We start from the raw sequence: 45,480 nt of genomic DNA, 5'->3' as shown, positions 1-45,480 counted from the left end.
CATCTTCTCTTCTACCCCCCTTACAAAGGCTGCCCATCCTTATCGCGGTAGATCTCGCGCCGCCCAACGTGATTGGCAGGCCCGACGAAGCCATCGTTCTCCATCCGCTCGATCCACTTGGCGGCGGTGTTGTAGCCAACGCCCATCTGCCGCTGCAGCCAGCTGGTGGAGGCCTTCTGGCTCTCGAACACGATCTGGCAGGCCTGACGGTACTTGCGCTCTTCGGGGTTGTCGCTGGCGGTGGCGTCGAGGTCGTCGAAGCCGAAGGAGCCTTCCTCGGGTTCTTCCGTCACCGAATCCACGTATTCGGGTGCGCCCTGCAGACGCCAGTGATCCGCGACCTTCTCCACCTCATCATCGGCCACGAAGGGCCCGTGGACGCGCAGCATCGGCCCGGATGAGGGCTTGAAGAGCATATCGCCCTTGCCCAGCAGCTGCTCGGCACCCTGCTCGCCAAGGATGGTGCGCGAGTCGATGCGGCTGGTCACCGCAAACGAAATGCGGGTCGGCAGGTTGGCCTTGATGACGCCGGTGATGACATCGACCGAGGGGCGCTGCGTGGCCATGATGAGGTGGATACCGGCGGCGCGTGATTTCTGCGCCAGACGCTGGATCAGCACTTCGATCTCCTTGCCGACGGTGACCATCAGGTCGGCCAGCTCGTCGACGATCACCACGATCAGCGGCAGCACCTGATAATCGAGCTGCTTGTCCTCGAACAGCTCCTCGCCGGTCTCGGGATCGAAGCCGATGGAGATGCGGCGGCCCAGCGGCTTGCCCTTGGCGGCGGCGCTTTTCACCTTCTCGTTGAAGTTGACGATGTTGCGCACGTTGATCTCGCTCATCTGGCGATAGCGGCGCTCCATTTCCTCCACGGCCCATTTCAGGGCGCGCACGGCCTTGGACGGGTCCGTCACCACCGGGCTGAGCAGGTGGGGGATGGCATCGTAGCTCTTGAGTTCCAGCACCTTGGGATCGACCAGGATCAGGCGGCATTGCGAAGGCGTCAGGCGGTAGAGCAGCGAGAGCAGAATGCAGTTCAGCCCCACCGACTTGCCCGAACCGGTGGTGCCCGCCACCAGCAGGTGAGGCATGGTGGCCAGATCCGCCACGATGGGCTCGCCGGCGATGTCCTTGCCGAGGATGATGGGCAGCTGGCCCTTGTTGGCCACGAAGGTCTCGCTGGCGATCATCTCCTTGAAGCTGACCATCTGGCGGATGGCATTGGGCAGCTCGATGGCCATCACGGTGCGGCCCGGGATCGGCGAGACGCGGGCGGAAATGGCGCTCATGTTGCGGGCCACGTCGTCGGCCAGGCCGATCACGCGGCTGGCCTTGATGCCGGGCGCGGGCTCCAGCTCATAGCTGGTGACGACCGGGCCGGTGCGCACGCCGGTGATCTCGCCCTTCACATTGAAATCGTCCAGCACGGTTTCGAGCAGGCGCGCGTTGCGCTCCAGCGCCAGCTTGTCGATCGGCTGGGCGGCATCGGCGGGCGGATCGGCCAGCAAGTCCAGACCGGGCAGCGCCACCGAATCGAAGAGATCGGTCTGGCGCGAGAGGCTGGAGAACTCCGCCTGCTTCACCGCGCGGGCCGGGTCGCTGATGTCCGGCGCGCGGCGCTGGGCGATCACGGGCGCGGGGCCATCGGGGGTGAAGGGCAGATCGGGCAGCGGAGCCGCCTTCACCGGGCTGCTGGCGACAGTGGCGGCCTTGGCCTTGCGCGCGGCAGGCTCATCCGCGTCGTCCTCAAAGTCTTCCTCAAGCCCGGCGCGCGCGGCGGCGCGGCGGCGCAGCGGGATGGTGATGAGGTCGAGCCAGTCGATGGCGAAGACCTGCGTGGCCAGAGCGGCGCCCACCAGCAGCGCCACCGCGCCGCAGATGAAGGTGAACACGCCGCGCCCGGCAGCCGGGATCAAATCGGCCAGCCCATGCACGGCAGCGGCGCCTAGCAGTCCGGCCACGCCGCCCGGCGAGGCAGGCAGGCTGGTCGCGCTGTCGGCAAAGGCCAGCGACAGGGCCGAGCAAATCAGCCCCGTGGCCACCACCAGCACGGCGATGGGGCGCACCCAGTGATGCGCGGGCACGGCATCCTCATCCTCCACTTCGGCGGCATCGGCCTCGGCAATGCGCCAGAGCTGGCGGGCGAAGACCAGCAGCAGCGGCAGCAGCAGGATGCAGGCCGGACCGAAGAGGAAGAGCGCGCGCTCCGCCACCCATGCCCCGGGCCGCCCCATCCAGTTGAGCACCGGCCCTGCCGCCGCCGTGGAGGCCGAAGGGTCGGTCTGGTGATAGGACAGCAGCGCCAGCACCGTGAAGATCATCACGGCCACCAGCAGCCCGGCGCTCAGCAGTTCGGCGCTGCGCTTCACGCTGCGGCGCAGGATCATGCGCCAGTTGGGGCCGCCGCGAGAACCGCCGCTGGAGGAATAGGGCCTGGTTGCCATGGCCGGATGCTTGCCTTGTTTTACGTTACGGGTCGAGAAGCAGGCGCGTAACGCGGCGCTGTTCCCCCTTTGCTCTCTTATGCGCCCTGCGGGGAGTCCTCGTCAAGGATGGCGGCCTCCAGCCCGACGCAAACGCCGCTTGCCCCAAAGCTCTGTGAGCGGTACGGTTGTTGCAATCTATCCGCATCATATGCGGCCCACAGTTTTTGAGTTTGATGATTATGGCGGACCAACATCCGCCGGCAAAGCGCAACAAGGTTCGCAAGCACGGGGGTAAACGCAAGCGGCACGCGCGCAAGACCAGCGGCGCATCCACCCCTTCCGGCGCGAACCGGGCCACTGCCGGTGGCCGTCCGGACGGCGTGGCCGCGCCTCAAGCGCCCCGCTCCGCCCCCGGCCCGGCCGATAACAAAGCGCCTTCGGGCGCTGCGAACAGGGCGCCGTCCGGCGCAGGCCAGCCCGATCCCGGCACAACGCCGGGTGGGAGTCGCAGACGTGCGGACAGTTTCCGTGAAGGTAGCGGGCGCGACGGCGGCAGGCCCGCGCCTTCGCGGCAAACTCCGCCGCGGGTGGCGCCGATCCGGCCCACTTCCACGCGCCAGTCCTATGCCGCCATTGATCTGGGCACCAACAACTGTCGCCTGCTGATCGCGCGCCCGGCGGGCGACAGCTTCGTGGTGGTCGACGCCTTCAGCCGCGTGGTGCGGCTGGGCGAGGGGCTGGCCCAGACCGGGCGGCTCTCCGATCAGGCGATGGACCGGGCGCTGAATGCCTTGCGGGTCTGCGCCGAGAAGCTGAAGCGCCGCAACGTGCATCTGGCGCGCTCGGTGGCGACGGAAGCCTGCCGCCGCGCCAGCAACGGCCCGGCCTTTATCGAGCGCGTGCGCGCCGAAACCGGCATCCGGCTGGACATCATCTCGGCGCGGGAAGAGGCGCGCCTCGCCGTGCTGGGCTGCCATATCCTGCTCGAACCCGGCCCCGGCCCGGCGCTGGTCTTCGACATCGGCGGCGGCTCGACCGAACTGGTGTTGGTGGAAACCGTGCCCGGCAGCGATGCCCCGCCGATCATCCGCGACTGGGTGAGCGTGCCCTGGGGCGTCGTCTCGCTGACGGAAACCTGCGTGGGTGAAGGCCAGGACGAGCAGGCCCGCATCGACCGCTACGCCGAAATGCGTGGCCGCGTGGACGACAGCTTCGCCGATTTCGCCCGCCGTATCGACCCGTTCCGCGAAGCCGCGCGCGAGAGCGGCCCCGGCGGTCCGTTGCGCCTGCTGGGCACCAGCGGCACCGTCACCACTTTGGCCAGCGTCCACCTCGACCTGCCGCAATATGACCGCAGCGCGGTGGATGGCGTGATCGTGCCCGCCAAGAGCATGCATGGCATCACCACGCGCCTCTCCACCATGGCCCTCGCGCGCCGCCGTGAACTGCCCTGCATCGGGCGCGAGCGCGCCGATCTGGTGGTGGCTGGCTGCGCCATCCTTGAATCGATTCTGGAACTATGGCCCGCTCACCATCTGGGCGTGGCCGACCGGGGCATCCGCGAGGGCATCCTGCGCAGCCTGATCGGCACCGACGACACAATGCCCGCCAACGCTCAGAGCACCATGCCGGGCACTATGGAGAAACGCCGATGAGCCGTTCAGGCCGCGACCCCAATGAGCGCCTGCGCACCGCCAAAAAGCGCACCGCCTCCTCCGCCCGCTGGCTGACCCGCCAGCTGAACGACCCTTATGTGAAAAAGGCCAAGGCCGACGGCTATCGCAGCCGCGCCGCCTACAAGCTGATGGAACTGGACGACAAGTTCGGCCTTGTGAAGGGCTCGCGCCGGGTGGTGGACCTTGGCGTGGCGCCGGGTGGCTGGACTCAGGTGGTGCGCCAGCGTTCCCCGCAGGCGGGCGTTGTGGGCATCGATCTGCTGCCCACCGACCCCATCGAGGGCGCCGTGCTGTTCGAGATGGACTTCATGGCCGACGAAGCCCCCGGCGCGCTGATGGAGGCCCTTGGCGGGGCGCCCGATCTGGTGCTGTCCGACATGGCGGCCAACACCGTGGGCCACAAGCAGACCGACCATCTGCGCACCATGGGCCTGGTGGAAACCGCTGCCGATTTCGCGATCCAGCAGCTCGCCAAGGGCGGGGGCTTCGTGGCCAAGGTGCTGGCGGGTGGAACCGATCCCACGCTTTTGGCGCTGCTGAAGAAGCACTTCACCACGGTGAAGCACGCCAAACCGCCCGCGAGCCGCAAGGATTCCTCGGAGTGGTATGTGATCGCTCAGGGGTTCAAGGGGCGGGTTGAAGAAGAAGTCGGGGAAGAGTGAAAGCAGGGGGCGTTACGCCCCCTGCACCCCCGTTACGTCTCCCGACGATAGGGCAGAGGCGCCCGACCGGTGCGCCCAGTCTCTCCACCTGCGCAGCATGGCGCCGCAGGCCATCAAATCCCCAATTTGACACTGATGTCGCGCGGAAAACCCTGCCTGCGGCGCGGCGAGCTATGCGCAAGGCCGAACCCGAAGCGCTGAGGTAGACAGTAAAGGGAGCGCGAGGGCGATGGCCCTCGCATCTTCTCTCTTCAACTCCCTTAAAACAAAGAAAACCCCGCCAGAACCGAAGCTCTGGCGGGGTTATTCTCAACCCTTGAAGGAATGAGGCTTATTCGGCCTCATCGCCCTTCAGCAGGTAATCGCCAGCGTCGGCGTCGGTCCCGTGCGAGGTGCCTTCGACGGCGCCCAGCGGATCGATCAGACCGGCGGCCTCAGGCCCCTGCGCCAGCTCGGCGGCATGCTCTTCCGCGGCGGTTGCCGGGGCGATCAGGTGCCCCTGCAGCTTGCGGTAGGAGGCACGCAGCGCGGCATCGCGCGAGGAAGCGGTGACGCGCATGCGGTTCATGCCCGCGCCGGTGCCGGCGGGGATGAGACGGCCCACGATCACGTTTTCCTTCAGGCCGATCAGGCTGTCGCGCTTGCCTTCCACGGCGGCCTGCGTGAGCACGCGGGTCGTTTCCTGGAACGAAGCGGCCGAGATGAACGAACGCGTCTGCAGCGAGGCCTTGGTGATGCCCAGCAGCACGGGCTTGCCCTCGGCCGGGATCTGGCCTTCGAGCAGCTTGGCGTTGGTTTCCAGCATCTCTTCCAGATCGACCTGCTCGCCCGGCAGCAGGGTGGTGTCGCCACCGTTGGTGATCTCAACCTTCTGCAGCATCTGGCGAACGATCACCTCGATGTGCTTGTCGTTGATCTTCACGCCCTGCAAGCGATAGACTTCTTGGATTTCCGAGCAGAGGTACTCAGCCAGAGCTTCCACGCCGAGCACTTCCAGAATGTCATGCGGGTTGGGCGAACCGCTGATGAGGTTATCGCCCTTCTTGACCCAGTCGCCTTCCTGAACGTCGATCACCTTGCTCTTGGGGATCAGGTACTCGACGGTATCGCCTTCCTCGGGGACGATGGCGATCTTGCGCTTGGCCTTGTAGTCGCGGACGAATTCGATGCGGCCCGAGATCTTTGCGATGATCGCATTGTCCTTCGGGATGCGCGCCTCGAACAGCTCGGCCACGCGGGGCAGACCGCCGGTGATGTCGCGGGTCTTGGCGGCTTCGCGGCTGGCGCGGGCCACCACGTCGCCGGCTTCGACCTGCTGGCCATCCTCGACCGACAGGGTGGTGCCGGGCGCCAGCATGTAGCGCGCGGCTTCACCGCTGGCGCCATCCAGCAGCGTCAGACGAGGACGCAGATCCTCCTTCTTGCTGCGGCTGGTGGCGCGGTTCTCGGTCACCACGCGGCTGCTCATGCCCGTGGCTTCGTCGGTCTGCTCGGTCATGGTGCGACCGTCGATCAGATCCTGATACTTCACGACGCCCGACTTTTCGGTGATCATCGGGGTGGTGAAGGGATCCCACTCGGCCAGACGGTCGCCCTGCTTGATCTCCGCGCCATTCTCGAAGATCAGATGGGTGCCGTAGGGCACGCGGTGCAGAGCGCGCTCGCGGCCATCGGTGTCGATCACCACGACCTCGCCGTTACGGGCGAGCGACAGGCGGCGGTTGCGCTTGTCCTGAATGGTCGGGATGTCGCGATAGACCACGGTGCCGTCGCACAGCGCTTCCAGGTTCGACTGTTCGTTGACCTGTGCGGCGCCGCCGATGTGGAAGGTACGCATCGTCAGCTGCGTGCCGGGCTCACCGATCGACTGGGCGGCGATGACGCCGACAGCTTCACCAATGTTCACCGGCGTACCGCGCGCAAGGTCACGGCCGTAGCAGGTGCCGCAGACGCCCTGCTGGGCTTCGCAGACCAGCGGCGAACGGATGCGGGCCGACTGCGTGCCGGTCGCCTCGATACGGGCCACGGCGGGCTCGTCGAGCAGCGTGCCCTTGGCGACGACGACCGAGCCGTCCTTGGCGAGGATGTCCTCGGCCAGGGTGCGGCCCAGGATACGCTCGGCCAGCGAGGCGATGGTCGAACCGCCCTGCACGATCGCGCGCATTTCCAGCGCCCGCTCGGTGCCGCAATCGTTCACGATCACCACGCAGTCCTGCGACACATCGACCAGACGACGCGTGAGGTAACCCGAGTTCGCCGTCTTCAACGCGGTGTCCGCCAGGCCCTTACGGGCGCCGTGGGTCGAGTTGAAGTATTCAAGAACGGTCAGGCCTTCCTTGAAGTTCGAGATGATCGGCGTCTCGATGATCTCGCCCGAAGGCTTGGCCATCAGGCCGCGCATACCGGCGAGCTGCTTCATCTGGGTCGGCGAACCACGCGCGCCCGAGTGGCTCATCATGTAGATCGAGTTGATCGGCTTCTGACGACCGTCATCATCCAGCGGAGTGGCCTTAATCTCGTCCATCATGGCCGCGGCCACCTGGTCGCCGCAACGGCTCCAGGCGTCGATGACCTTGTTGTACTTTTCCTGCTGGGTGATCAGACCGTCCTGATACTGCTGCTCGTAATCGGCCACCAGCGACTTGGTCTGGTCGACAAATTCATCCTTGCTGTCGGGGATGATCATGTCGTCCTTGCCAAAGCTGATGCCGGCCTTGAACGCGTGGCGGAAGCCCAGCGACATGATGGCGTCAGCGAAGAGCACCGTGTCCTTCTGGCCGGTGTGACGATAGACCTCGTCGATCACGTCGCCCACATCCTTCTTGGTGAGGAGGCGGTTGACGACGTCGAAGGGCACCTTGTGGCTCTTGGGCAGGCATTCGCCGATGAGCATACGGCCCGGAGTCGTCTCGAAACGCTTGAGATAGGTCTTGCCGTTCTCGTCGGTCTGCGGGACGCGCGCCACCACCTTGGAGTGCAGGGTGACGACGCCCGAATCCAGCGCCTGATGCACCTCGGCCATGTCGGCCAGCAGCTGGCCCTCGCCGGGCTCGCCGATGCGGTCCATCGAGAGGTAATAGATGCCCAACACCATGTCCTGCGAGGGCACGATGATCGGCTTGCCGTTCGCGGGCGAGAGGATGTTGTTGGTCGACATCATCAGCACGCGCGCTTCCAGCTGGGCCTCGAGGCTCAGCGGGACGTGAACGGCCATCTGGTCACCGTCGAAGTCGGCGTTGAAGGCCGAGCAGACCAGCGGGTGCAGCTGGATCGCCTTGCCCTCGATCAACACGGGCTCGAAAGCCTGAATGCCCAGACGGTGCAGCGTGGGCGCACGGTTGAGCATGACGGGGTGCTCGCGGATCACCTCATCCAGGATGTCCCAGACTTCCTTGCGCTCCTTCTCGACCCACTTCTTGGCCTGCTTCAGGGTCATGGAGAGACCCTTGGCGTCCAGACGAGCGTAGATGAAGGGCTTGAACAGCTCCAGAGCCATCTTCTTGGGCAGGCCGCACTGATGCAGCTTGAGCTCGGGACCGGTCACGATGACCGAACGGCCCGAATAGTCGACGCGCTTGCCGAGCAGGTTCTGACGGAAGCGGCCCTGCTTGCCCTTGAGCATGTCGGACAGCGACTTCAGAGGACGCTTGTTGGCGCCGGTGATGACGCGGCCACGGCGGCCGTTGTCGAACAGGGCGTCAACGGCTTCCTGCAACATGCGCTTTTCGTTGCGCACGATGATGTCAGGCGCGCGCAGCTCGATCAGGCGCTTCAGGCGGTTGTTACGGTTGATCACGCGGCGATACAGATCGTTGAGATCCGAGGTCGCGAAGCGGCCACCGTCCAGCGGCACCAGCGGGCGCAGATCTGGCGGAATGACCGGCACCACGTCGAGGATCATCCACTCGGGGCGGTTGCCCGAATCGATGAAGGACTCGACGACCTTCAGGCGCTTGATGATCTTCTTGGGCTTCAGCTCGGACTTGGTGGTGGCCAGTTCCTGAAGGAGGTCTTCCTTCTCCTGGACCATGTCCAGCGCCATCAGCATGTGCTTGACCGCCTCGGCGCCGATGCCGGCGCTGAAGCTGTCCTCGCCATACTCGTCCTGATAGTCGAGCAGCTCGTCTTCGGTCAGCAGCTGGTACTTCTCGAGCGGGGTCAGGCCCGGCTCGATCACCACATAGGATTCGAAGTACAGGATGCGCTCAAGGTTCTTGAGCTGCATGTCGAGCAGCAGGCCGATGCGCGAGGGCAGCGACTTGAGGAACCAGATGTGCGCGACCGGGGCGGCCAGCTCGATATGGCCCATGCGCTCACGGCGCACCTTGGTCACGGTGACTTCGACGCCGCACTTTTCGCAGACGACGCCCTTGTACTTCATGCGCTTGTACTTGCCGCAAAGGCACTCATAGTCCTTCACGGGGCCGAAGATGCGGGCGCAGAACAGGCCGTCACGCTCGGGCTTGAACGTGCGGTAGTTGATGGTTTCCGGCTTCTTGATCTCGCCGAAGGACCAGCTGCGAATGCGCTCGGGCGAAGCGAGACCGATCTGGATCTGATCGAAGGTCTCGGGCTTGGCCATCTGGTTGGTGAATTTGGTCAGGTCGTTCATAGTTTCGTTCCCTTGCCCCATCAGGGGCGCTGGACGTCAAATTCCGGGCGAAGGGAGGGCGGTTCCGTTCAGAACCGCCCGACCCTCTTACTCCGCCGCCTGTGCGAGACCGTCGTCGTCATCCTCATCGGTGAGCGAGGACAGCTCGACGTTCAGACCCAGCGAGCGCATTTCCTTGACGAGCACGTTGAAGCTCTCGGGGATGCCGGCCTCGAAGGTGTCGTCGCCCTTGACGATGGCTTCATAGACCTTGGTGCGCCCCACCACGTCGTCCGACTTGACGGTGAGCATTTCCTGCAGCGTGTAGGCAGCGCCGTAAGCCTGCAGTGCCCACACCTCCATCTCACCGAAGCGCTGGCCACCGAACTGCGCCTTACCACCCAGCGGCTGCTGGGTGACGAGCGAGTAGGGCCCGATCGAACGAGCGTGGATCTTGTCGTCGACAAGGTGATGCAGCTTGAGGACATACTTCATGCCCACCGTCACCTTGCGGTCGAAAGCCTCGCCGGTGCGGCCGTCGAACAGGGTCACCTGACCCGATTCATCCAGCCCCGCCTTGCGCAGCATGGCGGTCACATCGGCTTCCACCGCGCCGTCGAACACCGGCGAACCCATGGGCACGCCCTTGCGGATGTTCGTGGCCAGTTCGATCAGTTCCACATCGCTGCGGTCATCGAGCTGCTCGCCGTAGTTCTCGCCATAGATGTCCTTCATCAGCTCGCGCAGAGCTTCAGGAGGCTGGCCGACCTCGGGGTTCGGATTGGCTTCGCGCCAGGCATCCAGAGCATCGCCGATCTTGCGGCCCAGACCGCGCGCGGCCCAGCCCAGATGGGTTTCGAAGATCTGGCCCACGTTCATGCGCGAAGGCACACCCAGCGGGTTCAGCACGAAATCGACCGGCGTGCCGTCCTCGAGGAAGGGCATGTCTTCCTGAGGCAGGATGCGGCTGATGATGCCCTTGTTGCCGTGACGGCCGGCCATCTTGTCGCCCGGCTGCAGCTTGCGCTTCACGGCCACGAAGACCTTGACCATCTTCAGCACGCCCGGAGCCAGCTCGTCGCCGCGCTCCAGCTTTTCCTTACGGTCCTCGAACTTCTCGACGATCGACTTGATGGTGAAGTCGTACTGCGCCTTGGTCGCTTCCAGCTGCTGCTGGCGCGTATCGTCGGCCACGGCGAACTTCCACCATTCGTGGCGCTCCACCTCACCGAGCAGTTCCTCGGTGATCTCCACGCCCTTCTTCAGGCCCTTGGGCGTTGCGGCAGCGGTCTGGCCGAGCAGCATGTCCTTCAGGCGGTTGTAGGTGGCGCGGTTGAGGATCGCGCGCTCGTCCTCACGGTCCTTGGCGAGGCGTTCGATTTCCTCGTTCTGGATCGCGCGGGTACGGTCGTCGATCTCGATGCCGTGGCGGTTGAAGACGCGCACGTCGACAATCGTGCCGGCCACGCCCGGGGGCAGACGCAGCGAGGTGTCGCGCACGTCGCTGGCCTTTTCACCGAAGATGGCGCGCAGCAGCTTCTCTTCCGGGGTCATCGGCGATTCACCCTTGGGGGTGATCTTGCCGACCAGAATGTCGCCAGGGTGCACTTCGGCGCCGATGTAGACGATGCCCGCCTCGTCCAGATTGCGCAGCGATTCCTCGCCGACATTCGGGATGTCGCGGGTGATGTCCTCTGGCCCCAGCTTGGTGTCGCGGGCCATCACCTCGAACTCCTCGATGTGGATCGAGGTGAAGACGTCTTCCTTCACGATCCGCTCGGAGATCAGGATGGAGTCTTCGTAGTTGTAGCCGTTCCAGGGCATGAAGGCGACGAGCACGTTGCGGCCCAGCGCCAGCTCGCCCAGTTCGGTCGAGGGACCGTCGGCGATGATATCGCCCTGCTCGACGATATCGCCCACCTTCACCAGCGGACGCTGGTTGATGCAGGTCGACTGGTTCGAACGCTCGAACTTCTGCAGCGTGTAGATGTCCACGCCCGACTTGCCCGGCTCGATGTCGCCCGAGACGCGCACCACGATACGCGCGGCATCGACCTGGTCGATCACGCCCGCACGGTTGGCGGCGATGGCGGCGCCCGAGTCACGCGCGACGGTCTCTTCCATGCCGGTGCCGATGAAAGGCGCATCGGCCTTCACCAGCGGCACAGCCTGACGCTGCATGTTCGAGCCCATCAGCGCGCGGTTGGCGTCGTCATTTTCCAGGAAGGGAATGAGCGAGGCGGCGACCGAAACGAGCTGCTTGGGGCTGACGTCCATCAGCGTGACCGTCTCACGCGGCGCCATCACGAATTCGCCGTTCTGACGGGCAGAGACCAGTTCCTCGACGAAAGAGCCATCCTCGTTGGTTTCGGCCGAAGCCTGCGCCACCGTGTGCTTCTGCTCTTCCATGGCCGAGAGATAGACCACGTTCTTGGTGACCTTGCCGTCGATCACGCGGCGATACGGCGTCTCGATGAAGCCATACTTGTTGACGCGCGCGAAGGTGGACAGCGAGTTGATCAGACCGATGTTCGGGCCTTCCGGCGTTTCAATCGGACAGATACGGCCATAATGGGTCGGGTGAACGTCGCGGACTTCGAAGCCGGCGCGCTCACGGGTCAGACCGCCCGGCCCGAGGGCCGAAACGCGACGCTTGTGCGTGACTTCCGACAGCGGGTTGGTCTGGTCCATGAACTGCGAGAGCTGGCTGGAGCCGAAGAACTCACGCACGGCGGCCACGGCGGGCTTGGCGTTGATGAGGTCGTTGGGCATCACGGTCGACACATCGACCGACGACATGCGCTCCTTGACGGCGCGCTCCATGCGCAGCAGGCCGACGCGATACTGGTTCTCCAGCAGCTCGCCCACCGAACGCACGCGACGGTTGCCGAGGTTGTCGATGTCGTCGACCTCGCCCTTGCCGTCCTTCAGGTTCACCAGCTCCTTGACGACAGCCAGAATGTCGTTGGTTTCCAGCGTGGTGACCGTGTCTTCCACGTTCAGACCCAGACGCATGTTCAGCTTGACGCGGCCCACGGCCGAAAGGTCGTAGCGGTCGGCGTCGAAGAACAGGCCGGCGAAGAGGGCTTCGGCGGTTTCGCGCGTCGGCGGTTCGCCGGGGCGCATCACGCGGTAGATGTCGGCCAGGGCGTGATCGCGGTCCTCGGCCTTGTCGGCCTTGAGGGTGTTGCGGATCCAGGGGCCGGTGGCGACATGATCGATGTCGAGCAGCTCGATATAATCGATGCCGGCGGCGTCGAGGGCGGCCAGATTTTCCGGCGAAACCTCGTCGCCCGCCTCGATGTAGATGCGGCCGGTCGATTCATCGATCACGTCATTGGCGCTGTAGCGGCCGAAGATTTCCTCGGTCGGGATCAGCAGGTCGGTCAGGCCGTCCTTCTCCGCCTTGTTGGCGGCGCGCGGGCTGATCTTGGTGCCGGCCGCGAAGATCACTTCTCCGCTCTTGGCGTCAACCAGATCGAAGGTCGGCTTGGTGCCGCGCCAGGCTTCGGCGGTGTAGGGGATCTTCCAGCCGCCGCCAGCGCGGTTCCAGGTGATGCGCTGGTAGAAATAGTGCAGGATCTCTTCGTCGTTCAGACCCAGAGCGTGCAGCAGCGCGGTGACCGGCAGCTTGCGCTTGCGGTCGATACGCACGTTGACGATGTCCTTGGCGTCGAACTCGAAGTCCAGCCAGCTGCCACGGTAAGGGATCACGCGGGCGGCGAAGAGGAACTTGCCGGACGAGTGCGTCTTGCCGCGGTCGTGGTCGAACAGCACGCCGGGCGAACGGTGCATCTGCGAGACGATCACGCGCTCGGTGCCGTTGATCACGAAGGTGCCGTTGTTGGTCATGAGCGGCATGTCGCCCATGTAGACGTCCTGCTCCTTGATATCGAGCACCGACCGGGCTTCGGTCTCGGCGTCGACTTCAAAGACGATCAGGCGCAGCGTCACCTTCATGGGCGCGGCATAGGTGATCGAGCGCTGACGGCATTCGGTGATGTCGTACTTGGGCTCTTCCAGCTCATAGTGGACGAAGTCCAGCTCGCTGGTGCCGGCGAAGTCGCGGATCGGGAAAACGCTGCGCAGCGTCTTTTCCAGGCCGGACACATAGCCGATCGAGGGATCGGAGCGCAGGAACTGTTCATAGCTCTCGCGCTGGACCTCGATCAGGTTCGGCATCTGCACCACTTCGTGGATGTCGCCGAAGATCTTGCGGATGCGCCGCTTGGAGGACGCACGCGAGGGTTGCTGGGGCTTCGTTGCCATTGCTGGTCTTGCCTCTTTCGCTCTGCCGAGGCGGGCCACGCGGGCGGCACGCCTCTTTCAAAAACCGTGTGTTACGCGGAACTTTTTCAGGGTCGCCATCACGCAAAAAAGGCCACGGGTGGCTGGATGCTTTCTTGAATGGAAAGATCCGGCCCGCAGCCTGTTGCGTCAGATGGCACGACCCTTGAGCTTCCTTCCGTGACCGATCCCCGCGCTGGACCGATCTTGCTCGAAGCTGCAAGAACCGGCGGCATGTAGGATGGAGTCGCTGCCCTGTCAAGGAAAAGGCGGGTGCGAATGGTGTGGCGTCAGGGGTACGCTGTGACATGCCTCTGTGACATGTTTGCAGCAAATCCCGAAGCCTGCATGAACGGCTTATGAATTGGTAATTCATCGCTGTTAAAGTTCAAGTATAGATTGGTGGTGTTCTTCATGAATATGATGAAATATTTGGCATCTCGTCGTTGAATCGGCTCGACTGGTCGATTGTGTGGGCCACAAAGTGCCAATCTGTCACTTTCCATATCATGACACATGCACTTGACCGCTCGCTCAGCTCGCTCACCGCCCTTGCGGCGGCCAGCCTGCTCCTTTCCACCTCGCCCGCCATGGCCCAGGGTCAGGCGGCGCAAGCCCAGCCCCCAGACGTGACGGCTGCGGCCCCGGCTGCAACGGCCCCCGCGCCTCAGGCCGCGACCACCCCGCAGCCCGAGGTGCCCGCGCCGCCCCCGGCCCCCGCCGCCCCGCCGGTCCCGGCGCCTCCGCCGACCACCGATACGGCTCCGGCTGCAATGCCGGCCCCTGCCGTCCCGGCACCGGCCCCTCAGGCGCCGACCATGACCTCGAACCCGGTGGTTCAGACGGTGCCTGACAGCACCCCCGCTCAGGCGCAGAGCGCCGCTGACGCTGCCGACAGCGCGGCCGCCGCTCCCGCCAGGCAGGCCGCCCCGCGTGCCCATGCTGCGGCCCGTCCGGCTGAACCGGCTCAACGCGCCCAGACCGAAACCCGCACCACCGCGCAGAGCGTGGCCAAGGCGCCCGCCAAGCCTGCGGACACTGGGACCACGGACTCCGGCCTGACGCGTCGTGATCCCGTGGGTCTTCACACCGCCGATGGTGCGGCTGTGGCGCCTGCCGCGGCCCCCGCGCCCTCGAACGCCACAAACAGCTCGGATATGGAGCGCTATTGGCCGGTCGGCGTGGCTGGCGGCGTCCTGCTGATCGGTCTGGCCGGCTACGCGCTGACGCGCCGCCGCCGCGAGGATGAGGACGATGAGGTCGAGGTCGTGGTGACCCCCACGGAACGCACCTATGTCGATCCGAGCTATGTCGAAGCTGTGGCCGCCCAGCCGGTGGCTGAACCTGCCAGGGCTGTGCCGGTGCCGGTCGATGCCGTCGCCGAGGCCGATGCAAGGACTCTGGCTGCCCGGACTCCGGCTCTGGATCCTGCCGCCGAGGCCTTCGCCAAGCCGATCAGTCGCCGCAAGCGTGCTGACTCGCCTGAAGGCGTGATGCTCCGCGAGGGGCCGCTGCCCACCGGTGAGGAACGCGCCGAACTGCTGCAGCGCATGATGGAAGCCGAGCCCGATGAGGCCAACCCCTTCCACACCCCGCGTGCGCGCATGCGCCGCGCCCGCCTGATCCTGCAGGCCCGCGAGAAGGAGCTGCGCGAGAAGGCCACCGAACGCTTCGACTGGCGCACCTACAAGCCCAGCATGAAGCCGGGGCTGGCGGCCACGCAGCCCACGGCGGACGCTGCGGGCAAGGGTGGGGCCCAGAAGGCCGATCCCGTCAAGTAACCGATAACTCTCCCTGCAAGGGAGCTACCGCGAAGCGCCGGATGGTCTTACCGTCCGGCGCTTTGTCATGCGGGATTGGCAGGGGGGATCAGAAAACGCCGGGGATCAGCCGAAAGCGCACCTTCTCGCGATAGGCGCGATAGGCTTCATCTTGCGAGAGCAGCTTTTCCTCGGCCTGCAGGCGCAGGATCTGGGCGGTCCAGCCGATGGCGTAGATCGCCAGATTCAGCGGCGAGAAGAACAGCAGCAGATTGCCGATATGCACCAGCAGATAGCCCGCATACATCGGATGACGCACCAGCGCGTAAGGGCCCGAGACCTTTACCCCGCGATTGGCGGGCGCGATGCCGAAGCTGCGGCGCAGCGCCAGCTTGGCGGCGGCCTGCCCGGCATTGCCCAGAATGACCAGCAGGATCCCTAGCGAGACGATCTGCGGCAGCAGCGCCTGACCCGGCACCACCAGCAGCGGCGCGGCGGTGGCGGTGATCGCCAGCAGCCAGTCGCCCGGCTTGCGGGTGATGGCCTCGGTCGGGCGGCGGATCAGCACGAACAGCAGCACCGCCGTTTCCGACACCAGCAGCAGCGGCGCGTAAGGGTTGGTCGAGCGAATCACCCGCTCCAGCAGGGCGACCCACAGCACAAGAATCACCACCTGCTCCAGGCGATCGAGCAGCTTGCCCAGCCTAGGGCTTTGCAAAGCATGGACATTTTTTATTGGCGGCTGTTCCGCCCGGGCATGTGCGGCCATAATCCCCGGATATTCCTGTTTTGGCGAGGCCCCCCGACCTCTGCGAACCGGGATCCGTCATAGCTGTGCAACCGTTAACAAGGTGATGTTGCAAACCCCGTGTTGCGACGAGCCGAGACACGGCCCAGCCGGCACCGAGCGCCGCTTGACTCCTTGCCCCGCGCCGCGTAATGGCGCTCCACGATTCCGGGGCGACCCGGTTTCATCCGTCCGAGACAGTTGGCGCAGGTTCCCTGCTTAATCGTCCAGCCTAGACGGGGAAAAGAGATTTTCACGGCCCTGTCAGCACTGCTGGCATGCGCCCGGCGTGCTTCTTTCAAGGACGCGCAACTCCTTCCCCATGTCGACATACGGAACAACCGCCTCCGGGCCGGCATGCGGCAACGCGTGCATCCCGGGGACAACGTAGCCGGTCGCAAGGGGCATGCCTCATGCGGCCACATGTGAAGGAGTATGGCATGGATCGTTCGCAGAAAGCCGATTCGGTTGCCGCTCTCAACGCGGTCTTCAACGAGGTCGGCGTGGTGGTTGTCACCCGCAACCTCGGCCTCACCGTGGCTCAGTCCACGGTGCTGCGCGGGAAGATGCGCGATGCGGGCGCGACCTACAAGGTTGCGAAGAACCGTCTTGCCAAGATCGCCGCTCTGGAAACCCCGTGCGAAGGCATTGGTGATTTCCTGACGGGTCCGACCGCGCTGTCGTGGTCGATTGATCCGGTCGCCGCCGCCAAGGTGGTGGTCGATTTCGCCAAGACGACCGACAAGATCGAGATCGTCGGCGGCGTGATCGGCGGCGTGGTGCTGGACGTTGACGGGGTCAAGGCGCTTGCCACGATGCCCTCGCTCGACGAACTGCGCGCCAAGCTCATCGGCCTCGTCCAGGCGCCCGCGACCAAGCTGGCCCAGCTTTCGACTGCCCCGGCAGCCAAGCTGGCCCGCGTGTTCGCCGCCTATGCGGACAAGGCTGCCTGAGTTCAGGCCGAGTAAGACGTTTCAAGCGTTTCGTGCCCCGCTGCAATTCCGCGCGGGGCGCACCCAACATTGAATGGAGTAATCATCATGGCTGATATCGCCAAGCTCGTTGAAGAACTGTCGGCTCTGACCGTCCTGGAAGCCGCTGACCTCGCCAAGGCCCTCGAAGAGGCTTGGGGCGTTTCGGCTGCTGCCGCTGTTGCCGTTGCCGCTCCCGCCGCTGGTGGCGAAGCTGCTGCCGCTGTCGAAGAGAAGACCGAGTTCGACGTGATCCTCACCGGCGACGGTGGCAAGAAGATCCAGGTCATCAAGGAAGTGCGCGCCATCACCAACCTGGGTCTGACCGAAGCCAAGGCTCTGGTCGAAGGCGCCCCCAAGGCCGTCAAGGAAGGCGTGTCGAAGGCTGAAGCCGAAGACATCAAGAAGAAGATCGAGGAAGCCGGCGGCACCGTCGAGATCAAGTAAGATCTCAACAGCTGTCGGTCGGTTCGCCGATCAACGCGAAAAGGGCGCAAGCTGCAAGGCTTGCGCCCTTTTTGTTTGGGTTGCGTGCAGCGGGCACGAAAAAAGCCGCCCCGAAGGAGCGGCCTTTTCCAGTATGGTAGCCAGGTTGGGCGGCTTAGCCGCCTGAAGCGGCTCCGCTGGCGGCATCGCCGGCCTTGGCCTCACCCGCCTTGGCGTCCCCGGCCTTGGCATCGCCCGCAGGCGCCGCGCCAGCCGCAGGCGCGGCGGGCAACGGCACATTCGAGCCCTGCTTGTTGAGATAGACGATCACATTGGCGCGATCCTCAGGCGAATCGAGGCCCGCGAAGGTCATCTTGGTGCCATCGGCAAAGCCGCGCGGGTTGGTCAGCCAGGTGTCGAGGCTCTTGAAGTCCCACTTGCCGCCCTTGCCCGCCAGACTGGAGGAGAAGGCGAAGCCGCCGCGCCCCTTGGCGATCTCATCGCCCACCACGCCATAGAGATTCGGGCCGACGCCATTGGGGCCGCCCTGAGTCACGGTATGGCAGGCCGCGCATTTCTGGAACACCTGTTGCCCGGCGTTGGGATCGGCCTTGGCCAGCAGCGTTTCGATCGGCACGGCTGCCGCCGCCCCGCCCTCGGCGGCGACACCGGCGATGGGATAGCCCATGGTGGCCGGTCGCTCATTCTTGTCGGCTTCGAAATGATGCCGCGACAGGCTGGATAGACCAAGGGCCACGATGCCCGCACCCAAAACCCAACCCGCAATGGTATTGAAACGACCGCTCATCAGATTGCCTCGCCCAAGTTCATGCAGAAATATTTTTATACTCCTTGTTACGGAGCATAAAAACCGAGCGCAAGAGCCATTGCGGGATGGCGTCGCTGGCTCTAACGCTGCGCCGCTATGCACTCTTATCCCGCGCCCGCTCTGATCCAGGTCAAAACACTGACCGACACCGCCGAAGCCGATCCCCGCCGCGCCATGGCTTTTCAGGGCGCGCCGGGCTGCAATTCGCACCGCGCGGCGCTGGATTTTGATCCCGAATGCGCGCCTCTGCCCTGTTTCAGCTTCGAGGATGCGCTCGATGCGGTGAAGGAAGGCCGCGCCGACCGCGCGATCATCCCCATCGAAAACAGCCAGCATGGCCGCGTGGCTGATATGCATTTTCTACTGCCGGAAAGCGGCCTTTCCATCGTGGGCGAGCATTTCATCGGTATCCACCCCAGCCTGATGGCGCTGCCCGGCGCGAAAGGCCCCTTCACGGCGGCTTATTCGCATCCGCAGGCGCTGGGCCAGTCGCGCCATTATCTGCGTGAGCGCGGCATCACGCCGATGAGCTATGCCGATACGGCGGGCGCGGCGGCCTATGTCAAGGAAATGAACGATCCCGAGGCGGCGGCCATCGCGCCCCCGCTGGCCGCCGAGCTCTATGGCCTCGATATCATCGAGAACAATGTCGAGGACGCGCCCGACAACACCACGCGATTCGTGGTGCTGGCGCGCGCGCCGCTCGATCCGGCGAGTCTCAAGGGGCAGGTGGCGATGACCACCATGATCTTCGAGGTGCGCAACATCCCCGCCGCGCTTTACAAGGCGCTGGGCGGTTTCGCCACCAATGGCGTCAACATGACCAAGCTGGAAAGCTATCAGAAGGGCGCCAGCTTCTCGGCCACCATGTTCTATGCCGATATTGTCGGCGCGCCGGGCGATACAGGTGTGGATCATGCGCTGGAAGAACTGGCCTTCCACTGCAAGGAATTGCGCATTCTGGGTACTTATCCTCAGGAGCGTGAGCGCGGCTGAACGAGGCTGGCGTAAGGCATAATGCTTGGCCTGACCGCGCAGAGACTTGATCGCGCCCGAAAAAACCGGCACACCCCAAACTAGGTGATGCCCCGGAGCCTTTGGCTGCGTGGTCGTCTTTCAGGGAACTGGGGCAGAGTTTTGGCGGGCGAGGCGGCAGTCGATCCGGCGCAGGGGCAAGCCCTGCAGGCCCATCACGCCACGCTGGAGCGCTGGCAGCAGCTGCGCGCCTCGCATGACCTGCAATTCAGCCCGCCCCCGCCATGGCAGCCCGATCCGCCGCCAGCCTGGCTCAAGGCCTTCGGTGAGCAGCTGGGCAAGCTCTTCGCCCCTGTGGCCCGGGTGTTTGGCGGCGCCTGGCCCTGGGTGGAAAAGCTGCTGATCGTTCTGGCGGTGCTGGGCGTGCTGTGGCTGCTCTGGGTGCTGCTTTCGCCCTTGCTTCGCCTGCGTCGCCGCGCTGTTGCCGAGGAAGAGGCGCCCGGCTGGGTGCCCGCCAGCGAGGAGGCCATCGCCCTGCTGCGCGACGCCGAAAGGCTGGCCGCGGCAGGCGATTTCGACGGCGCCACCCATCTGCTGCTGCGGCGCAGCGTCCAGCAATTGTCCTCGGCCCGCCCCGGCCTTGTCCACCCCGCCAGCACCGCGCGCGAGATCGCTGGGCTGCGCAGCCTGCCCGATGCGGCCCGCGCGGCCTTCGGCACCATCGCCGCGCGGGTGGAGGCCAGCCGCTATGCGTTGCGCCCGCTGGTGGAGGGTGACTGGCTGGCCGCGCGTGACGCCTATGCCGCCTTTGCCCGCCTGCCCTTTGCCGAAAGCGCTCCGGCATGAACCCGCGCGCTTTCTCGCCCCGCGCCGTGCTGGTGCTGGTGCTGCTCGGCGTGGGGCTCTTCGCCGCCCTGCTGTGGCAGATCGGCGGCGGCGTGGCGGCCTCACGCACCGACAACGGCGGGGCGCATGCGGGCGGCACCGGGCTCAACGGCTTTGCCGGGCTCAACCGCCTGCTTCAGGGCGAGGGCTATGCCGTCACCCTGGGCCGCAGCGAGGCCGATTGGCACACCGCCGGCGTGCTGGTGCTGACCCCCGAAGCCTATGCCGATGGCGAAAAGCTGACCAAGGCGGTGACCGAGCATCGCCGCGTCGGCCCGGTGGTGGTGATCGCGCCCAAATGGCAGACTTTGACCGCCGACACGCGCCAGCCCGGCCAGCGTCAGGGCTGGGTGCGGATCAATGGCACCGAACTGCCGCATTGGAAGGGCTTTCTCGACGATGTCGCCGTGGACACGCGTGGTTTCGGCCATGGCGCGCGCCGCGTGGCGACCTCGCTGAAGGTTCCGGCTCCGGTGCTGCCCGATGCGATGACAGTCGAAGTGGGGCAGGGCGAGCGGTTGCTGCCTTTCGCCGATGCGCAGGGCCATGTGCTGGCCGCCCGCTATGATGAAACAATCCCGCTCAGCACCGATGATGAGGATGAGGGCGAGGCGAAGCAGGCCCATCCGCTGTTTCTGGTCTTCGAGCCCGATCTGCTCGACAATTACGGGCTGTCGCATGCGGACAATGCGATCTGGGCGGCGGATTTCTTCCATCGGATCGGTCAGCCTCAGGGGCGCGTCACCTTCGATGTCACCTTCAACGGTCTGGGCCGCGCGCCCAATCTGCTGACTCTGGCCTTTATGCCGCCCTATCTGGCCGCCACGCTGGTGCTGGGGCTGGCGGTGGTGGCGGCGATGTGGCGCGCTCTGCTGCGCTTTGGCCCCACGCTGGACGAGGGCCGGGCCATCGCGCTGGGCAAGGCCAGCCTGCTGGGCAATGCCGCTGCGCTGATGCGCCGGGCGCGGCGGTTCCATGTGCTGGGCGCGCCCTATGCCGATGCCTCGCGGGCGCGGCTGGCCCGGGCCCTGTCCCTGCCGCGCCAGATGAAGGCAGAGGCGGTGGATGCCGCCATCGATCGCGCTCTGGCCGCCCGCCGAGCCTCGGGACTTGCTGTGCCCGACCAGACTTTCACTTCAGCCGCCGCGCAATTGGCGCGTGCGCAGGGCGAGGGTGAGATTCTCGCTCTGGCCCGCACCCTGCATGCCATCGAGAGGATTGTGATCGCATGAGCGACTTGAGCCAAAACCTCAGTTTGACCGATGTGGCCCGTCTGGCCCAGGCCATCCGCGCCGAGATCGGCAAGGCCGTGGTGGGCCAGCGCGCGGTGGTCGATCACCTGCTGGTGGCGCTGTTCTCGCGCGGCCATGTGCTGCTGGAGGGCCCGCCCGGCACGGCGAAAACCTTTCTGGCGCAGAGCTTCGCCACGGCGCTGGGGCTCGATTTCGGGCGCATTCAGTTCACGCCCGATCTGATGCCGGGCGATATTCTGGGCTCGAACCTGTTCAACTTCCAGACCAGCACCTTTACCCTCACGCGCGGGCCGATCTTCTGCGAGGTGCTGCTGGCCGATGAAATCAACCGCACCCCGCCCAAGACTCAGGCCGCGCTGCTGGAAGCCATGCAGGAACGCCGGGTCACGCTGGACGGCGCGGCCCATCCGCTGCCCGAAAGCTTTATGGTGGTGGCCACGCAAAACCCCATCGAGCAGCAGGGCGTCTACCCGCTGCCCGAAGCGCAGCTCGACCGTTTCCTCTTCAAGCTGCGCGTCGATTACCCCGGCGAAGCTGAAGAGCTGGCGATCCTCACCCGCTTCGGCCAGCAGAGCGGCCCGCCCGATCCGTGCGCGCAGGGCGTGCGTGCTGTCACCGATGCCGCGACCTTGGCCGCCGCCGCGCGCGCCGTGGCGCAGGTGACTCTGGCCGAGCCGGTCGCCGCCTATATCGTGCGCCTGCTGCGCAGCACTCGTGACAGTGCCGATCTGGCTTGCGGCGCCTCCCCGCGCGCGGGCGTGCTGCTGGCCCATGCCTCACGGGCGCGCGCCGCGCTGGAAGGCCGCGACTATGTGCTGCCCGACGATGTGAAGGCGCTGGCCCCCGCCGTGCTGCGCCACCGCCTGCTGCTCAGCCCCGCCGCCGAGATCGAGGGCAAGACCGCCGAAGCGCTGGTGGAAGAGCTGATCGACCGCACCGAGGCGCCGCGCTGATCCTGATGCGCTGGCTCTCCGCCTTGCTGGCCCGCCTGAAGCCGGATCAGGCGCCGGTGCCGACCGCCCGCGCGGTGCTGGCGCTGGTGGCGCTGGCCGGCATCGGGCTGGCGATTGCGGTGATCGTGCCGGATGGCTGGATTGTCGGGCCGTCGCTGGGTGTGGTGTTGCTGGCTTTGGTGCTGGTGGATGCCGCGCTGGCGGGCGGGCTGGGCGCGGTGACGCTCACCGCGCCGCAGGAAGTGGAAGTGGGCGCCCCGGCTCATCTGGTGATCCGCGCCACTCTGTCGCCGCGCGCCAGTCAGGTGGAGGCGGCGTTGGGGCTCGATCCGCGTCTGGCGCCGGGCGGAGTGCTGGCCTTGCCGCTGGCCCGCGCTGGCGAGGCCCATGAGGGCGACGCCATCATCACCCCCAGCCGTCGCGGGCCGGGGCAGATCGAGGCGGTCTGGCTGCGCTGGCAGGGGCCGCTGGGTCTGGGCGCGCGTCAGGCGCGGCGCGCGCTGGAGCGGCCCTTGCGGGTCAATCCCAATCTGGCGCTGCTGCGCTCACGCGGGGTGCAGGCCACCTTGCGCGATGCCGATATCGGCCTTGTCGCCCGCCGCATCCATGGCGATGGCACCATGTTCGAGGCGCTGTCCGACTATCATCCCGGCATGGACCGGCGACGGATCGACTGGAAGGCCTCGGCCCGCCACGCCCATCTCTACGCCAAGGAGTATGAGGCCGAGCGCAACAACCGGATCGTCTTCGCCCTCGATTGCGGGCAGGCGATGTGCGAACCGGTGGCGGGTCTGGCCCGGCTGGACAGGGCGATTTCCGTGGCGCTGGCGGCGGGCTGGGTGGCGCTGAAGGGCGGCGATCTGGTCTCGCTGTTCGGCTTCGCCAGCCGGGTGCTGCTCTCCACGCCCTTTGTCACCGATGCCAGCGGCTTTGGGCGGTTGCAGTCGGCGGCGGCCTTGCTCGATTACGAATCGCGGGAGCCCAATTTCACGCTGGCGCTGGCGACTTTGGCCCAGCAGTTGCAGCGCCGTTCGCTGATCGTGGTCTTCTCCGACTTCACGGACCCCACCAGCGCGCAATTGATGGTCGAGAGCATCGGACGGCTGGTGGCGCGCCACCGCGTGATTTTCGTGACCATGCTGGATGAGGAACTGGAAACCCTCGCCCGCGCCGAGCCAGAGGCGACACAGGATGTCGCGCTGGCGGTGGGGGCGGGGCAGTTGCTGCGCCAGCGCGCTGTGGTGACGGCCAGGCTGCGCCAACTGGGCGTCGATGTGATCGAGGCACCGTATGACAGGCTGGGGCTCAGCCTGATCGATGCCTATCTCTCGATCCGGCAGGCGGGGGGAATCGGATGAGCGACTGGATCGAGACGATCAAAGCCCGGCTGGGCCGGGGTGCTCCGGCGGAAGAAGGCGCGATCCGCGCCGCCCTGCTGCGCTCCGACCGCTTTCGGCAGGAGCGCGAGGAAGACTGGAAGCGGCTGGACAGCATCGTGCTGCGGCTGGAGCAGGGGCGCATTCGCCGCCTGTCGGATGAGGATCTGCTGGAGCTGCCGGTGCTGTATCGCGGGCTGGTCTCGTCGCTGTCGATCGCGCGCGAGACCTCGCTGGATATGGCGACGGTGCAATGGCTGGAGGCGCTGGCGCAGCGCGCATGGTTTCAACTGCATGGCGCGCGGCAGGGTTTTGGCGGCTGGCTGAAGGGCTTTTTTACCGGCGGCTGGAGCCGGGCGGTGCGCGGCATGGGTCTGGACCTTGGCATTGCCTTTGCGGTGCTGGTGGTCGGCACGGTGCTGGGCTGGCTGCTGGTGGCGCATGATCCGCAATGGTATGGCGCTCTGGCGGGCGGGGCGGGCGATGTGCGCGTGCCCGGCGCCAGCCGGGACGTGCTGCGCGGCACGCTGTTCGGCGCTCAGGACCAGAACGGGCTGGGGGCCTTCGCCGCCTATCTCTTCGGGCACAATGCGCAGATTTCGATCCTGTGCTTCGCGCTGGGCTTTGCCTTTGGCGTGCCCACGCTGATGCTGCTGGTGCAGAATGCCGGGATGCTGGGCGCGATGCTCTGGCTGTTCCACGGGCAGGGGCTGACCTTCGATGTGGTTGGCTGGCTGTCGATCCATGGCACGACCGAGCTTTTCGCCATCACGCTGGCGGGCGCGGCGGGGCTGCATATTGGGCGGGCGGTGGCCTTTCCCGGGCGGCGCGGCGCCATGGCGGCGGCGGCCGAGGCGGGCTGTCGCGGGGCGGTGGTGATGCTGGGCGTGGTGCTGATGCTGGTGGTGGCCGGGCTGTTGGAAGGCTTTGCTCGCCAGCTGATTCAGGACACTGTGCGCAGGCTGGCCGTGGGCGGCGGCATGCTGGGCTTCTGGCTGCTCTATTTCTTCGCCTATGGGCGCAAGCGCCTTTCCGACGGGCGCAAGCGATTCTCGGACGGGCCCAAGCGATTCTCGGATGGGCGCAAGCGCCATGGCTAACCTGCATCGAGAAGAGCCCCGCCGCCGCACGCTCGTCACGCCCGAGGGGCTGACGGTGCCTTTCATGCTGGCCTCGCGCGGCAGCCGGGTGGGGGCGCTGCTGATCGATCTGATCTGCATGGGCCTGTCGCTGTTGCTGGCCGCCATCGCCATCGGCTTCACGGCAGGCAGCCTGAGCGAAATGGGCGAGCATCTGCGCGGCGGCACGGCTCAGGACCATGCGATGCAGGCGCTGTTCGCGCTGTGGATCATCATCGCTTTCCTGATCCGCAACGCCTGGTTTATCGCCTTCGAACTCGGCCCGCGCGGGGCCACCCCCGGCAAGCGCCTGATGCGCATCCGCATCGCCGCGCGCGACGGCGCGCGCCTCACCCCCGAGCGCGTGATCGCCCGCAACCTGCTGCGCGACATCGAGCTGTTCCTGCCATTGATCATGCTGGGCTCCAGCATGGGGCAGGGTGACAACACCGGCTGGCTGGCGACCCTGTGGTTCCTGCTGTTCGCGCTGCTGCCGCTGTTCAACCGCGACCGGTTGCGGGCGGGCGACTTGATCGCCGGGACATGGGTGGTCGAGCGCCCCCGCAAGCCGCTTGCCCGCGCCCTGACCGAGCAACCCGCCCATGCGCCCGCCGCCGCCTATCGCTTCCGCGACGCCGATCTGGCCGCCTATGGCGAGTATGAGCTGCAGCGGCTGGAAGAGGTGTTGCGCCTGCGCAAGCAGGACCAGATGGCGCTGGTGGCCAGCGCCATCTGCGACAAGATCGGCTGGAACACGCCCCAAGGCGTGGATGTCGGGCCGTTTCTCGATGCCTATTACACCCAGCTGCGCGAAAGGCTGGAAGGCGGCATGCGCATGGGGAAACGAAAGGCCGACAAGCACGCTTAATCGCCTATGGCCCATCGCCGACGTTTGCGGCGGCGGCCCGATGCGCTATAGGGCGGGCAAACGAGGGGCACCCTCCAGCCCTCCAGCAAGGACCGTTCATGTCTTCAGTGCGTCCCTGGCGCGATATCGCGCGCCGCCAAAGCCGTCAGATCATGGTGGGCAAGCTGCCCGTGGGTGGCGACGCCCCGATCTCGGTGCAGACCATGACCAACACGCTCACCTCCGACGCCAAGGCGACGATCGACCAGATCCGCCGCTGCGAGGATGCGGGCGCCGACATCATCCGCGTCTCCTGCCCCGATGTGGAAAGCACCGCCGCTTTCAAGCAGATCGCCCGCGCCGCGCGCGTGCCGCTGGTGGCCGACATCCACTTCCACTACAAGCGCGCCCTTGAGGCCGCCGACGCCGGCGCCGCCTGCCTGCGCATCAACCCCGGCAACATCGGCGGCAGCGACCGCGTGGCCGAAGTGGTGCGCGCCGCCAAGGCCAATGGCTGCGCCATCCGCATCGGCGTCAACGCCGGGTCGCTGGAGAAGGATCTGCTGGAGAAATACGGCGAGCCCTGCCCCGAGGCGCTGGTCGAATCGGCGCTGGACCACATCAAGCTGCTGCAGGACCATGACTTCCACGAGTACAAGGTGGCCGTGAAGGCCTCTGACGTGTTCCTGGCGGTCTCGGCCTATATGGCGCTGGCCGATGCGGTGGATTGCCCGCTACATCTGGGCATCACCGAGGCGGGCGGTCTGATCGGCGGCACCGTGAAGAGCGCCATCGGCATGGGCAACCTGCTGTGGGCCGGTATCGGCGATACGATCCGCGTCTCGCTCTCGGCCGAGCCCGAGGAAGAGGTGCGCGTCGGTTACGAGATTCTCAAGTCGCTGGGCCTGCGCACGCGCGGCGTTCGCGTGGTGTCGTGCCCGTCCTGCGCGCGTCAGGGCTTTGACGTGATCCGCACGGTGTCGGCGCTGGAGCAGCGTCTGTCGCACATCAAGACGCCGATCTCGCTCTCGGTGCTGGGCTGCGTGGTGAACGGGCCGGGCGAGGCGCGCGAGACCGATATCGGCCTGACCGGCGGCGGCAATGGCAAGCATATGGTCTATCTGTCGGGCGTGACGGACCATGTGATCAACAGCGAGGAAATGCTGGATCACATCGTCGGGCTGGTCGAGGCCAAGGCCGCCGAAATGGAAGCCGCCGAGGCCGCCAAGGAAGCAGCCGAGTAAGAATTGAAGGGATCAGTGCGAGGGTGTTACACCCTCGTGCTCCCATGAATGTCTGCGTTGTGTATCGGGTTCGGCCAAAGGGCTAGGGTCGCTGCGCCGCAGGCTTTCAAACGAGAAAAGGCGCCGGGGCATTCTGCCTGCGGCGCTTTTTGTTGCGCAGGTGGAGAGACTGGGCACATCGATCGGGTGCCACTGCCTTATCGTCGGAAGACGTTCTGGGAGCGCGAGGGGGTAACCCCCTCGCATCTTTCCTTACTTCCATGATTCCCTAACCCTTTCCCCTTAAGTGGAAAGGCCATGAATCGCCTGCTCCGCTTGACTGTCTTCATCCTGATGCTGCTGTTCGGGCTGGCGCGGGCCATGACTCACCACAACACGCCTGTCGCTCAGGCTGAAACGCCGGCTGCGGCAGCGGTGGCGGATGCCACGGCGAGTGAGCCCTACAATCCATGGGGCATCAACCACACCCCGCCGGGCGCGAGCCAGCCGGTCGAGCCCAAGGTGCTGGTGCGTGACAGGACCGGCCAGTTCCACATCGATGTCGCGGTCAATGGGCGCAACACGCGGTTTCTGGTCGATACCGGCGCCGATCTGGTGGCGCTGACGCCGGAGACGGCGCAATCGCTGGGGCTGAACATCAGCGCGGGCGATTATCAGCCGGTGCTGCGGACAGCCTCGGGCACGGGCATGGGCGCGCCAGTGCTGCTGGACAGCGTGGAGCTGCTAGGGCGGCGCATGGATCATCAGCGGGCGGTGGTGGCGCAGGGGCTCACCGAGAATCTGCTGGGTCAGTCGGTGCTGCGCGAGATGGGGCGCGTGGAGCTGAAGGGCGATACGATGGTGCTGATGCCCAATTGACCGCTTGCGGGCCGGGGCACGCTTTGCCAAGGCGGCGCCATGAGCACCTTCATCCGTTCCGCCACGCCCGACGATCTGCCGCTGATCTGCGCCTTTATCCGCGAATTGGCCGAGTATGAGGAACTGGCCCATGCGGTGCGTTTCGACGAAGCCGTGTTGCATGGTTATCTGTTCGGCCCGCGCCCCATGGCCGAGGTGCTGATCGGCGAGGTGAAGGGAGAAGCGCAGGGCTTTGCGCTGTTCTTCCATAATTTCTCCACCTTCGAGGGACGGCCGGGCATCTATCTGGAAGACCTCTATGTGCGGCCTGCCGCGCGCGGGGCGGGGCTGGGCAAGGCCTTGCTGGTGAAGCTGGCGGCTCTGGCGGTGGAGCGCAATTGCGCGCGACTCGAATGGTCGGTGCTGGACTGGAATGAACCGGCGATCGGATTTTATCGCTCGCTTGGGGCGATTCCTCAGGAACAATGGACCGTAATGCGCGTTGATGCAGGCGCTTTGTCTCAGCTCGCCGCAGGCCAGAGCGCTTCCGCCGAATCATAATAGCCAAAATGGCGGAGCTAAAGCATGGATGACGACCATGACGGGATCGCTGAATCGTAGAAACCTGCTGGTTGGTGGGTTGTGGACTGGTGTGGCTCTGGCAACGCCCATGCGTTTGCTGGCGCATGCTCACAAGCACAGTGCCGCGCATGGCTTGGGTCATGCCGGGGCTGAGGGTGGAGCATCGCATCTGGCGCAGGCCGCGCCGGGCTTCGAAACCATGGCGCCCAGCGCGAGCATGCCGGCCACGGCCAGCCCGCTGACGGCTTATGAGCGCCAGGTGGTGGGCATCGCCCAGCAGCAGATCAGTCGCCTCTCCGGCGTGATCTGGAAGCGCGATCTGGTGGCGGTCGCCGATTTCGGCCGCCCCTCCAACCTGCCGCGACTGCATTTCGTCAATGTCGAAAACGGCACGCTGCGCTCCGAACTGGTCGCCCATGGCCGTGGGTCCGACCCCCAGCATGACGGCTGGCTCAAGCATTTCTCGAACACCGTGAACTCCGAGGCGACCTCGCGCGGGGCTTATCTCACGGCTTCGATCTATGACGGCAAGTACGGCCCCTCGATCCGCCTGCGCGGTTTGGACGCCGATAACTCCAACGCGCTGGAGCGCGCCATCGTCATGCATCCGGCCTGGTACGCCGCGCCTGACATGCTGTCGAAATATGGTAAGCTGGGCCGCTCGGAGGGCTGCTTCGCGATGGACCCGCAGCAGTTCAACAAGGCGCTGACTCATCTGGCGGCGGGGCGTCTGCTCTATGCCGACCGGATTTCCAACGGCTGATTTGGTGAACAGCCAAGATTAAGGAAAATTAGGTGCGAGGGGATTATCCCCTCGCGCTCCCATGAATGTCTACGTGGCGCTTCGGGTTCGGCCAAAGAGCAAGGTCGCAGCGCCGCAGGCATTGAAACGAGAAAAAGGCGCCGGGGCTTCCTGCCTGCGGCGCCTTTTCTCATGCACGCGGAAAGTTTGCGCACCGACAGGATGCCACGAACCTCTGTGTCGGAAGACGTTATGGGAGCGCGAGGGGGTAACCCCCTCGCATCTTCCTTTTAACCTTGAACCCCAAATTACAAAGGATCATCCGCCACGATCACTTCCTGCGTGCTGGTGCGCTGCGTGGTGTGCAGCACGCGGGGGCTACGGAAGCTGGTCAGCACGGGGGCGTCGCGGTCGTAGATGTCCTTGAAGGTGGCCATCTGGCCTTCCACGTTCAGGCCCATGGTGGTGTAGGTCAAATACACCGGCGTGGCCTGCTTCATCACCACCCGCTTGTACTTCAGCGAGTGATAGAGTTCGGAAGCCTCATCCTGAGTCATGTCGCCGCGCACCATGGCGATGGTCATGCCCAGCTTCAGCGCGTCCTGCGTGCGGATGCAGCCATGCGAATAGGCGCGCACGGGGGTCTCGAACAGCGCCTTGGCGGGGGTGTCGTGCAGATAGATGGCATGCGGGTTGGGCATGTCGATCTTCATGCGGCCCAGCGAGTTCTTGTCGCCCGGCTGCTGCACCACGGTGATCATGCCGCTCTCGGACTTGGTTACCTTGTAACCCTGGCGCGCGGCGGAGGCCGGGTTGGCCAGCAGCTTGGCGCCCAGATTTTCGCCCTTCACGATGGACTGCGGCACGGTCCAGGTGGGGTTGAAGACCACGGCCTGCACCTTTTCGGCCAGCTGAGGCGTGGCGGTGCGCCCCGGCTTGCCGACAACCGTGCGGTAGGTCTTGATGATCTTGCCGCCCACGTTGAAGCGCAGTTGGAATTCGGGAATGTTGGTCAGCAGATAGACTTGGCCGAGCTCACGCGGCAGCCAGCGCCAGCGGTCCATGTTGATGCGGATCATGTCGCGGCGGGCCTTGTCGGCGCGGGGCGTGGCGGCCAGCGCGTCCTTCAGCGCGGCATAATCGGCATAGGTCGGGTCGAGCCCGGCCAGCACGCCCGCCACATCATGGGTGGCCAGCGCGCGTTCGAGAATCTCGTGGGTGGGATGGGCGTCGATGTCGGTGTCCACGGCGAACCACTGGATGCGGCTGTCCATCGGGGTGCGGCCATCGCGCAGGTCTTCGGCCAACCAGTCGAAGCTGCGGCTGGCGGCCTCATCCAGCGCGGGGCCGGCGCCCGCCGTGATGGCGGCGGCCAGCACCTCGGGCTTGTAGTCGCCGGGGAACAGGCCTTCGGTGTCGATGGTCTTGATGACCGCCAGCAGCGACTGGGCATCGGCCAGCGTCCAGACCTGCACCGGCTGTTCGGCGGGGACGATGGTGGTCGTGGTCACCGTATGCGCGCCGGGGGCCAGGACCGGCGGCGGGTTGACGGGCGCGGTGGTGGGCTGGGCATCGATATGCGGCGTGGTCTGCGGCGTGGCTGTTGCGCGCGGGGCGGGCGTGGCTGTCGCGCGCGGGGCGGCGGGCGCTCCCGGCTGCATCGAGGCGGGCAGGATCGAGGTCGGCGCCGGGGTCCTGGGCTTTGGCTTGGCGGTCGGCGTGGGGGAGGGCGTCGGCGAGGCCTGCAGACCGCTGTAGCCTCCTGGAGGGATGGCCAGCGCGGCGTCGGGCATCAGCAAGGCTGCGCCGCCCAGCCACAAGGCCAGCCGCTGGCGCTTGCCGGAGGCGGCTGCGCTGGTCGAGCCCGGCGTCAGGCGGTCGTGCGGTTGGTTGGCCATGTCCGTATCGTATCCCTGTCTTCAGTCGCATGCGGCGGGGCAATATTTGCCTGAATGCTCGAAAGCCGCGCGCGGATGCTTTGCCCTTTTCAACGCCGCGCATCAAGCATTGTGCCTTGCGACTTGCTGAATTGCCTTTTCGGGCCTTGTTCATCTTTGGAAAGATGACGCGTATAATTTCAAGGTCTAAGAGTCCGTTTGGAAATCCGTCGAAGCCGGATTTACGGCACCAGCCCTCTCCCCCACCCGGCCACCCAACGGCAGTATTCTATGGGTGGCCGGGTGGGGGAGAGGGCTGGTGCCGCGCTGAAAATGCGCTTTCGCGCATTTTCCAAACCGGCTCTAAGGGCCGGATATGACGCGCTCGCATCCCTTCGCGCCCGTGGTGGCCGCCGCCGCCGGGATCGCCACCTTCGCCATCATGGATGCGCTGATGAAGGGGGCCTCGATGGCGCTTGGGGTGTTTACGGCGCTGCTGTGGCGCAATCTGCTGGGCGCGGCGCTGACTCTGGCGGCATGGTGGGCGGCTGAGCGCCTGAACGGGCGGCGGATCGTCTGGCCGGCGCGGGGCATGCTGCTGGTGCATGGTTTTCGCGCCGCGCTGGTCTGCGCCATGGCCAGCCTGTTCTTCTGGGGGCTGGTGCGCACGCCGATGGCGGTGGGCATGGGGCTGTCTTTCATTGCGCCGCTGATCGCGCTTTATCTTTCCGCGCTGTTTCTGGGGGAGCCGATCACCCGGCGCGCTCTGGGCGCCTCGCTGATCGCTCTGCTGGGGGTGGGCGTTGTGGCGGCGGGACGGCTGAGCGAGGGGCTCGCCGATTCGCTGGAGTCGCGGCTTGGGCTGGTGGCGATCCTGACCTCAGCGGTGCTCTATGCGGGCAATCTGGTGCTGCAGCGCCATCAGGCGCAGCGCGCCGCTCCGATGGAGATCGCCTTTTTTCAAGGGCTGTTCATCGCTTTGTATATGCTGCCTTTGTCGCCGTGGCTGGGGGTGATGCCGGGGCATGGCGCCTTTGGCGGGACTGCGGGCGCGCTGGTGGTGGGGGCGGGCGTGCTGGCCTCGGTTTCGCTGGCGCTGCTCGGCTGGGGCTGGGCGCGGGCCGAGGCGCATCGGCTGTTACCCGTTGAATACAGCGCCTTTATCTGGTCCGCCCTGATGGGCTATCTGTGGTTTCATGAAAGCCTGAGCCTGTGGACTCTGGGCGGCGTGGCCCTGATCGTCGCGGGCGTCTGGGTCGGCACCGCCCAGCGCGGGCATGACGGCCTGCCGGGTGAATTGACCAGTTGAGGCGCCAATTCAGGACTTGAATTGCTGTTGAAAGTCAGTATCAAAAACCCAGCGGCCTATCGGTAAAATTTACCCCGCACCCTACCTTCGGCATACTTGACGAGTTCGCTGCAAGCGCGCAGGGGCTTCCCAACATCAATGCACCTTTTCCGCAAAGCAGCATGGCGCGGACGGGATTGATCCCCGAAGCGCGGCGGCCTTTTGCGGCAGGTGACAGCCGAGGGAAACACGCCGCATGACTCAGGTCGGACAGGATGCTCTGAAAACCCGCAGCACCATGAGTGTTGCCGGTCGCGAAGTGGCCTATTACTCGCTGAAGAAGGCCGCCAGCCACATTGGCGACATCAGCCGTCTGCCCTTCAGCATGAAGGTGCTGCTGGAAAATCTTCTCCGCTTCGAGGATGGCGGCTTCACCGTCTCCACCGCCGACATTCAGGCCGTTTCCGACTGGCAGAAGAACCCCACCACCGGCGCCGAGATCCAGTATCGCCCGGCCCGCGTGCTGCTTCAGGATTTCACCGGCGTGCCCTGCGTGGTCGATCTGGCCGCCATGCGCGATGCCATCGCCAAGCTGGGCGGTGACACCAGCAAGATCAACCCGCTGGTTCCCGTCAATCTGGTGATCGATCACTCGGTGATGGTCGACGAGTTCGGCACGCCTCAGGCCTTCGAGCAGAACACCGAGATCGAGTATCAGCGCAACTTCGAGCGTTATGACTTCCTCAAGTGGGGCTCCAAGTCGCTCAACAACTTCTACGCCGTGCCTCCCGGCACCGGCATCTGCCACCAGGTGAACCTTGAGAACATCGCCCAGGCGGTGTGGACCAGCAAGGATCAGGACGGCACGCTGGTGGCTTACCCCGACACCTGCGTCGGCACCGACAGCCACACCACCATGGTCAATGGCCTTGGCGTGCTGGGCTGGGGCGTGGGTGGCATCGAGGCCGAGGCCGCGATGCTGGGCCAGCCCGTCTCGATGCTCATCCCCGAAGTCGTCGGCTTCAAGTTCACCGGCGAGCTGAAGGAAGGCGTCACCGCCACCGACCTCGTGCTGACCGCCACCAACATGCTGCGCAAGCATGGCGTGGTGGGCCGCTTCGTGGAATACTTCGGCCCGGGCCTTGCCGGCCTGACGCTGGCCGACCGCGCCACGCTGGCCAACATGGCTCCCGAATACGGCGCCACCTGCGGCTTCTTCGGCATCGACGACAAGACGCTGGACTACATGCGCCTGACCGGCCGTGAGGAAGACCAGATCGCTCTGGTCGAGGCCTATGCCAAGGAGCAGGGCTTCTGGATCGACCCCGCCGTCGAGCCGATCTTCTCCTCGACGCTGGAGCTGGATCTGGGCACCGTGGTGCCTTCGCTCGCCGGCCCCAAGCGCCCGCAGGACCGCGTGTCGCTGCCCGACGTGGACGATGTGTTCAACGCCGACATGGCCAACGTCTACAAGAAGGCCCAGACCCGCGTTGCGGTCGAGGGCAAGGACTTCACCATCGGCGACGGCGACGTGACCATCGCCGCCATCACCAGCTGCACCAACACCAGCAACCCCTCGGTTCTGGTCGCCGCCGGTCTGGTCGCCAAGAAGGCCGACGAGCTGGGCCTGAAGCCCAAGCCCTGGGTCAAGACCTCGCTGGCCCCCGGCTCGCAGGTCGTCACCGACTATCTGGAGCGTGCCGGTCTCCAGTCGCACCTCGACAACATCGGCTTCAATCTGGTGGGTTACGGCTGCACCACCTGCATCGGCAACTCGGGCCCTCTGGCCGAGCCGATCAGCAAGGCGATCAACGAGAACGGTCTGGTTGCCGCCGCCGTTATCTCGGGCAACCGCAACTTCGAGGGCCGCGTCTCGCCCGACGTGCGCGCCAACTTCCTGGCCAGCCCGCCGCTGGTCGTCGCCTATGCCCTGAAGGGCACGGTGATCGAGGACTTCACCACCACCCCGATCGGCACGTCGACCGCGGGCAAGGACGTGTTCCTCAAGGACATCTGGCCCACCAATGACGAGGTCTACACGACCATGGCCGGCTGCATGGACCGCGCCATGTTCCAGGCCCGCTATGCCGACGTCTACAAGGGCGACAAGCACTGGCAGGCGATCAACGTCACGGGCTCGGAAACCTATGGCTGGCGCGCCGGTTCGACCTATGTCGCCAACCCGCCCTATTTCGAGGGCATGACGATGACCCCGGCCCCCGTGACCGACATCATCGAGGCCAAGCCGCTGCTGATCCTGGGCGATTCGATCACCACCGATCACATCAGCCCCGCCGGCAACATCAAGGCCGACAGCCCCGCCGGCCAGTGGCTGATGGAGCATCAGGTCGCCAAGGCGGACTTCAACTCCTATGGTGCCCGTCGTGGCCACCATGAGGTGATGATGCGCGGCACCTTCGCCAACATCCGCATCAAGAACGAGATGGTCCCCGGCATCGAGGGCGGCTTCTCGCGCTATGGCACGGAAACCGGCGCCGTTTACGACGTGGCCCAGAAGCACAAGGCCGATGGCACGCCGCTGATCGTGATCGCGGGCAAGGAATATGGCACGGGTTCGAGCCGTGACTGGGCCGCCAAGGGCACCAACCTGCTGGGCGTGCGCGTGGTGATCGTGGAAAGCTTCGAGCGTATCCACCGCTCGAACCTGGTCGGCATGGGCGTGCTGCCGCTGCAGTTCAAGGATGGCGACAGCCGCACCAGCCTGGGCCTGACCGGTGATGACAGCTTCACCATCGAAGGTCTGGCCACCATCGAGGCCCGTCAGGACGTGACCGTGAAGGTGACCCGCCCCGACGGCACCAGCTTCACCTTCACCGCGCTGTGCCGCATCGATACCGCCAATGAGGTGGAATACTTCAACAACGGCGGCATCCTGCAGTACGTGCTGCGCAAGCTGGCCGCCTGATCCTTCCGATCAGCGTTCAAGAAACAGGAGGGCGTCCCCGCAAGGGGGCGCCCTTTTGTTATGCGCTTATTCGGCCCTCTATTCGGCGTGGTCCGGATCGTTGCCATAGGCCTTGGACAGGCTGCGCAGATAGAAGAACCAGACGATGGCGGCGGCAGGCAGATAGGTGATCAGCGCGTGCGGGTCATAGCGATGGCCCCAGTCGCGCCATGGGCCGGTGGTGGCGGCGGAGATCAGCCAGGCCAGCGTGACGGTGAGGCTGGCGCGCAGGATGGGGCGCAGGCGGCGAAAGGCCAGCATCTCGATCAGCCAGGTCAGGATCATCACCGTCAGCAGGGTGCGGATGGCAAGGCCGATCCAGGTGTAAAGCTCTGCGTCGGTCATCGGCGATCCTGAAAAGAGGCGCGAAAACAGTCCGCCAAGCATGGGCGAGGGCGCGCGGTGGGGCAAGGCTTGAGCCGACAGGTCAGCCTGCCCGGGCGGCGCTTAGCCGTGCGAGACCTGCATCGGCGGCTGCGGGCGGCTCTGCGCGGTGGACCAGCGCCAGCGCGTGGTGCCATCCTCTTCCGCGCCCAGTGGTTCGAAGCCGAGGCGGGGGTAATGGTCGCGCACCATCATGTTGCGGTCGGTGGGGCGATAGGTGCCTTCCAGCCAGAGCACGCCCTGTTCGCGGGCGAGGCGGCTCACTTCATTCAGCACCGCATCCTCCACGCGGCGGCCCAGCACGCGGCAGCTCATCAGCCAGAGGTCGATGTGCCATGTTTTTTCAGGCGTGTCCGGCGCGGAGGGGGTGAGGACCAGCGTGCTGATCATGCCATTGTCACCGAAGCGGTCGGCGAGGCGCACCTGCAGCGTGGCGCCTTCGCTGCGCTGCTCGATGGCGGCGATCTCCACCTCGGTGTAGCGGCGGGTGGTGAGGTTGAACTGGTTGCTCTTGTTGATGAGCTGGACGATGCGCTCACGCCCGACCGCATCGAAGGGGGCGAAGCGGATCTCCATCTCCAGCGAGGCGAGGTAGGAGTCCAGATCGCCGCTGGCCTCCAGCAGCTTGGCGCGGCGGGCGTTGTCCTTGTAAAAGCCCGTGCGCGCGGCATCTTCCGCCGAAAAGCCGGTGGCCTCGAAATAGCCCGCCAGCGCCAGCGTACGGGTGTAGAGCGCAGGATCTTCCGGCAGTTCGGGCACGGCCACTTCGGGCAGGCGCTGGCGGATGATGGCGCGCTCGGCCGGATTGTCGTCGACGAAAACGAAGGAGGCGAGGCCCAGCGACAGCTCCTGCGCAATGGCGCGCAGATTGGCGGCCTTGTCCACCCAATTGGCCTGAAAGACGGCGATATGCTCCTCGCGCAGCGCCATATCGGGGTGCTCGCGGAAGACCTGCCGGGCGGTGGCCTCCTCATTCTTCGAGCAGACCGCCAGCACGATGCCGCGCCCATGCAGCGCCAGCGCCTGTTGCTGCAGCGCCAGATGCGCCTCGCCCACCGGATCGCCCTGACCCAGGCGGATGCCGCCCATGCCATCGTCGCCGATGATGCCGCCCCACAGCGTGTTGTCGAGATCGAGCACCAGCACCCGCCGCGCCTTGCCGCGCAGCGCGCCCAGCAGCCGCCCGACATGATCGGCATAGAAGGGCAGGCAGGCCATGGCGACGGGCAGCTTGGCCAGATGCCATTCGCCCGGGCTGAACCAGTTGGCCGTGCCCGCCGTGCCCGCCATGGCGGCCACATCGAGCAGCAGATCGGCGCTGCCCGCCAGATCCTCCACCAGCGCCTGATTGAAGGCGCGGATTTTGGCCCGCAAGGTGTTGTGCCAGCGCGCGTCGAAATGGCCGAACAGCGGCTCGGGCGGCTCGGCCAGCGTCTGCACGATGGAAAGCGCGCCGCCAGCATTGCGCAAGGCCTGACGCAGGCCCCGCAGCAAAGCGAGCGATTCCTCCACGCCATTGTCGCCCGCCAGCGGCAGGTCGCGATGGTCCAGCGCCAGCAGCACGCCGTCGCAGCCTGCTTCATTGATGGCCGAGGCCGGGTCGAAGGCCTGCTGGGCGATCTGGCCGAAAGGGGCGGTCACGCAGGTCAAGTCGACGCCGTGCCGTGCCGCGCTGCCCACCAGCTGCACCGCCAGCAGATCGAGCGTGCCCGTGCCCAGCACCCCCAGCCTGAAGGGCGTCAAAGGCGCTAAAGATCGGCCCTGTCCGCGCAGCTCGGCCATCGCCTTGGCCAGCCGGTCAAGCTGGTTGGCGTTCAGGGCAAAGCCTGCCAACCGTTGCACCTCCGCGCCGGGATGCTCGGCTTCGGGCAGGGCGCGCATCTGCTGGCGCAGGTCCTGCGGCGCGGCGGGCAGCCAGGGCAGGGCGATGGGCATCACAGCAGCCTGAACATCTGGATGATCGCGCTGATGGCAAAGCCCATGGCCGCGCTTTTCATCAGCTCGCGCGAGGTGACCGGCAGATTGGCGTTGAACACCACCGTCAGCAGCGACGCCAGCCCCGCCGAGCCCAGCAGCACCCACCAGCGCGGAAAGATGGCATGCTCGGCAGGGGCGGGCCATTCCAGCACCAGCGGCAGCAGCCGGTTGAGCATATAGCCGAAGCATGAGGCGATCCAATGCGCCAGAAAGCGCGCCCAGTTCTCACCCAGCTGGTTGGAGGGCAACTGGTTCATCGTGACTCCACATCGGCGGCGCTCTGCGCAGGGGCATCCTGCGCGGAGGCGTCATAGGCGGTGGCGCGCATATCCACGATCAGCGTATCGATCAGCCGCTCGAAATATTGGTCGTGCAGTTCGGCATCCTCGCCGCGCAGGGCGATCTTGCGGTGCGCGGCGCGGATCTGCCATTCGATCATGTCACGCCAGGAGGCCAGATCGCGCGCCGCGATCACCTGCTGCGCCCAGGCGATCAGCATCACGATCAGGCCCAGCAGCGCAATCAGGAAACCGGCGATGTAAGATCTTTCGTAATGCGAACGGATCTCAAGACAGTAAAGCGTGGTGCCGATCATCGCTGTCAGCCCGGTGAGCGACAGAAGATCGACCAGACGACCATACCACCGCCAAAACAGCGACAGAGGCTGCGCCTGCGGCGGCTGATGCGTGACTTGGCTGGCGTGATCTGACATCATGCGGAACCTTTTGCCTCACCTTGTGAACATGCCTTTCGGACTGCTGTGGGCGGCGTAATTATTATGAGAATTTTATGCTGCAGTGCAAGGTAGAAATGCCCTGCTCCAGGCCGACGGCGCACGGCAGCGCTGCGATCACGGCGCACCGCGCAGCGCCCTTGTCAGCAGGCGCCACAGGGGCAGGGACTGTGCGGTGGCGACATAGTCGCGCACGCCGGTGATGAAGGCCTGCGCCTCCTGCTCGGACGGGCGCTGGCAGGGTTCGAGCGTGTCGATCCGGTCCAGCAGGGTGAGCAGATGCTCCGGATCACGCGCGACATGCACGCCGGGCAGATGAGCGAAGCGCTGCACCGTGGCCAGCTGATGGCCGTTGCGATGCTCGCCGCGCTTGTGGTCGCGGGCCAGAATGATGATCGGCTTGCCCATGTCCATGGCGTTGATGATCGAGCCGATCCCGGCATGCGAGACGATCAGCGAGGCCTGCGCCTGAAGCGCGCTGAAACGGACAGGATCGATGAAGGCTTCGCTCCGCATCGCGGTGGGGGCATAGGCCGAGGGGCCGATCTGGGCGAACACCTCCTGATCGGGGTGCTGCGCCGCCCAGCGGTCCACCGCGGTGACCAGACGATCGAACGGCAATTGGGTGCCAACCGAGAGCAGGATCACAAGACCCGACCCAGATAGCTGATGTGCTGTTGCGGGCAGGCCAGTTGCTCCCATTGCGTCAGGCGCAGATCGGCGAAGCCCCGGGCGAATTTGCCGCTGAGCGAGAGTTCCTCGCTGTTGGCCACGCTGTCGACCCAGATGGTGACAGCGCCCAGCATCTTGCCGATCAGCAGCGCCACCGCGCCCGGCGCCGCGCCGGTGGTGATCACCACATCGGGGCGGAAAGCGCGCAGGGCCTTCACGATGCCGCTGATCGAGCGGACCAGCAACCAGGGCGTGTCGCGCGATCCGTCCATGATTTCGGCCACCGGCCGGTCACCGAAAGGCGCCGTCAGCCCGTGGGTGGTGGTGATGAACAGGCAGTCGAGATGCTGCACGGCGGGCGCAAGCCGGGTCAGCTCGATCCAGTGGCCGCCGGACGATGCGATCAGCGCAACGCGGCGTTGATCGGCCTGTGTCCGATCTGCTGAAGGTTGTGGAGATTGGGCGTGCTGCATGGTGGTCACCGTTTGCACACTCCAGTCCGCACGAGTCTGTTCCCGGGTTCCATCCACCTCAACCTGTTGCAAAGCCCGAGAAGATTATCGCACATGCTGTTGCTGAAAGACCCGTATATATCCTGCAGCATATGCCCCTAGGGCCAACCTAGTCGAAGGCGGCGGCGTCTTGCAAATGGATTTGTGGCCATCCGGTCATTTGTTTGTGCACTGCGGCGTGCCATTTTTGGGCAGTTGATCATGCACTGCAGCAAGGCGATAATGGTTACAGTTTTAATAAGGACCGCCACCCTATGATTCTGCCTCGCCGCAAACCTGCCCTGCCCTCGACCGATGCGGGGGATCGCATCTATGCGGTGGGCGATGTGCATGGGCGGTTCGATCTGCTGCAGGCGCTGATGGAGAAGATCGGCGAGCATCACGCGCAGCTGCCGTCGGTGCCGGGCCTGCACATCATCTTCCTTGGCGATCTGATCGATCGCGGGCCGGACAGCCTGAAGGTGCTGGATTATCTGGCTCAGGCGCAAAAGCGGATCCCGGGCATGATCGTGCTGCTGGGCAACCATGAGGAGGTGCTGCTGCGCGTGCTGGAGGGCGATCAGCGCCAGTTGCGCCAGTGGCTGACCTTCGGCGGCGCGCAAACGCTGCGCAGCATGGGGGTGCAGGTGCCGGGGGCGGAGGACAGTCTGGAGGATTGCATCGCCGCGATCCGCCGGGCGCTGCCGTCTTCGCTGGTCTCCTGGCTGAAGCGCCTGCCGCTCACGGCGCATTCGGGCGATTATTTCTTCTGCCATGCCGGGGTGCGCCCGGGCGTGGCGCTGCGCAAGCAGAAGCGCGAGGATTTGCTGTGGATCCGCGAGGACTTCCTGACCGATCAGTCCGCCCATGGCGCGGTGGTGGTGCATGGCCACAGCATTCACCCCGAGGTGGACATGCAGGCCAACCGAATCGGCATCGACACCGGCGCCTACACCACCGGCGTGCTGACCGCGCTCTATCTGGAGGGCGAGCGGCGCGAGGTGCTGCAGGTCGGGTGAGCGGCCATCCAGGTCGTTTCACCGATAGAGAACTGTAATAAGATCAGATCTTGTTCAGTTCATCTCGCAGATGCGGCATGAGTGCAGCATGGTGTCCCTTTGAGGGGCATCATGCTCACCGCTTTGTGAATTGACACTACGTAAAATTATAGTGCAACTGCAGCATTAGGTGACCTTTGATCGGTGGGGCTTTGATCTTGGAGCAGTTTAAGGAAGCCTCGCATGCGGGGGAACGCCGCAGAGAACGCCGGCGTGGGCGTGCCTCAGGCAGGATCGTGGCGGCTTTGATGGCCACGGCTGTGCTGGCGGGCTGTTCGGGCTCTTTCGGTCATTCGCCGCTGGCGCAGGGGCCGGAGGCGTATAAGGTCATTCCCGCGCCCGACGATGATGGCAGCGTGCCGGAATATCGCATCGGGCCGCTCGATTCGGTGGATGTCACGGTGTTTCAGGAGGCCGATATCTCGGCCAAGGGCATTCCGGTCGATGCGGCGGGCGATATCGCCATGCCGCTGATCGGGCGGGTCCATGCCGCGGGCAAGACCTCGGTGGAGCTGGCCGAGTATGTCGCGCATCAGCTGGGCGAGCGCTATTACGTCAATCCGCAGGTGACGGTGACGGTGGCCAGCTCGGTCTCGCAGCGCGTCACGGTCGAAGGGCAGGTGACCGAGCCGGGCATCTATCCGATCCATGGCGCCACCACCCTGCTGGACGCCATCGCCCTGGCCAAGGGCGAGACCGAGAACGCCGCCTATCGTCAGGTGGCCATCGTCCGCATCCAGAACGGCAAGCGCACCGGCGCGGTCTTCGACATCAGGCGCGTGCGCCGGGGTGAGGACAAGGATCCGCAGCTGCTGCCGCGCGATGTGATCATCGTGGGCCATTCCACCGGCAAGCAGATGTGGCATGATCTGCTGCGGGCAGCGCCGCTTCTTAATGTTTTCGCGCAATTCTGATCCCTTGAACGGAGCTTACAGCGGATGAATGCCCAGCAGCCCGTTCACGGGGACGACCCTTGCGCCGATCACCCTCATGCCGATCACCACGCCATGAGCGCGGCCGAGCAGGACAATGACCTGCTCGATTTCGAGGGCCTGCGCCTGACGCTGATGCTTAACCGCAAGCTGATCGCGCTGATTCTGACGCTGGGGCTGGCGCTGGGCGTGGCGTCGGTGGTGTTCATGCCGCGCACCTACACCGCGCGCTCCAGCGTGCAGATCGACCAGCAGACCCGCAAGGTGCTGGGGACGGAAGATGCCGACCCGCAAGGCAGCGCGCAGGATGCCGACCGTTTCCTGCAAACGCAGGTGGATATCCTCAACAGCCGGGCCATGGCCAAGCATGTGTCCGACACGCTGGGGCTGGCCACCAGCGATGCCTTCCTCAAACGCACCTCCGGCCGCGCCCCCACCAATCTGGAGCCGGGCGAGCTGGAAGACCGCGTGATCGATACGCTGCAGCGTAATCTGATCGTCGATCTGCCGCATAATTCGCGCGTGGTCGGCGTGATGTTCAAGAGCCGCGACGCGGCGCTGGCCGCGCAGATCTCGAACACTTTCGTGAGCGAATTCATCAAGGGCAACATCCAGCGCAAATTCTCCGCCTCCAGCTATTCGCTCGATTTCCTGAGCAACCAGCTGAACGTGGCCAAGAGCCGTCTGGAAGAGTCCGAACGCACGCTGATCACCTATTCGCGCACCGCCGGGCTGATCGATGCCAGCACCGGCGCCGCCGTGCCGGTGGGCCAGCCGCAGGGCCCGCAATCGCTGGTGACGGCCAACCTCGTTGAGCTGAACCAGCGTCAGGCCGTCGCCAAGGCGGACCGCCTGCAGGCCGAGGAGCGCTGGCGTCAGGCCAGCAGCACCCCGCTGATGCAGCTGCCCGAGGTGCTGAGCAACAATGCGGTGCAGCAATTGCTGCAAAGTCGCGCCCAGCTCTCCTCGAAGCTGCAGGAGCTGCGTGCGCGCCTCAAGCCCGATCACCCCACGGTGATTCAGGCCACCACCGAGTTGAATGAGCTGGACAATGAAGCCCGCGTGCTGGCCGAATCGATCCGTGGCTCGATCAAGAACCAGTATCTGGTGGCGGTGCGTCAGGACGATGCGATTCAGGCGGCGGTGAACGGGCTGAAGAGCGCCACGCTCTCCGAGCAGGACCGCACCGTGCGCTTCAACATCCTCAAGCGCGAGGTCGACACCAATCGCCAGCTCTATGACAGCCTGCTGCAGCGCTACAAGGAGGTCAGCGCGGCCTCGGGCGTGACAGTCAACAACATCACCCAGGTCGATGTGGCCGAGGCGCCGCGCAAGCCGACCTCGCCGCGCGCGCTGTTGAACATGGCGGTGGCGCTGGGCGCGTCCGTGGTGCTCGCCGCGATGGCCGTGCTGCTGCGCTCGCGCATGAGCACGACGATCACCGATCCGCGCGAGGTTGAGACAAGGCTGGGCCTGCCGCTGCTGGGCGCGGTGCCGATCGACCCCACCGGTGAGCCGCTGACCACGCTGCTCAGCCCCAAATCGGACATTGCCGAGGCCTATCACGCGATCCGCACGGCGGTGGAACTGTCCTCCCGCACAGGGACTCCGTCCTCGATCCTGCTGACCAGCAACCGGCCTTCCGAAGGCAAGTCGACCAGCAGCTTTGCGCTGGCCCGCGATTTCGCGCTGCTGGGCAAGAAGGTGCTGCTGATCGACGCCGATTTGCGCCGCCCCACGCTGCATCGCCTGCTCGATGTCGACAATTCCGGGGACGGCTTCTCCACCGTGCTGGCGCGCCGCATGGGCATTAACGAGGCGGTGGTGGCCACCCGCATCGAAAACCTCAGCTTCCTGCCCACCGGGCCGATCCCGCCCGATCCGGCCAACCTTTTCTCCGGCCCGGTGCTGCGCGAGCTGCTGGAAGGCTTGCGCGCCAGCTATGATCTGGTGGTGCTGGATTCGCCGCCGGTGCTGTCGCTTGCCGATACGGTGGAGCTGACCTCGGCCGCGCAGGCGACGATCTTCGTGATGGAGGCCGGCTCGGCACAGATCAAGGCGATGCGCCAGTCGCTGGAGCGTCTGCGGCGCTCGGGCGGGCATGTGCTGGGGGCCATCGTCAGCAAGTATGATGCGCGTACGGCCAGCGGGACGCATGGTTACGCTTACGGTTACAGCTACGGGGATTAAGGTTGGAAAAAAGGGACATGCGAGGGCCATCGCCCTCGTGCTCCCTTTAGTGTCCACCTTGCGCCATGGGTTCGGCCTTGCGCCCAGTTTGCTGCGCCGCAGGCTTTGAAATTCCCGGCACGGCGTATTGTTTATGGATGCTCTGCCTGCGGTGCTTTGCCCCGCGCAGGTGGAGAGCTTGGGCACTTTAATTCGGTGCCACTGCCCTTGCGTCGGAAGACGTTATGGGAGCGCGAGGGGGTAACCCCCTCGCATGTTCTTTTCTTTCTTCCCCTTTCCCTACCGATCCACTCAAGTTTTTTTGTTGCCGCATCGTTTCCCGCGAAAAACCGGTTCCCACTTTTTCGCACGATGCTCTAAACGCCGTCGCTTCGTGATGTTTCGGAAGCCTTCATGACGCGTACCCAATCGATTCTGCTGTCCCTCGTGCTGGGCCTTGCCGTGGGTCTGGCGATCCGCGCCTCCGGCCATGGCGGGCTGCTGGCCGGGGTCAGCGCGATCCAGCCCCTGGGCCAGATGTGGGTGCGCGCCTTGCAGATGACGCTGATCCCGCTGGTCTTCGCGATGGTGGCGCATGGCGCGGCGGATGCGGTGGCGGGCGGTCGCGGCGGGCGGTTGATCGGCACGACGCTGGCGGTTTTTGTGGCGCTGCTGGGGTTGACGGCGGTGATCTGCACCATCACCACCGAGACGGTGCTGCATCTCTGGCCGGTGCCGCCGCATGCGCTGGCGGGTCTGAGCGATGCGAGCACCCAGAAGCTGCCCTCCTTCGCCGAGCAGCTGCTGGCGATCATTCCGGACAATCCGGTGGCGGCGGCGGCCAATGGGCAGATCTTTCCGCTGGTGATCTTCGCGCTGGCTTTCGGGCTGGCCAACGCGCGGCTGAAGGATGGGCAGGGGAGGCCTTCCACCCTGCCGTCCACGCTGGGGCAGGTGGCGCAGGCGATGATGGTGATCGTCGACTGGGTGCTGGTGGCCGCGCCGCTGGGCATCTTCATTCTGGCGCTGGGTCTGGCGACGACCTCGGGTCTGGCGGTGGCGCGGATGCTGGCGATTTTCGTGGCGCTGTGTTTGGGCAACAGCGTGGTGATGGCGCTGGTGTGCTATCTGCTGGTCACGCTGCTGGGCGCGGAAAGGCTGGGCCGCTTTGCCGCCGCCGTGGCGCCTGCTCAGGCGATGGCGGCGGGCACCTCGTCGTCCATGGCCTCGACGCCGGTGATGCTGGAGGTGGCGCTGGAAAAGCTGCGCCTGCCCGAGGATGTGGCGGGGCTGGTGATCCCGATGGCGGTCTCGGTGTTCCGCATGGGCACGGTGGCCAATGCCATTCCCGCCGTGCTGGTGGCGGCCCATGCGGCGGGGATCGAGCCGACGCTGACCCAGCTGTTTCTGGCGGGCGTGGCGGTGGTGCTGGGCTCGATGACGGCGGGCGGCCTGCCGGGCGCGGCGGTGATCTATGCCTTTTACGCGCCGGGGCTGCAGGTGCTGGGCGCGCCACTGGCGATCATGCCGCTGTATATCGCGGTGATCGCGCTGCCCGATCCGGTGATTACCGCCTCCACCGTCACCGGAGACCTCACCGCCGCCACGCTGGTGGCACGGCTGATGCGGCGAAAGGCGTAATGGTTTTGCTGCGCCAATCTGCCATATTTCGCGGCTAGGCTGCGCCGCACTTCAGGCTAAAGA

34 protein-coding genes are annotated in these 45,480 nt (G+C 65.7%); 22 read left to right on the top strand and 12 right to left on the bottom strand.

Annotated features, from left to right (window positions below; all coding sequences use genetic code 11):
• Positions 1-20: 20 nt before the first annotated feature.
• Positions 21-2,447, bottom strand: a complete 2,427-nt coding sequence (locus tag SR3_RS11900) for an FtsK/SpoIIIE family DNA translocase (protein WP_068085809.1) — start codon at positions 2,445-2,447, stop codon at positions 21-23.
• A gap of 221 nt (positions 2,448-2,668) precedes the next feature.
• Between SR3_RS11900 and SR3_RS11895 the strand changes: the two genes are divergently transcribed.
• Both SR3_RS11895 and SR3_RS11890 read left to right on the top strand, forming a co-directional pair.
• A complete protein-coding gene (locus SR3_RS11895; RefSeq protein ID WP_084455454.1) occupies positions 2,669-4,084 on the top strand; it encodes a Ppx/GppA phosphatase family protein in 1,416 nt (471 codons plus the stop codon).
• Complete coding sequence (locus tag SR3_RS11890) at positions 4,081-4,767, top strand: RlmE family RNA methyltransferase (protein ID WP_068085804.1); 687 nt, start codon at positions 4,081-4,083, stop codon at positions 4,765-4,767. Before SR3_RS11895 ends, SR3_RS11890 begins: the two co-directional genes overlap by 4 nt.
• Positions 4,768-5,098: 331 nt before the next feature.
• Here the strand turns inward: SR3_RS11890 and rpoC are convergent, their stop codons facing one another.
• A complete protein-coding gene (rpoC, locus tag SR3_RS11885; protein ID WP_068085799.1) occupies positions 5,099-9,379 on the bottom strand; it encodes a DNA-directed RNA polymerase subunit beta' in 4,281 nt (1,426 codons plus the stop codon).
• 87 nt (positions 9,380-9,466) lie between these two features.
• Entirely contained in the window at positions 9,467-13,627 is a 4,161-nt protein-coding gene (rpoB, locus tag SR3_RS11880) for a DNA-directed RNA polymerase subunit beta (protein ID WP_068085796.1), read from the bottom strand.
• Positions 13,628-14,154: 527 nt separating this feature from the next.
• Between rpoB and SR3_RS11875 the strand changes: the two genes are divergently transcribed.
• A complete protein-coding gene (locus tag SR3_RS11875) occupies positions 14,155-15,426 on the top strand; it encodes a hypothetical protein (RefSeq protein ID WP_068085793.1) in 1,272 nt (423 codons plus the stop codon).
• Positions 15,427-15,514: 88 nt separating this feature from the next.
• Here the strand turns inward: SR3_RS11875 and SR3_RS11870 are convergent, their stop codons facing one another.
• Positions 15,515-16,123, bottom strand: coding sequence for a methyltransferase family protein (locus SR3_RS11870; RefSeq protein ID WP_068085790.1), 609 nt, complete (start codon positions 16,121-16,123; stop codon positions 15,515-15,517).
• Between the two features lie 509 nt (positions 16,124-16,632).
• On the opposite strand from SR3_RS11870, the gene rplJ reads away from it, so the two are divergent.
• Positions 16,633-17,145: a 50S ribosomal protein L10 gene (rplJ, locus tag SR3_RS11865; RefSeq protein ID WP_068085787.1), complete on the top strand. Its 513-nt coding sequence runs from the start codon at positions 16,633-16,635 to the stop codon at positions 17,143-17,145.
• A gap of 87 nt (positions 17,146-17,232) precedes the next feature.
• Complete coding sequence (gene rplL / locus SR3_RS11860) at positions 17,233-17,610, top strand: 50S ribosomal protein L7/L12 (RefSeq protein WP_068085784.1); 378 nt, start codon at positions 17,233-17,235, stop codon at positions 17,608-17,610.
• Between the two features lie 154 nt (positions 17,611-17,764).
• On the opposite strand, the gene SR3_RS11855 is transcribed toward rplL, so the two are convergent.
• On the bottom strand, positions 17,765-18,397 hold the full coding sequence (locus SR3_RS11855; protein ID WP_068085778.1) for a c-type cytochrome: 633 nt from the start codon (positions 18,395-18,397) through the stop codon (positions 17,765-17,767).
• 117 nt (positions 18,398-18,514) lie between these two features.
• On the opposite strand from SR3_RS11855, the gene SR3_RS11850 reads away from it, so the two are divergent.
• From SR3_RS11850 to SR3_RS11800, 11 genes are all read left to right on the top strand, one after another.
• Positions 18,515-19,414 (top strand): prephenate dehydratase, encoded by a 900-nt coding sequence (locus SR3_RS11850; protein ID WP_068085775.1) that lies wholly within the window; start codon positions 18,515-18,517, stop codon positions 19,412-19,414.
• A gap of 87 nt (positions 19,415-19,501) precedes the next feature.
• Entirely contained in the window at positions 19,502-20,239 is a 738-nt protein-coding gene (locus tag SR3_RS11845; RefSeq protein ID WP_245653880.1) for a hypothetical protein, read from the top strand.
• Positions 20,236-21,510, top strand: a complete 1,275-nt coding sequence (locus tag SR3_RS11840; protein WP_068085768.1) for a hypothetical protein — start codon at positions 20,236-20,238, stop codon at positions 21,508-21,510. The genes SR3_RS11845 and SR3_RS11840 overlap by 4 nt, the downstream gene beginning before the upstream one ends.
• Positions 21,507-22,484 (top strand): AAA family ATPase, encoded by a 978-nt coding sequence (locus SR3_RS11835; RefSeq protein ID WP_068085765.1) that lies wholly within the window; start codon positions 21,507-21,509, stop codon positions 22,482-22,484. The genes SR3_RS11840 and SR3_RS11835 overlap by 4 nt, the downstream gene beginning before the upstream one ends.
• 5 nt (positions 22,485-22,489) lie before the next feature.
• Entirely contained in the window at positions 22,490-23,842 is a 1,353-nt protein-coding gene (locus tag SR3_RS11830) for a DUF58 domain-containing protein (protein WP_068085756.1), read from the top strand.
• A complete protein-coding gene (locus SR3_RS11825; RefSeq protein WP_084455450.1) occupies positions 23,839-24,960 on the top strand; it encodes a stage II sporulation protein M in 1,122 nt (373 codons plus the stop codon). The genes SR3_RS11830 and SR3_RS11825 overlap by 4 nt, the downstream gene beginning before the upstream one ends.
• The gene (locus SR3_RS11820; protein ID WP_245653879.1) at positions 24,953-25,846 is read left to right on the top strand and encodes an RDD family protein; all 894 of its coding nucleotides are present in this window, start codon (positions 24,953-24,955) and stop codon (positions 25,844-25,846) included. The genes SR3_RS11825 and SR3_RS11820 overlap by 8 nt, the downstream gene beginning before the upstream one ends.
• Positions 25,847-25,944: 98 nt before the next feature.
• Positions 25,945-27,069, top strand: coding sequence for a flavodoxin-dependent (E)-4-hydroxy-3-methylbut-2-enyl-diphosphate synthase (gene ispG, locus SR3_RS11815; RefSeq protein WP_068085750.1), 1,125 nt, complete (start codon positions 25,945-25,947; stop codon positions 27,067-27,069).
• A gap of 297 nt (positions 27,070-27,366) precedes the next feature.
• Positions 27,367-27,927 carry a retropepsin-like aspartic protease family protein gene (locus tag SR3_RS11810; protein ID WP_068085746.1) on the top strand — a complete coding sequence of 187 codons (561 nt, stop codon included), beginning with the start codon at positions 27,367-27,369 and terminating at the stop codon, positions 27,925-27,927.
• Positions 27,928-27,966: 39 nt separating this feature from the next.
• The gene (locus SR3_RS11805) at positions 27,967-28,467 is read left to right on the top strand and encodes a GNAT family N-acetyltransferase (RefSeq protein WP_068085743.1); all 501 of its coding nucleotides are present in this window, start codon (positions 27,967-27,969) and stop codon (positions 28,465-28,467) included.
• Positions 28,468-28,504: 37 nt separating this feature from the next.
• A complete protein-coding gene (locus SR3_RS11800) occupies positions 28,505-29,251 on the top strand; it encodes a murein L,D-transpeptidase catalytic domain-containing protein (protein ID WP_068085740.1) in 747 nt (248 codons plus the stop codon).
• A 287-nt stretch (positions 29,252-29,538) separates the two neighbouring features.
• Here SR3_RS11800 and SR3_RS11795 read toward each other — a convergent pair whose 3' ends face one another.
• Positions 29,539-31,128 (bottom strand): L,D-transpeptidase family protein, encoded by a 1,590-nt coding sequence (locus tag SR3_RS11795; RefSeq protein WP_245653878.1) that lies wholly within the window; start codon positions 31,126-31,128, stop codon positions 29,539-29,541.
• Positions 31,129-31,483: 355 nt separating this feature from the next.
• Between SR3_RS11795 and SR3_RS11790 the strand changes: the two genes are divergently transcribed.
• Both SR3_RS11790 and acnA read left to right on the top strand, forming a co-directional pair.
• Complete coding sequence (locus tag SR3_RS11790) at positions 31,484-32,416, top strand: DMT family transporter (protein ID WP_068085738.1); 933 nt, start codon at positions 31,484-31,486, stop codon at positions 32,414-32,416.
• A 235-nt stretch (positions 32,417-32,651) separates the two neighbouring features.
• Entirely contained in the window at positions 32,652-35,321 is a 2,670-nt protein-coding gene (gene acnA, locus SR3_RS11785) for an aconitate hydratase AcnA (RefSeq protein WP_068085736.1), read from the top strand.
• A 78-nt stretch (positions 35,322-35,399) separates the two neighbouring features.
• On the opposite strand, the gene SR3_RS11780 is transcribed toward acnA, so the two are convergent.
• From SR3_RS11780 to SR3_RS11755, 6 genes are all read right to left on the bottom strand, one after another.
• Positions 35,400-35,705, bottom strand: a complete 306-nt coding sequence (locus SR3_RS11780) for a hypothetical protein (RefSeq protein ID WP_157098800.1) — start codon at positions 35,703-35,705, stop codon at positions 35,400-35,402.
• 102 nt (positions 35,706-35,807) lie between these two features.
• On the bottom strand, positions 35,808-37,679 hold the full coding sequence (locus SR3_RS11775) for an HAD-IIIC family phosphatase (RefSeq protein WP_068085730.1): 1,872 nt from the start codon (positions 37,677-37,679) through the stop codon (positions 35,808-35,810).
• Positions 37,679-37,978 carry a hypothetical protein gene (locus tag SR3_RS31840; RefSeq protein WP_068085727.1) on the bottom strand — a complete coding sequence of 100 codons (300 nt, stop codon included), beginning with the start codon at positions 37,976-37,978 and terminating at the stop codon, positions 37,679-37,681. The genes SR3_RS11775 and SR3_RS31840 overlap by 1 nt, the downstream gene beginning before the upstream one ends.
• On the bottom strand, positions 37,975-38,436 hold the full coding sequence (locus tag SR3_RS11765; protein ID WP_068085724.1) for a hypothetical protein: 462 nt from the start codon (positions 38,434-38,436) through the stop codon (positions 37,975-37,977). Before SR3_RS11765 ends, SR3_RS31840 begins: the two co-directional genes overlap by 4 nt.
• 135 nt (positions 38,437-38,571) lie before the next feature.
• Positions 38,572-39,102 carry a glycosyltransferase gene (locus tag SR3_RS11760; RefSeq protein WP_068085721.1) on the bottom strand — a complete coding sequence of 177 codons (531 nt, stop codon included), beginning with the start codon at positions 39,100-39,102 and terminating at the stop codon, positions 38,572-38,574.
• On the bottom strand, positions 39,099-39,599 hold the full coding sequence (locus tag SR3_RS11755) for a glycosyltransferase family protein (protein ID WP_157098805.1): 501 nt from the start codon (positions 39,597-39,599) through the stop codon (positions 39,099-39,101). Before SR3_RS11755 ends, SR3_RS11760 begins: the two co-directional genes overlap by 4 nt.
• A gap of 293 nt (positions 39,600-39,892) precedes the next feature.
• Between SR3_RS11755 and SR3_RS11750 the strand changes: the two genes are divergently transcribed.
• The 4 genes from SR3_RS11750 to SR3_RS11735 all read left to right on the top strand — a co-directional run bounded on the left by SR3_RS11750 (position 39,893) and on the right by SR3_RS11735 (position 45,417).
• The gene (locus SR3_RS11750) at positions 39,893-40,636 is read left to right on the top strand and encodes a metallophosphoesterase family protein (RefSeq protein WP_245653877.1); all 744 of its coding nucleotides are present in this window, start codon (positions 39,893-39,895) and stop codon (positions 40,634-40,636) included.
• Positions 40,637-40,923: 287 nt separating this feature from the next.
• On the top strand, positions 40,924-41,589 hold the full coding sequence (locus tag SR3_RS11745) for a polysaccharide biosynthesis/export family protein (RefSeq protein WP_068085718.1): 666 nt from the start codon (positions 40,924-40,926) through the stop codon (positions 41,587-41,589).
• 24 nt (positions 41,590-41,613) lie between these two features.
• A complete protein-coding gene (locus tag SR3_RS11740) occupies positions 41,614-43,797 on the top strand; it encodes a GumC family protein (RefSeq protein WP_084455444.1) in 2,184 nt (727 codons plus the stop codon).
• Between the two features lie 393 nt (positions 43,798-44,190).
• On the top strand, positions 44,191-45,417 hold the full coding sequence (locus SR3_RS11735) for a dicarboxylate/amino acid:cation symporter (RefSeq protein ID WP_068085710.1): 1,227 nt from the start codon (positions 44,191-44,193) through the stop codon (positions 45,415-45,417).
• Positions 45,418-45,480 lie beyond the last annotated feature (63 nt).

Origin of the sequence: Novosphingobium rosa NBRC 15208 (assembly GCF_001598555.1) — a bacterium.
Taxonomy (GTDB): Bacteria; Pseudomonadota; Alphaproteobacteria; order Sphingomonadales; family Sphingomonadaceae; genus Novosphingobium; species Novosphingobium rosa.
This window is presented reverse-complemented; position numbering and strand designations above follow the sequence as displayed.

Bases quoted from the DNA above. Each gene is read 5' to 3' on its own strand.
- SR3_RS11900 (WP_068085809.1), bottom strand. From the start codon at position 2,447: ATGGCAACCAGGCCCTATTCCTCCAGCGGCGGTTCTCGCGGCGGCCCC.
- SR3_RS11895 (WP_084455454.1), top strand. From the start codon at position 2,669: ATGGCGGACCAACATCCGCCGGCAAAGCGCAACAAGGTTCGCAAGCAC.
- SR3_RS11890 (WP_068085804.1), top strand. From the start codon at position 4,081: ATGAGCCGTTCAGGCCGCGACCCCAATGAGCGCCTGCGCACCGCCAAA.
- rpoC (WP_068085799.1), bottom strand. From the start codon at position 9,379: ATGAACGACCTGACCAAATTCACCAACCAGATGGCCAAGCCCGAGACC.
- rpoB (WP_068085796.1), bottom strand. From the start codon at position 13,627: ATGGCAACGAAGCCCCAGCAACCCTCGCGTGCGTCCTCCAAGCGGCGC.
- SR3_RS11875 (WP_068085793.1), top strand. From the start codon at position 14,155: ATGACACATGCACTTGACCGCTCGCTCAGCTCGCTCACCGCCCTTGCG.
- rplJ (WP_068085787.1), top strand. From the start codon at position 16,633: ATGGATCGTTCGCAGAAAGCCGATTCGGTTGCCGCTCTCAACGCGGTC.
- rplL (WP_068085784.1), top strand. From the start codon at position 17,233: ATGGCTGATATCGCCAAGCTCGTTGAAGAACTGTCGGCTCTGACCGTC.
- SR3_RS11855 (WP_068085778.1), bottom strand. From the start codon at position 18,397: ATGAGCGGTCGTTTCAATACCATTGCGGGTTGGGTTTTGGGTGCGGGC.
- SR3_RS11850 (WP_068085775.1), top strand. From the start codon at position 18,515: ATGCACTCTTATCCCGCGCCCGCTCTGATCCAGGTCAAAACACTGACC.
- SR3_RS11845 (WP_245653880.1), top strand. From the start codon at position 19,502: ATGCCCCGGAGCCTTTGGCTGCGTGGTCGTCTTTCAGGGAACTGGGGC.
- SR3_RS11840 (WP_068085768.1), top strand. From the start codon at position 20,236: ATGAACCCGCGCGCTTTCTCGCCCCGCGCCGTGCTGGTGCTGGTGCTG.
- SR3_RS11835 (WP_068085765.1), top strand. From the start codon at position 21,507: ATGAGCGACTTGAGCCAAAACCTCAGTTTGACCGATGTGGCCCGTCTG.
- SR3_RS11830 (WP_068085756.1), top strand. From the start codon at position 22,490: ATGCGCTGGCTCTCCGCCTTGCTGGCCCGCCTGAAGCCGGATCAGGCG.
- SR3_RS11825 (WP_084455450.1), top strand. From the start codon at position 23,839: ATGAGCGACTGGATCGAGACGATCAAAGCCCGGCTGGGCCGGGGTGCT.
- SR3_RS11820 (WP_245653879.1), top strand. From the start codon at position 24,953: ATGGCTAACCTGCATCGAGAAGAGCCCCGCCGCCGCACGCTCGTCACG.
- ispG (WP_068085750.1), top strand. From the start codon at position 25,945: ATGTCTTCAGTGCGTCCCTGGCGCGATATCGCGCGCCGCCAAAGCCGT.
- SR3_RS11810 (WP_068085746.1), top strand. From the start codon at position 27,367: ATGAATCGCCTGCTCCGCTTGACTGTCTTCATCCTGATGCTGCTGTTC.
- SR3_RS11805 (WP_068085743.1), top strand. From the start codon at position 27,967: ATGAGCACCTTCATCCGTTCCGCCACGCCCGACGATCTGCCGCTGATC.
- SR3_RS11800 (WP_068085740.1), top strand. From the start codon at position 28,505: ATGACGGGATCGCTGAATCGTAGAAACCTGCTGGTTGGTGGGTTGTGG.
- SR3_RS11795 (WP_245653878.1), bottom strand. From the start codon at position 31,128: ATGGCCAACCAACCGCACGACCGCCTGACGCCGGGCTCGACCAGCGCA.
- SR3_RS11790 (WP_068085738.1), top strand. From the start codon at position 31,484: ATGACGCGCTCGCATCCCTTCGCGCCCGTGGTGGCCGCCGCCGCCGGG.
- acnA (WP_068085736.1), top strand. From the start codon at position 32,652: ATGACTCAGGTCGGACAGGATGCTCTGAAAACCCGCAGCACCATGAGT.
- SR3_RS11780 (WP_157098800.1), bottom strand. From the start codon at position 35,705: ATGACCGACGCAGAGCTTTACACCTGGATCGGCCTTGCCATCCGCACC.
- SR3_RS11775 (WP_068085730.1), bottom strand. From the start codon at position 37,679: ATGCCCATCGCCCTGCCCTGGCTGCCCGCCGCGCCGCAGGACCTGCGC.
- SR3_RS31840 (WP_068085727.1), bottom strand. From the start codon at position 37,978: ATGAACCAGTTGCCCTCCAACCAGCTGGGTGAGAACTGGGCGCGCTTT.
- SR3_RS11765 (WP_068085724.1), bottom strand. From the start codon at position 38,436: ATGATGTCAGATCACGCCAGCCAAGTCACGCATCAGCCGCCGCAGGCG.
- SR3_RS11755 (WP_157098805.1), bottom strand. From the start codon at position 39,599: ATGCAGCACGCCCAATCTCCACAACCTTCAGCAGATCGGACACAGGCC.
- SR3_RS11750 (WP_245653877.1), top strand. From the start codon at position 39,893: ATGATTCTGCCTCGCCGCAAACCTGCCCTGCCCTCGACCGATGCGGGG.
- SR3_RS11745 (WP_068085718.1), top strand. From the start codon at position 40,924: ATGGCCACGGCTGTGCTGGCGGGCTGTTCGGGCTCTTTCGGTCATTCG.
- SR3_RS11740 (WP_084455444.1), top strand. From the start codon at position 41,614: ATGAATGCCCAGCAGCCCGTTCACGGGGACGACCCTTGCGCCGATCAC.
- SR3_RS11735 (WP_068085710.1), top strand. From the start codon at position 44,191: ATGACGCGTACCCAATCGATTCTGCTGTCCCTCGTGCTGGGCCTTGCC.